At 70.8% G+C, this 57,671-nt stretch carries 44 protein-coding genes and 3 pseudogenes (1 of these 47 cut by a window edge); 23 read left to right on the plus strand and 24 right to left on the minus strand.

The genetic code is table 11. The annotated features are described in order from the left end of the window. Positions 1–597: 597 nt before the first annotated feature. Positions 598–1,419 (minus strand): inositol monophosphatase family protein, encoded by an 822-nt coding sequence (locus ACI2LP_RS01690; protein WP_404722534.1) that lies wholly within the window; start codon positions 1,417–1,419, stop codon positions 598–600. A gap of 8 nt (positions 1,420–1,427) precedes the next feature. Further along, a pseudogene (locus ACI2LP_RS01695) lies at positions 1,428–1,610 on the minus strand (hypothetical protein); the annotation flags it as partial. 154 nt (positions 1,611–1,764) lie between these two features. Here ACI2LP_RS01695 and ACI2LP_RS01700 point away from each other — a divergent pair. Together ACI2LP_RS01700 and ACI2LP_RS01705 are read left to right on the plus strand one after the other, a co-directional pair. Then, positions 1,765–2,547, plus strand: coding sequence for a TIGR02569 family protein (locus tag ACI2LP_RS01700; RefSeq protein WP_404722535.1), 783 nt, complete (start codon positions 1,765–1,767; stop codon positions 2,545–2,547). A 127-nt stretch (positions 2,548–2,674) separates the two neighbouring features. Next, the gene (locus ACI2LP_RS01705) at positions 2,675–3,970 is read left to right on the plus strand and encodes an FAD-dependent oxidoreductase (protein ID WP_404722536.1); all 1,296 of its coding nucleotides are present in this window, start codon (positions 2,675–2,677) and stop codon (positions 3,968–3,970) included. A 29-nt stretch (positions 3,971–3,999) separates the two neighbouring features. Here the strand turns inward: ACI2LP_RS01705 and ACI2LP_RS01710 are convergent, their stop codons facing one another. The 6 genes and pseudogenes from ACI2LP_RS01710 to ACI2LP_RS01735 all read right to left on the minus strand — a co-directional run bounded on the left by ACI2LP_RS01710 (position 4,000) and on the right by ACI2LP_RS01735 (position 12,293). Continuing rightward, complete coding sequence (locus ACI2LP_RS01710) at positions 4,000–5,337, minus strand: TIR-like protein FxsC (RefSeq protein ID WP_404723035.1); 1,338 nt, start codon at positions 5,335–5,337, stop codon at positions 4,000–4,002. Between the two features lie 243 nt (positions 5,338–5,580). Continuing rightward, positions 5,581–7,029 (minus strand): annotated as a pseudogene (locus tag ACI2LP_RS01715) (SAV_2336 N-terminal domain-related protein); the annotation flags it as partial. Then, on the minus strand, positions 7,022–7,984 hold the full coding sequence (locus tag ACI2LP_RS01720; protein WP_404722537.1) for an AAA family ATPase: 963 nt from the start codon (positions 7,982–7,984) through the stop codon (positions 7,022–7,024). The pseudogene ACI2LP_RS01715 and the gene ACI2LP_RS01720, both read right to left, overlap by 8 nt. Beyond that, positions 7,981–10,053 (minus strand): hypothetical protein, encoded by a 2,073-nt coding sequence (locus ACI2LP_RS01725; protein ID WP_404722538.1) that lies wholly within the window; start codon positions 10,051–10,053, stop codon positions 7,981–7,983. The genes ACI2LP_RS01720 and ACI2LP_RS01725 overlap by 4 nt, the downstream gene beginning before the upstream one ends. A gap of 183 nt (positions 10,054–10,236) precedes the next feature. Beyond that, entirely contained in the window at positions 10,237–10,839 is a 603-nt protein-coding gene (locus ACI2LP_RS01730; protein WP_404722539.1) for a TetR/AcrR family transcriptional regulator, read from the minus strand. 5 nt (positions 10,840–10,844) lie between these two features. Next, positions 10,845–12,293, minus strand: coding sequence for an amidase (locus ACI2LP_RS01735; RefSeq protein ID WP_404722540.1), 1,449 nt, complete (start codon positions 12,291–12,293; stop codon positions 10,845–10,847). 55 nt (positions 12,294–12,348) lie between these two features. On the opposite strand from ACI2LP_RS01735, the gene ACI2LP_RS01740 reads away from it, so the two are divergent. Next, positions 12,349–13,140, plus strand: a complete 792-nt coding sequence (locus ACI2LP_RS01740; protein ID WP_404722541.1) for an SDR family NAD(P)-dependent oxidoreductase — start codon at positions 12,349–12,351, stop codon at positions 13,138–13,140. A 125-nt stretch (positions 13,141–13,265) separates the two neighbouring features. Here the strand turns inward: ACI2LP_RS01740 and ACI2LP_RS01745 are convergent, their stop codons facing one another. The 8 genes from ACI2LP_RS01745 to ACI2LP_RS01780 all read right to left on the minus strand — a co-directional run bounded on the left by ACI2LP_RS01745 (position 13,266) and on the right by ACI2LP_RS01780 (position 22,304). After that, positions 13,266–14,795, minus strand: a complete 1,530-nt coding sequence (locus ACI2LP_RS01745) for an NCS1 family nucleobase:cation symporter-1 (protein ID WP_404722542.1) — start codon at positions 14,793–14,795, stop codon at positions 13,266–13,268. A gap of 73 nt (positions 14,796–14,868) precedes the next feature. Continuing rightward, positions 14,869–15,870: a TIGR03842 family LLM class F420-dependent oxidoreductase gene (locus ACI2LP_RS01750; protein WP_404722543.1), complete on the minus strand. Its 1,002-nt coding sequence runs from the start codon at positions 15,868–15,870 to the stop codon at positions 14,869–14,871. A gap of 27 nt (positions 15,871–15,897) precedes the next feature. Continuing rightward, positions 15,898–17,304: a dihydropyrimidinase gene (gene hydA / locus ACI2LP_RS01755; protein WP_404722544.1), complete on the minus strand. Its 1,407-nt coding sequence runs from the start codon at positions 17,302–17,304 to the stop codon at positions 15,898–15,900. A 36-nt stretch (positions 17,305–17,340) separates the two neighbouring features. Continuing rightward, positions 17,341–18,621: an aspartate aminotransferase family protein gene (locus ACI2LP_RS01760; protein ID WP_404722545.1), complete on the minus strand. Its 1,281-nt coding sequence runs from the start codon at positions 18,619–18,621 to the stop codon at positions 17,341–17,343. Then, positions 18,618–19,460 (minus strand): nitrilase-related carbon-nitrogen hydrolase, encoded by an 843-nt coding sequence (locus tag ACI2LP_RS01765; protein WP_360878962.1) that lies wholly within the window; start codon positions 19,458–19,460, stop codon positions 18,618–18,620. The genes ACI2LP_RS01760 and ACI2LP_RS01765 overlap by 4 nt, the downstream gene beginning before the upstream one ends. Positions 19,461–19,684: 224 nt before the next feature. Continuing rightward, a complete protein-coding gene (locus tag ACI2LP_RS01770; protein ID WP_404722546.1) occupies positions 19,685–21,463 on the minus strand; it encodes a hypothetical protein in 1,779 nt (592 codons plus the stop codon). Between the two features lie 86 nt (positions 21,464–21,549). After that, a complete protein-coding gene (locus tag ACI2LP_RS01775; RefSeq protein WP_404722547.1) occupies positions 21,550–21,924 on the minus strand; it encodes a PPOX class F420-dependent oxidoreductase in 375 nt (124 codons plus the stop codon). Between the two features lie 125 nt (positions 21,925–22,049). After that, positions 22,050–22,304, minus strand: coding sequence for a helix-turn-helix domain-containing protein (locus ACI2LP_RS01780; protein ID WP_404722548.1), 255 nt, complete (start codon positions 22,302–22,304; stop codon positions 22,050–22,052). 52 nt (positions 22,305–22,356) lie between these two features. Between ACI2LP_RS01780 and map the strand changes: the two genes are divergently transcribed. Then, a complete protein-coding gene (map, locus tag ACI2LP_RS01785) occupies positions 22,357–23,124 on the plus strand; it encodes a type I methionyl aminopeptidase (RefSeq protein ID WP_404722549.1) in 768 nt (255 codons plus the stop codon). Here map and ACI2LP_RS01790 read toward each other — a convergent pair. Next, complete coding sequence (locus ACI2LP_RS01790) at positions 23,121–23,957, minus strand: glycoside hydrolase family 75 protein (protein WP_404722550.1); 837 nt, start codon at positions 23,955–23,957, stop codon at positions 23,121–23,123. The genes map and ACI2LP_RS01790 overlap by 4 nt on opposite strands. A gap of 63 nt (positions 23,958–24,020) precedes the next feature. Continuing rightward, the gene (gene ggt / locus ACI2LP_RS01795; protein ID WP_404722551.1) at positions 24,021–25,838 is read right to left on the minus strand and encodes a gamma-glutamyltransferase; all 1,818 of its coding nucleotides are present in this window, start codon (positions 25,836–25,838) and stop codon (positions 24,021–24,023) included. A gap of 105 nt (positions 25,839–25,943) precedes the next feature. On the opposite strand from ggt, the gene ACI2LP_RS01800 reads away from it, so the two are divergent. Beyond that, positions 25,944–26,687 carry a hypothetical protein gene (locus ACI2LP_RS01800; RefSeq protein WP_404722552.1) on the plus strand — a complete coding sequence of 248 codons (744 nt, stop codon included), beginning with the start codon at positions 25,944–25,946 and terminating at the stop codon, positions 26,685–26,687. Between the two features lie 87 nt (positions 26,688–26,774). Here ACI2LP_RS01800 and ACI2LP_RS01805 read toward each other — a convergent pair whose 3' ends face one another. Both ACI2LP_RS01805 and ACI2LP_RS01810 read right to left on the minus strand, forming a co-directional pair. Beyond that, positions 26,775–28,013 carry a cytochrome P450 gene (locus ACI2LP_RS01805; protein ID WP_404722553.1) on the minus strand — a complete coding sequence of 413 codons (1,239 nt, stop codon included), beginning with the start codon at positions 28,011–28,013 and terminating at the stop codon, positions 26,775–26,777. Positions 28,014–28,046: 33 nt separating this feature from the next. Next, positions 28,047–28,823 carry an alpha/beta fold hydrolase gene (locus ACI2LP_RS01810; protein WP_404722554.1) on the minus strand — a complete coding sequence of 259 codons (777 nt, stop codon included), beginning with the start codon at positions 28,821–28,823 and terminating at the stop codon, positions 28,047–28,049. A 366-nt stretch (positions 28,824–29,189) separates the two neighbouring features. Here ACI2LP_RS01810 and ACI2LP_RS01815 point away from each other — a divergent pair, with 366 nt between their 5' ends. Then, complete coding sequence (locus ACI2LP_RS01815) at positions 29,190–30,785, plus strand: alpha/beta fold hydrolase (RefSeq protein WP_404722555.1); 1,596 nt, start codon at positions 29,190–29,192, stop codon at positions 30,783–30,785. A 280-nt stretch (positions 30,786–31,065) separates the two neighbouring features. On the opposite strand, the gene ACI2LP_RS01820 is transcribed toward ACI2LP_RS01815, so the two are convergent. The 4 genes from ACI2LP_RS01820 to pcaC are packed head-to-tail and all read right to left on the minus strand — an operon-like array spanning position 31,066 to position 34,363. Beyond that, positions 31,066–31,512: a DUF6278 family protein gene (locus ACI2LP_RS01820; RefSeq protein ID WP_404722556.1), complete on the minus strand. Its 447-nt coding sequence runs from the start codon at positions 31,510–31,512 to the stop codon at positions 31,066–31,068. A gap of 58 nt (positions 31,513–31,570) precedes the next feature. Further along, a complete protein-coding gene (locus tag ACI2LP_RS01825) occupies positions 31,571–32,350 on the minus strand; it encodes an exodeoxyribonuclease III (protein ID WP_404722557.1) in 780 nt (259 codons plus the stop codon). Between the two features lie 45 nt (positions 32,351–32,395). Beyond that, on the minus strand, positions 32,396–33,028 hold the full coding sequence (locus ACI2LP_RS01830) for an MBL fold metallo-hydrolase (RefSeq protein ID WP_404722558.1): 633 nt from the start codon (positions 33,026–33,028) through the stop codon (positions 32,396–32,398). Between the two features lie 36 nt (positions 33,029–33,064). Next, positions 33,065–34,363: a 4-carboxymuconolactone decarboxylase gene (pcaC, locus tag ACI2LP_RS01835; protein WP_404722559.1), complete on the minus strand. Its 1,299-nt coding sequence runs from the start codon at positions 34,361–34,363 to the stop codon at positions 33,065–33,067. Between the two features lie 591 nt (positions 34,364–34,954). On the opposite strand from pcaC, the gene ACI2LP_RS01840 reads away from it, so the two are divergent. The 17 genes and pseudogenes from ACI2LP_RS01840 to ACI2LP_RS01920 all read left to right on the plus strand — a co-directional run. Then, positions 34,955–36,433, plus strand: coding sequence for a sugar transferase (locus ACI2LP_RS01840; protein WP_404723036.1), 1,479 nt, complete (start codon positions 34,955–34,957; stop codon positions 36,431–36,433). Positions 36,434–36,506: 73 nt separating this feature from the next. Beyond that, positions 36,507–37,823: a nucleotide sugar dehydrogenase gene (locus tag ACI2LP_RS01845; RefSeq protein ID WP_404722560.1), complete on the plus strand. Its 1,317-nt coding sequence runs from the start codon at positions 36,507–36,509 to the stop codon at positions 37,821–37,823. Next, positions 37,813–39,077, plus strand: a pseudogene (locus tag ACI2LP_RS01850) (glycosyltransferase family 4 protein). Before ACI2LP_RS01845 ends, ACI2LP_RS01850 begins: the two are co-directional and overlap by 11 nt. Further along, positions 39,074–40,468 carry a Wzz/FepE/Etk N-terminal domain-containing protein gene (locus ACI2LP_RS01855; protein WP_404722561.1) on the plus strand — a complete coding sequence of 465 codons (1,395 nt, stop codon included), beginning with the start codon at positions 39,074–39,076 and terminating at the stop codon, positions 40,466–40,468. The pseudogene ACI2LP_RS01850 and the gene ACI2LP_RS01855 overlap by 4 nt, the downstream one beginning before the upstream one ends. Continuing rightward, positions 40,465–41,985 (plus strand): Wzz/FepE/Etk N-terminal domain-containing protein, encoded by a 1,521-nt coding sequence (locus ACI2LP_RS01860; RefSeq protein ID WP_404722562.1) that lies wholly within the window; start codon positions 40,465–40,467, stop codon positions 41,983–41,985. Before ACI2LP_RS01855 ends, ACI2LP_RS01860 begins: the two co-directional genes overlap by 4 nt. Positions 41,986–41,988: 3 nt before the next feature. Then, a complete protein-coding gene (asnB, locus tag ACI2LP_RS01865) occupies positions 41,989–43,923 on the plus strand; it encodes an asparagine synthase (glutamine-hydrolyzing) (protein ID WP_404722563.1) in 1,935 nt (644 codons plus the stop codon). Between the two features lie 27 nt (positions 43,924–43,950). After that, on the plus strand, positions 43,951–46,140 hold the full coding sequence (locus tag ACI2LP_RS01870; protein WP_404722564.1) for a bi-domain-containing oxidoreductase: 2,190 nt from the start codon (positions 43,951–43,953) through the stop codon (positions 46,138–46,140). Then, positions 46,137–48,113: an alginate lyase family protein gene (locus ACI2LP_RS01875; protein ID WP_404722565.1), complete on the plus strand. Its 1,977-nt coding sequence runs from the start codon at positions 46,137–46,139 to the stop codon at positions 48,111–48,113. Before ACI2LP_RS01870 ends, ACI2LP_RS01875 begins: the two co-directional genes overlap by 4 nt. A gap of 9 nt (positions 48,114–48,122) precedes the next feature. Beyond that, positions 48,123–49,643 (plus strand): right-handed parallel beta-helix repeat-containing protein, encoded by a 1,521-nt coding sequence (locus ACI2LP_RS01880; RefSeq protein WP_404722566.1) that lies wholly within the window; start codon positions 48,123–48,125, stop codon positions 49,641–49,643. 1 nt (position 49,644) lies between these two features. Further along, the gene (locus ACI2LP_RS01885) at positions 49,645–50,877 is read left to right on the plus strand and encodes an O-antigen ligase domain-containing protein (protein WP_404722567.1); all 1,233 of its coding nucleotides are present in this window, start codon (positions 49,645–49,647) and stop codon (positions 50,875–50,877) included. A 2-nt stretch (positions 50,878–50,879) separates the two neighbouring features. Then, the gene (locus ACI2LP_RS01890) at positions 50,880–52,154 is read left to right on the plus strand and encodes a glycosyltransferase (RefSeq protein ID WP_404722568.1); all 1,275 of its coding nucleotides are present in this window, start codon (positions 50,880–50,882) and stop codon (positions 52,152–52,154) included. After that, positions 52,151–53,386, plus strand: a complete 1,236-nt coding sequence (locus ACI2LP_RS01895) for a class I SAM-dependent methyltransferase (protein ID WP_404722569.1) — start codon at positions 52,151–52,153, stop codon at positions 53,384–53,386. Before ACI2LP_RS01890 ends, ACI2LP_RS01895 begins: the two co-directional genes overlap by 4 nt. Further along, positions 53,383–54,192: a glucose-1-phosphate cytidylyltransferase gene (locus tag ACI2LP_RS01900; RefSeq protein WP_404722570.1), complete on the plus strand. Its 810-nt coding sequence runs from the start codon at positions 53,383–53,385 to the stop codon at positions 54,190–54,192. Before ACI2LP_RS01895 ends, ACI2LP_RS01900 begins: the two co-directional genes overlap by 4 nt. Next, positions 54,189–54,836: a PIG-L deacetylase family protein gene (locus ACI2LP_RS01905; RefSeq protein ID WP_404722571.1), complete on the plus strand. Its 648-nt coding sequence runs from the start codon at positions 54,189–54,191 to the stop codon at positions 54,834–54,836. The genes ACI2LP_RS01900 and ACI2LP_RS01905 overlap by 4 nt, the downstream gene beginning before the upstream one ends. A gap of 3 nt (positions 54,837–54,839) precedes the next feature. Continuing rightward, positions 54,840–55,865 (plus strand): NAD-dependent epimerase/dehydratase family protein, encoded by a 1,026-nt coding sequence (locus tag ACI2LP_RS01910; protein WP_404722572.1) that lies wholly within the window; start codon positions 54,840–54,842, stop codon positions 55,863–55,865. Further along, the gene (locus ACI2LP_RS01915) at positions 55,853–57,136 is read left to right on the plus strand and encodes a DUF4910 domain-containing protein (RefSeq protein ID WP_404722573.1); all 1,284 of its coding nucleotides are present in this window, start codon (positions 55,853–55,855) and stop codon (positions 57,134–57,136) included. The genes ACI2LP_RS01910 and ACI2LP_RS01915 overlap by 13 nt, the downstream gene beginning before the upstream one ends. A 5-nt stretch (positions 57,137–57,141) precedes the next feature. Then, positions 57,142–57,671, plus strand: the beginning of a protein-coding gene (locus ACI2LP_RS01920; RefSeq protein WP_404722574.1) for a hypothetical protein. The gene runs 781 nt beyond the window's last position; only the first 530 of its 1,311 coding nucleotides appear in the window; its start codon is at positions 57,142–57,144; its stop codon lies off the right edge, out of view.

Here is a 57,671-nt window from a genome sequence, read left to right on the forward strand (position 1 = left end):
TACGAGCCCCAAGGGCGGGAGGGCAAGCGGGGCTGGCGCACCCCAGACCCCCGAGGGGCGGGAGGAATGAGCGGGGCTGACGCCCCCGCCCCGGCGGAGACGGCAGCTTCGCGCCGCAGGGCACGCCGTCGCGGCGGCTCGCGCTACGAGCCCCAAGGGCGGGAGGGCAAGCGGGGCTGGCGCACCCCAGACCCCCGAGGGGCGGGAGGAATGAGCGGGGCTGACGCCCCCGCCCCGGCGAGGACGGCCGCTTCGCGCCGCAGGGCACGCCGTCGCGGCGGCTCGCTCAGCGAGCCCCAAGGGCGGGCGGCATGAGCGGGCTGGCGCACCCGCCGCCAGGGCTCCCGTCGCCGGGGCCCCGGTGGGCCACCCACACCCCGCCACGCCGGAGCTTCGCGCCCCCGGACCTCCGGGAGGGAGGGCTAACGCCCCGAACACCCCGGGGCGGCAGCTTCGCGCCGCGCGCACCCCGCCACCAGGGCTCCCGTCACGGGCTTCGCGCCGCCGGGGCCGAGGTGGGCCACCCCTTCGCCCCCCTGGCACCCCGTCGAGAGGGAGGCGAGGGCGGCCGCTGCGCGCCGCGCGGCTTAGCGGGGCTCAGCCCGCCAGCAACGCCCGGATCCTCGCCGCCGTCGCCGCGTCCCTCGCCGCCGTGAATGGCAGCGCGTTTCCGCCCGTGATACGGAACGGCACCCCCGACACCGTCACCTGTGCCCCTCCCGCCTCCGTCACCAGGAGCAGGCCCGCCGCGTGGTCCCACGCGTTCTCCCAGGAGAAGGCCACCGCATCCAGCTCGCCCCGGGCCACGTACAGGTACTCCAGGCCCGCCGAACCGCACGGGCGCGCGTGCACGCCGTCCACGTTCAGGCCGAGCAGGGCTCGCTTCTGGTCCGGGGTCGTGAAGTCCGGGTGCGACGTCGCCACTTCGAGCACCGCCCCGGGCGCGGGCGAACCGGCCCGCAGCGGCGTGCCGTTGAGCTCGGCGCCGCGGCCGCGGACGGCCATCGCCATCTCGTCCAGCGCCGGGGCGTACGTCCACGACGCGAAGACCTCACCATGCCGCGCGAGAGCTACCAGCGTGCAGAAGCCCGGGTCTCCGTGGACGAACTGTCGTGTCCCGTCAACAGGGTCGACGATCCACACGGGTGCGTCGCCGTGCAACGCCTCGTACACCGACGGGTCCGCGTGGACCGCCTCCTCGCCGACCACGACGGAGCCGGGCAAAAGAGCCGTCAGGGATGCGGTCAGGTGCTCCTCGGCATTGCGGTCGGCCGTGGTCACCAGGTCGTGCGGGCCATTCTTCTCGACGATCTCGTGCGCGGCGAGCTGCCGGTACCGCGGCATGATCTCGGTGGCGGCCGCCTTGCGGACCGCCTCCTCGACGTCGGACAGATCACCATTGAGGAAGTCATCGATCATATGTCCAGCTAAGCACGGCCTGCTGACATCGCGCTGTCCCCTCGGCGCCCCACCGCGTAACCCCGCATTCCCCTGGGGTTCGCCGCCGCACAGAGCACAGCCCTACGCGGGTCCCTGGCGACCGCGCAGAGCCTCCCCTCGGACCACTGTTCACCCACAGTGACGTCATGACCGCGGCGCCGCAACCCGTCGATCACGTCCTGGTCCGTCCCGGTCCATCCAGTTCCGTCCGGGTCCGACCAGGTCCGTCCGGGACTCGGCTTCTACGCTGCCCGGCACCGCGAATTCATCGCGCGCGAAGAAGAACTTCGACGTCCGTGCAGTCCGGCCCCATACGCTCCGCCCATGACCCAGTCCCCCGCCCCGCCCGCCTCCGTGCTCACAGCGTTCGGGGCAACCGAAGCGCCCGTCCCGCTGCCCGGCGGACAGGGATCTGCCTGGCACTCCGGCGAGCTGGTGCTCAAGCCCACCGGGCTGCCGCAGGAGACCATGTGGCGGGCCGGTGTGCTGCGCCATCTGCCGGAGGTCCCCGGTTTCCGGGTGGCGCGGCCTGTCCCGTCGGCGGACGGGTCCTGGGCCGTGCACGGATGGGAGGCATGGCAGCCGATCGGCGGATCCCCCGATCCGCACCGCGCCGACGACGTCATCCGGGCGGGCGAGGCGTTCCACGCCGCGCTGAAGGACCTGCCCAGGCCGCGCTTCCTCGGCGTACGTGACACCCCCTGGGCGCGCGCGGACCGGCTGGCATGGCAAGAGACCGACCGAGCACCGGAATTCCCGCTGCTCAAGCCGCTTCTCGCGGCACGCCGCCCCATCTCGACCCCCGCGCAGATCGTTCACGGCGACCTCCTGGGCAATGTCCTCTTCGAGCCCGGCCGGGCGCCCGCGATCATCGACTGGCCGCCCTACTGGCGGCCCATTGCCTGGGCCTCGGCGATCGTCGCGGTCGACGCGCTGTGCCGGTACGAGACCGATCCCGCACTCCTTGAGCGGTGGTCGCATCTGCCCGACTGGCGTCAACTGCTCGTCCGCGCCCTGATCTTCCGTATCGCCACGCACGAGACACTGGACGATGCCGTGGCGAGCGAGTACCGCCCGGTCGTGGATCTGGTTCTCGACTCCGCCTGATCCGGTCACGCGGCCGGAACCGGCCAGGCCGTCGACGCGGCGCTTGACGCACAGCTCGCCACCGGGTGACTGTCGCCATCCGGGCTGCGCCATGACGGGCCGTGACGGATCATCAAGGAGTGCGACGATGCACGTTGTGATCATTGGCGCCGGAATCGGCGGTCTCACCCTCGCGCAGGGCCTCAAGCGGGCCGGCGTCAGCGTCTCCCTGTACGAGCGCGACCGCACCCGCACCGAACGATTACAGGGCTACCGGATCCATATCGCCCCGTACGGCTGCCGCGCCCTGCACGCCTGTCTGCCCGCCGATGTCTACGACCTGTTCGTGTCCACCAGTGGCCAGGCCAACAGCACGCTCGCCTTCTTCACCGAGAAGCTCGACGAGCTGATCACCTTGAACACCACCGAGATCGGCATGGACACCGGCCATCTGACGGACACCTTCCGGTCGGTCAGCCGCATCACCTTCCGCGAGGTCCTCCTCGCGGGCCTCGGCGACGTCGTGCGGTTCGGCAAGACCTTCACCCATTACACGCACGAGCCGGACGGCCGCGTCGCGGCCCACTTCAGCGACGGCACGCAGGCCACCGGCGACGTCCTTGTCGGCGCGGACGGGACCAACTCCGCGGTCCGCGCGCAGTATCTGCCGCAGGCCGCGCACCGGGACACCGGCGCGGTCGCCATCTCCGGCAAGGTGCCGCTGGGGAGCGAGGTGGCTCAGCTTCTCCCCCGCCCGTTCAGCACCGGTGGAGCCATGGTGCTCGCGCCGCACGGCTACTTCGGCTTCCTCGCCGTGCACGAGTTCCGCCGCGACGAGGGGGGCCAGGCGCTCAGCCTGTCGCCCGACTACGGCATCGACCCGCAGCTGCTGTTCGACAACACGACGGACTACGTCATGTGGAACGTGCTCGCCAGATGGCAGAAGTTCGGTGACCGCAAGGCGATTTCGGCGATGTCCGCCGACGAGATCCGGGCGCTCGTACTGCGGACGGTCGGCGGCTGGCATCCGAACCTGCTGCGGCTGATCGAGGAGTCCGACACGGGTACCGTCTCGGTGCACCCGCTGTACACCTCGCGCAGGCCCGAGCCGTGGCAGCCCAGCAATGTGACGGTTGTCGGCGACGCGATCCATGCCATGCCGCCGACCGCCGGAGCGGGCGCGAACGCCGCCGTCGTCGACGCCGAACTGCTGTGCCGTGGGCTGCGGGCGGTCGACGACGGCCACCGGCTCACCGACGCGATCGGCGAGTACGAGAAGGCGATGCTGGAGCACGCCTTCACCAAGGTCGCGGCCGCCAACCGTAATCTGGAACAGGGCGTGGCGGACAACCGGTTCGCCCTCGCCGGGTTCCGAACCTTCCTGCGGCTGGCGGGCAATGTGGGCCCGATCCGGCGCAAGATGACCGCCGCGATCGCCAAGTAGCGCCTGCCACTGCCCCGTCGGGAGAGGCTCTAGCGGTCTTCGCTGCCCTCCGCCCCGGACCAGCCCCCCTCGGTGACTGCCTCGGTGTACGGAGGCAGCATCGGGCCGCGAAGTCTGGGCCGTTCACGGTGGTCAACGGGCGGGAAGACTTCGGCGTGCCGCAGATACTCCTGGGCCGCGGACTCGACCACCTGGGGCAGGATCTGGCCGAAGGCTTCCATGCTGGGCACACCTCTGGCGGCGGCCCGGCACGCTGATCTGCCCTGGCTCATGTGGTTCGGCAGGATCCGTTCCAGCTTCCCGACCAGCTCCCCCTCGGCGACCCGGCTCTGCGGGTCGTCGCGGTTCCAGGGGACGACGATGCTCATCCAGGGGCGTGGCTCGGCGTCCAGGGCGGCGAGCCGCCGGCGCCGGTCATCGTCCTCCAGGGCCCAGCGGTCGACAAGAAGGATCTCGGGCCGGGTGGGCGGCCGGCTCTTGTCGGGCAACGCTTCATGGTCGAAGGAAGAGACTGTGGCCTGGTAGTTGAGCGAGCGCACCAAGTCCTGGGCGACATAGGCCAACGGCCGTGCGGAGTCCGGGTAGTACGGATTCCAGTCCTGCGCCTCCTCGCCGTAGTAGTCGGCCGCGCGGCCTTCGGGCAGATCGTGGCGGGTCGGCGCGGCGACCGTCACATGCATCGGGCGGGGCCCGCCGCTGGGCCTGCCGAAGGCGCTGGGCGCCTGCCGGTAGTCGACGGGATTGCCAGGGCCCATGCGGGTCGCATCCGCCGTCTTGACGATGCGTTTGGCGAGTTCGTAGACGGCTGCTTCGTACTCCTCCTGAAACAGGCGGAGTTTGATGAGCCCGTAGAGGCCGTCGGTGACATAGCGGTCGCCCATGGCCCGGTGGTTGAACTGCAACTGCTCGGCGGGACCCGGGAGTTGCGCGGGCGGCGTCGGCACCCACAGCGCGGGGACGATCGCCTCGCCCGGACTGTTGCTCTTGGCCCGGTGGTAGATCGCCCGCTGGGCGAAGGCGTACCACTCCTTGCCGCACATCTCGCTGGCGAAGTACCGCGGCGAGAAGAGCGGCACGAACACCCGGCAGGTGGCCAGAACTTCACCCAGCCGCTCCGACCAGCCCTCCCCCGAGCGGATCTCCCGGTCCATGAACCCGGCCGGGGCCCCGGCCGGCAGATCGGTCATGGCCATCACATGGCCGCACAGATCCCGGAACAGCTTCTCCACCCACATGTCCGGGTCCGGGCCCCCTGTCCCGTACCGCGGCGTGTGCGCGTAACTCAGGAAGAAGTACGGCTGGTGGTCCGGCGTCCGCCGCGGTGAGGACGGCCGGCCCCGCGGTCTGGGCGGCGGATCCGCACCCAGCGGCTCGTCACGGACCGGCTGCTCTTCGGCCCTGACCTCCGTGGGCTGCTCCTCCGTCCTGACCCCCGTCGGCTGCTCTTCGGCCCTGACCTCCGCCGGCTCCTCCACAGTCACGCCCAGCGCTTGCAGGGTCCGAGCGGATGCCTCCGTGAAAGGTACGAGAGCGACGGACGCGGGCGATGTGTGCTGCGGCCCGGTGACGGCCGCCGGCAGCCGGGGCGACGCCGCCACCTCGGTGGCGATGAACTTTTCCAGTGTGTCGTACATCCGCCAGGCGTCACGCGCCCCCAGCCGGGACTCGAGCTGCGGGCGCACGCCCTCCCGGAAACGCAGCACGGGGCCGCCCGGCCGGTTACCGCTGTCGACGGTGACCAGGCCCCCCACCACGAACTCCGCGAGGTCGGCCGCCGTCGCGTCCGGCACGAGTTCCTGCTGGAGGAGCCGGAGCAGATCGACGTTCACATGAGGATAGGGCGAGCACAGTACGGCGAGTCGAGTCGCCGACGGCGAGGCACGATGCAGAAACGCCTCCACCACCGACTCTCCGTCGACAGCCGCGTCGGCCGGCTCCGCCGACCGGTCGGCGATGTCGGGCCCGGGCAGCAGCAGCGCCCCGCAGCCGTCCGTGTCCGACCGCATGAGCATGCGGGACCAGGCACCCACGGCTCGTGGCGTCAACGACATGACGGGAAGCGGCTGCCAGCCGCTCGCCGGGTCGACGGCGTCGGGGAAGGCGGCCTCCATCAGGATCGGGGTGGTGAAACGCAGTCGGCTGTTGGGCATCCCGGGCGTCCCGGGTGAGGTCACCCGGACCGCCGGAAGGTCCAGCCCCGTGGACCGCCACATCTTCGGTGGCAGCGGGTTGAGAAGGGCGACGGGCATGGTCTGCGCCCAGCCGTGGACCCTGGACCACAGTCCTCCGCCGGCCCAGGCAACGGATACGCAGTCCGAGACGACGAGTGTCAGACGGCGCGGCTGCACTGCGCGGGAGCCGCCCCCGACGACCCGCTGCCCGAGCGGACCGCGCAAGTTCGGGCCCAGTTCATGGCTGTCGAGATGCAGCACCCTCAGTGTCCTGAAGACTCCGGCCCGGGTGAGCAGCCTCAGCAGTGCGTCGACCGTGCCGCTCCACACGGCCATGGTGGGAGACCGGTCGAGCACCACTGTCGCGTCGAACCACCGCTCGGTAGCAGGGCGGAACGCGGGAATGAGTTCACCGCTGCGGGCATAGTCGGCGACGGTCGCGGCGAGGTCCAGCTCCTGCCTGCGGCCACGCGGCCAAGGCCGCTTGAACGGCTTCAACGCACGGGCGAGTTCTCTCACCTTTGCCAGCGAGCCGTTCCTCGCGGGGGGCACACCGGCCACGGGCCCGCCGCTGGTGCGGACTTCGGTCGCCGCCGGCTCGTACAGCGCGAGCCGGTTCCCGTCCTCGGTCCTTGCCCGACGGTGCCGTTCGCCGTCCTCCTCCGGTTCGGCACCCGGCAGCCCGCTGCCCATCCTCTCCGGTTCGGCATCGTCCGGCGGCCGGCGGCCCGCCTCCTCCCGGGCCCCACCCGCTTGGAGGTGTTCGCCCCGGGCGGCGGCGAGCCAGAGCAGTTCCGCGATCGACAGACCGTCCAGGCCCCTGTCGGTCAGGTGCAGGGCGTCGACGACCCTGCCCAGAACATCGGTGCCGGCCTCCGCATCAGGCACTGGAGAGGTCTTTCATCAGAAGGCCGACCAGCCTGTTGCGCTCCGCGCCGTCCAGGTCCCTGCCGCCGTCGCCGTTGAGCAGATGGAGAGTGCCGAGCAGCTGGTCGACGGCCACGCTCTCGCCCGCGGCGACGCGCCGGACGAAGTCGTCGACCAGCTCCGCCATGGGTCCGGTGGCGGGGACGTCCAATTCGAGGTGGCGGCGCACCACTTCACGTACGAGGGACGAAGTGGGCGTCGGCATGCTGAAGCGCACACAGCGGCGCAGGAACGGCGCGGGCAGCTCCTGCTCCCCGTTGCTGGTCATCACGATGAAGGGGAACTCCGTGCACTGGACATGGCCGCGCTCGACGGGATGTTTCTCCTCCGAGTCCCACATCCGTACCTGGGCTGCGTCCTGGCCTTCGCGCAACAGCTCCTCGATGCGGTACTCGCCCCTCTCCAGGACGTCGAGCAGGTCACCGGGAAGGTCGAGATCCGCCTTGTCGATCTCGTCGATGAGCAGCGCACGTGGCTGCGGGGAGGGCAGCAGCGCGGTCCCCAGCTGCCCGAGGTGCAAGAACGCCGCGATGTCGTCCTCGCCCGCTTCGCCGCCGCCTGCTCGCGCTTTCTCCTGCTGCAGCCGGTGCGCGTGAATGCGGCCCAGTGCGTCGTAGCGGTACAGCGCATCGCTCAGCGTGCTGCGCGATGTGACGTGCCATCGGAGCACCGGTCCCAGCTCCAGCTCCTCTGCGACCTGCTCGATCACGGTGGACTTGCCTGTGCCGGGACCGCCGGTGATCAGCAGGGGGCGGCGCAGGACCAACGCCGCGTTGACGGCGTCGATCAGACCCTCCGGAGGCTCGAAGACCTGGGCCGCCGAGCGTCGTGGAAAGGTGCGCCACGGCGGCGGTTGCGGCAGTCGCGTGCCCTTCCTGACGACGCCGTCCCCTCGGTAGTACGCATTCCACGTCATTTGGTTTCCTCAAAGGGAGTCTGAGCAGGGGGAATTGAACTCCTGACAAGGCGGCAGAAACGAAGCCACTCACGGTCGTCCCAGACCGCGCGGAGGTCGGCGAAGTCCCCCGCTTCCTCACCGCGCCAGCGACGCCGATAGGCGCGTACGAGCCCCTCCGGCATGGTCGTCCAGTGCTGTGCGAGGCAGCCGTGCCGGTCCTTGGGAAACCCCTCAGCCGTGTGCGGCCACAGCAGGACGGGGGTGTAGGCGAGCAGGGTCTCCATCAGCTGGTCGTCGAGCCCGGCGCCGTGCATCAGTCCGATGCCTCGCGCGTACCTGCCGTTGCGCAGCCGGCTCCGGAGCAGATGCCGGTCAGCGGTGTCCTCCGCCGCGAGCCAGTCGACCGGAACATCCGCGTCGCAGGCCGCGATGGCATCCCACCTGTCGCTGACCGCCCGCTGGATGCGCCGCAGCAGCTGGTCCGGGGTCAGGCGCCGACTCCAGTGCAGTACGACGTCGTACTGGACGCCGAGGCGGAGGCCGAGCCCGGCTTCCTCCGGACGCCAGGCGAGCAGCAGTCCGCCAGGTGCGGCGATGTCCAGCCGCCGCAGCGGCAGATCCAGCACCTCGGCATGGTCCTCGGCCCAGGCCACGGCGGCTTCGACCGCGTTCTCCGCCCCTCGTCTGTCCACCGTCGCGCAGTGAAACTCCTCGTGGTGGAGCAGACCGCCGTCCCGCAGCAGCCATGCCTCGATCACTTCGGGCCAGTCCCCGGTCAGGGAGGCGTGCAACGTCACCACGAGCCGCAGTCGGCGTTCGTCCTGCGTGCCCGAGACATGCTCGACCGCGTCGTTCACCGCCACCTGGGCGTCGATGGACCGCGCCCAGCGTTCGGACTCCTCGTCGCCCAATCGCTTTCCGGCCCCGTGGGCGAGCAGTACGACGAAGTGGGCGAGCGACCGGCGGCAGTCGCCGTCGGCGACGGGATAGTCGAACACCAGCCGGTCGACGATGGCGACGTCGGTGAGTTCCGCGACCGGCGGGGGTGTCCGCTGCTGCGCGGCCAGCACGGCGTACAGGGCGTGGCGCATCCGGGCGGTGGTCAGTTCGGCGCCCATCCAGGACCGGATGAAATTGAGCGTACGTATGGCGATGAGGACACCGTCAACCGCCCGCAGGGCGCGATCGCGTGCGAGTGAGGGCGGGAGGGAACGGAGAGTGGCACGCCGTTCCGTCGCCGCCGCGAGGTCGAGCGGGAGCCCGGTGTGCTCCGGGCCGGCACCCGGCCCCAACGGGCCGAGCGCCGATGCCAGCTCCTCGCGCGCCAGCGGCCCGCACAGACTCCCCGGAAGTACGTCGTGGTGGCATGCGTTGCGAGTGAGCCACAACGGCTCCTGGGCGAAGGGGTCCCCGTCGTGCACGGTACCGGTCACGTCCTGGCCGACCACCACGCTCCGCAGCTCCCGTAGCGCTTCCTCGACCCCCAGCACGGCGCCCGCCCCCGGCACCCCGGCACGTATGAATCCGGTCAGCGCCCGCGAGAACGACAGGTCGAAGGCAGGCTGGGTCACCGAGGACCCCATGAGGAGAGCGAGGCGGCTGCGGCCGCCCCGCGTCCCGGCTGCCAGGTCCTGTGGTGCGGGCAGCGCCCCGGTCGCGTGGCAGGTGTCGATGACGCCCAGCACACTGGGGATGTCCACATGGTTCGCCGCGGATTTGAGCAGTTCACTCACGTTCACCGCTCGGTCCGTGGCCTCTTGCGTGGAGTCCGAACCCATCAGGTACAGAGTCGTCGTGCTGCCCTGTACGAAGCCGTGGCCGAGCAGCGCGAGGATCAGCGAGGCGCTCCGGTCGGCCGCGTGACGGATGGCGTCCGAGACCACTGTGCGGATCCAGCTGCTCGTCAGGCCCTCGCCCGTGACGAGGGAGCGGCCGTCGGGAAGACCCGGATCACAGGCGCCGAGCTGTGAGTCGGCCAGCACGTCGTGCAGGTCGGCCGCCGCACTCTTCAGTCGCGCGAGCGGCTGCATGGCATCGCACTGGGGGGCGACGACAAGGAGATGGCGGCGCGGCCGGGAGGTGCTCATCCGGCGGTCCGGGATCGACCCGCTGCGCGCTTTCCCCTGACCACCAGCCGCAGCACCATCCACACACTCCCCGCGAGTCCGACGTTGAGAAGCCTAGCAACGAGTGCCGTTCAGCGAGGCTTGTCGCCCGGCTCGAAAGGGACCGACTCGCGGGCGGACACGTGCAGTTGGGCCGAGCCGGGATCAGAGCCCGGCCTGCTGGCCGGCCGTCTCCTGATTGATCGCTCCCCGCGCGAGCAGCAGCAGCGCGTCAACGAGGTCCTCGGAGGAGCTGCCGGTGGCCAGCCTGCGCAGCTGGAGGCCCATCACCAGCGCGACGGTGGTCGCGGCGAGGCGTTCGGCGTCCGGGACGCCGAGGCCGGTGAGGATCTGCGCCGCGAGCCGGTCGTACGCCGCGAAGGCCTCGGCGGCGGCCTCCCGCAGCCGCTCGTCGCGCCCGGCCTCGACATACAGCTCGAAGGGCGCGATGTGCTCGCTGTCGAAGGCGGTGCCGCCCGCCACCTGGCCCGCCAGGGCGGCGGCGCCCTCGATGTCGACGCCGTCGCTCTGGCACTGGTCGGCGAGCTCGGTGAAGCGGCGGGTCTCCGCGCGCACGAAGTGCAGCAGGCTCTCGCGCAGCAGCTCGTGCTGGGTCTCGAAGTGGTACGTGACCGAGCCGAGCGAGACCCCGGCCTCCTTGGCGATCCGCCGGTTGGTGACCGCCGCGACCCCGTCCTTGCCGATGATCTGCAGGACGGCGGTGATGATGCGCTGCCGGGTCGCGGCCGAGCGGGCGGGATTGGACATGACGGTCATTGTTCCACCGGCACGCTCCCGGGGATCACGGGGGCGGGCAGCGTCGTGGGGGCGGGTGGCCGCTTCTCGTACCACCGCTGGTCCGCCTCCAGTTGGGCGGCGAGCGAGATCAGCCTCTCCTCGCTGCCTGCGGGGCCGAGGAGCTGGGCGCCGACGGGCAGTCCGTCGGTGGTGAGTCCGGCGGGGACGTTGACGCCGGGCCAGCCGAGTACGTTCCAGGGCCAGGCGTACGGGCACGCGGCCGCCATGGTCGCGTCGGTGCGCCAGGCGCTGAGCCCGTCGAAGGTGCCGATGCGCGGGGGCGGCGCGGCGGTGGTCGGGGTGAGGACCACGTCGTACGAGTCGAAGATGGCGCCGATCCTGGCGTGCTGGCGGGCTTCGCGGGCACGGGCGGCGCGCACGACGCGGCCGCCGAGGGTTCGGCCGTGGCGCATGGCGGTGCGGGTGCGCGGGTCGAGCAGTACGGGGTCGGGGTGCAGGGCCGCGACCTCCGCGATACCGGCGGTGGCGCGCGGCACGAAGGCAAGGCCGATCAACCCGTAGCGCGGCCGGGCCTCCTCGACGTGGTGACCGAGCCGGGCGAGCGCTTCGGCGAGTGCGGTGACGGCGCGACGCACCTCGGGGTGGGGCGTGGTGCGGGTGAGGGTGAGCGGCGGCCGCCAGGCGAGGGCGATGCGCAGCCTGCCCGGGTCGCGACGGGCGGCGGCCGAGGCCTCGATCGCGTCGGGGCGGTGCAGGTCCTCGGGGTGCGGGCCCTGGACCACGTCGAGCAGCAGGGCGGCGTCGGCGACGGTGCGGGCGAGCGGGCCGTTGACGGCGAGGCCCTGGAAGGCGTCCGCGTAGGGGTGCAGGGAGACCCGTCCGCGCTGGGGTTTGATGCCGACGAGATGGGTCCAGGCGGCCGGGATGCGGACCGATCCGGCGCCGTCGGAGCCGAGCGCCGCGGGTATGAGGCCCGCGGCGACGGCGGCAGCGGAGCCGCCGGAGGAGCCGCCCGGGGTGTGGTCGGTGGACCAGGGGTTACGGGTGGCGCCGAACGCCGGTCCTTCGGTGAACGGCCACTGGCCGAGCTCGCAGGAGTTGGTCTTGCCGACGATCACGGCTCCGGCGGCGCGGAGGCGGCGTACCGCCTCACCGTCCCTTTCGGCCGCGGGGAGTTCGCCGCAGCAGCCGAAGAGCGTGGGCAGCCCGGCCACATCGGTGTCGTCCTTCACGGCGAGCGGCACGCCGAGGAGGGGCAGCCGCTCCCCCGCGGCCAGTCGCCGGTCCGCGTCGCGGGCGTCGTCGAGGGCGCGTTCGCCGCGTACCCAGCGGAAGGCGTTGATGGTGGACTGGCTGGCCTCGATGCGCTCGATGGCGCGGGTGACCAGTTCCTCGGACGATGCCCGGCCCTGACTCAACAGCCCTATGTGCTCCGCCAGTCCGCCGAATTCTTCTGTGGACACGACCGCCCCGCCTCCCTATTGTTCGTTCGAACGAACAGAACTGGAGGGTAACCAGATGCGCATCACCGGAGCAACCGTTCTGCTCACCGGGGTCACCGGCGGCATCGGCGGCGCGCTCGCCGCCGAACTGTCCGCCAGGGGCGCGAAGTTGGTGCTGACCGGCCGCCGCCGCGCGGCGCTGGAGCCGCTCGCCGAACGCTATGGCGCGCGCACGGTCCTGGCCGACCTCGCGGAACCCTCGGACGTGGAGCACCTCGCCGACGAGGCGGCCGACGCGTCCATACTGATCGCCAACGCCGCGCTGCCCTCCAGTGGCGATCTGCTCGACTACACGCCGGAGCAGGTGGACCGCGCCCTCGCGGTCAATCTGCGCGCCCCCGTCATGCTGGCCCGGCTGCTCGCCCCCGCCATGGTCGAAGCGGGCCGGGGCCATATCGCTTTCGTCGGCTCGCTCTCCGGCAAGACGGCGACCAAGTCCACGTCCCTGTACAGCGCGACGAAGTTCGGGCTGCGCGGCTTCGCGCTGGGCTTCCGCCAGGATCTGCACGGCACGGGCGTCGGCGTCTCCATCGTCCAGCCCGGATTCGTACGGGACGTAGGGATGTTCGCCGCCACCGGGGCGACTCCGCCCGCCGGGATGCGTACGGTCTCGCCGCGACAGGTCGTGGACGGGGTGCTGCGTGCCGTCGAGCGCGATGTCGCCGAAATCAACGTCGCACCACTGGAGTTGAGACTACTGAGCGCGATCGCGGGCCAGTTCCCGGCCTTCGCCGAACGGGTGCAGCGGCGGGGAGCGGGCGAGAAGACGGTCCGCGAGATCGTCGCGGCTCAGCGCTCCCGCCGCTGAGCCCGCCGGTCACGCCCGGTCCGGCCCGGTCCGGCCCGGTCCGGCCCGGTCCGGTCGGCGAGTTGACCGGTCCAGCCGCCGAGTTGACCGGTCCGGCCGCCGAGCCGGAGCGGCTGGTGCGGCGCTCATACCGCCGTTCGACGCCCTGTGGCCTTCATCAGCCCCACATACAGCGCGAGCGAGGCCGTGAGTCCGACCGCCCAGCCGTAGTCGGCCAGCGGCTTCAGGAAGGGGATCAGCCCGTCCTCGGGGAACGGCCCCTTGCCCTTCGCCGAGTGCGAGCCGCCCACCGCCAGCAGGCCGCCGACACCGAACGCCACGACCGCGCGCGGATTCCAGCCGGCGGCGTACCAGTAGCGGCCGCCGGGGGTGTAGAGATCCGCCAGGTCGAGGACGGTGCGGCGGATCAGCCAGTAGTCCGCGATGAGAATGCCCGCGACCGTGCCGAGCAGTCCACCGACCAGACCGAGCCAGGTGAAGATGTACAGCTCGGGCGTCTCGGTCAGCTTCCACGGCATGATCAGCACGCCGACGACGCCCGTGATCAGCGCTCCCCTGCGGAAGTTGATCAGTTTCGGCGCCAGGTTCGACAGGTCGTACGCGGGCGACACGACGTTCGCCGCGATGTTCACCGAGATCGTCGCGACCAGCACCGTCACCAGCGCGTAGAGCAGTCCGAAGACGTTGTCCGTCTTGGCGGCGAGTGCGACCGGGTCCCAGACCGCCGCCCCGTACACCGCCTGGGAACCGGAGGTGACGAAGACCGAGAGCAGGGCGAACAGCGTCATCGTGGTCGGCAGACCGAGCGTCTGCCCCCAGATCTGGGCGCGCTGCCCCGCGCCGAAGCGGGTGAAGTCGGGGATGTTCAGCGACAGCGTCGACCAGAAGGCGATCATCCCCATCAGGGAGGGGAAGAAGACCGGCCAGAAGTCCGAGCCCCAGCCCAGCTTGGAGGGCTGGTCGAGCAGCGGACCGAGGCCGCCCGCCTTGGCGGACATCCACACCAGCAGCACCAGTGCGCCGACGATGACGAAGGGCGCAGCCCAGTTCTCGAACCGCCGCAGGGTCTCCATCCCCCGGTAGATGATGGCGAGTTCGAGTGCCCAGAAGAGCACGAAGCAGACCCACAGCGTCCATGGCTGCCCGCCGACCTGGGAGGCCTTCGCCCAGCCGCCGAAGATCGTGCCGAGCAGAATGAAGATGCCCTGCCCGCCGATCCAGGTCTGGATGCCGAACCAGGCGCAGGCCACCCCGGCCCGGATCAGCGCCGGCAGATTCGCGCCACGCAGACCGAAGGAGGCCCGCGCCAGGACGGGGAAGGGAATGCCGTACTTGGGTCCCGCATGCCCGGTCAGCAGCATGGGGGCCAGCACTATGAGATTGGCCAGGGCGATGGTGAAGACCGCCTGCTTCCAGTCCATGCCGAGGGTGACGAGTCCTGAAGCGAGCAGCCAGGACGGGATGTTGTGGGCCATGCCGACCCACAGAGCCGCGAAGTTGTAGGTCGTCCAGCGGCGTTGGGCGACCGGGACGGGCAGCAGGTCGTCATTGACGAAGCGGTTGTCGGCGGGGGCCGCGCCGGGTGCGAGCTCGACGCGGCCCGCCGTGTCGGAGATCGATCCTTCTGAGGGCGCGGGCGGGACGGTCGCGGTCATGGCGCAGGGCCCCTTCAGCAGTCTTCAGCAGTCTTCAGCGGTGCTCAGCCGTGTTCAGCCGTGTTCAGGAGTCTCAGCGGTTGAGGGCCGGGATGATCTCGGAGCCGTATGCGTCGATGGTCGCTTCCTTCGCGTCGTGCATGTTGTAGACGGCGAACTGGTCGACGCCCAGCTCGCGCAGTTCCTTCAGCTTCTCGATGTGCGCCTCGGCCGGGCCGAGCAGACAGAAGCGGTCCACGATCTCGTCCGGGACGAAGTCCGTCGACGGATTCCCGGCACGGCCGTGGTGGCTGTAGTCGTAGCCCTCGCGCGACTTGATGTACGAGGTCAGGGCGTCGGGCACCAGGTCGGAGTGCTCGCCGTAACGGCTCACCAGGTCGGCGACGTGGTTGCCGACCATTCCGCCGAACCAGCGGCACTGTTCGCGGGCGTGCGCGAGGTCGTCACCGACATACGCGGGCGCGGCCACACAGATGGTGACGGAGTCGGGGTCCCGCCCGGCATCGGATGCCGCCGTCCGTACGGCGCTCACCATCGACGCGGTCAGATACGGGTCGGCGAGCTGGAGGATGAACCCGTCGGCCTTCTGGCCCGCGAGCGCCAGCGCCTTGGGTCCGTACGCCGCCATCCACACCGGCAGCTTTCCGCCGCGCACCCAGGGAAGCCGCAGCGGCTGCCCGTCGACCTCGGCCTCCCGGCCCTCGGCGAGATCGCGGATGACGCCGATCGCCTCGCCGAGCCTGGCCAGCGTGTTGGGCTTGCGGCCCGCGACTCGCATCGCGGAGTCGCCGCGGCCGATGCCGCACACCGTGCGGTTGCCGAACATGTCGTTGAGCGTCGCGAAGGTGGAGGCGGTGACCTCCCAGGTTCTGGTGCCCGGGTTGGTCACCATGGGGCCGACGGTGAGCTTCTGGGTGTGCTCGAGGATCTGGCTGTAGATGACGAAGGGCTCCTGCCAGAGCACCGCCGAGTCGAAGGTCCACCCGTAGCGGAAGCCGTTGCGTTCCGCGCGCCGCATCAGTGAGACGACGGCCGAGGCCGGCGGGTCGGTCTGCAGGACAAGTCCGAAGTCCATGCGTAGTGCTCCTCGTTCAGGTGCCGACTAGTTGAGGTACTGACAGGTGCCTCGGGGGGTGTACTGACCGTGCCCTGCCCGGCCGGTGAACTCGCGCCCGTCGATGACCACATCGCCGCGCGAGAGCACGGTCTCCACCTGGCCGGTGATCCGCTTGCCCTCGTACGCGGAGTAGTCGACGTTCATGTGGTGGGTCTCGACGGAGAGGGTCTGCTCGGCGTGCGGGTCGTAGATGACGACATCGGCGTCGGCGCCGGGGGCGATGGTGCCCTTCTTCGGGTAGAGGCCGAACATCCGGGCCGGTGTGGCACAGGCGATCTCGATCCAGCGGCGGCGGGTGATGTGTCCGTCGACGACCGCCTGATGGAGCAGGTCCATCCGGTTCTCCACGCCCGGCAGTCCGTTGGGGATCTTGGAGAAGTCGCCACGGCCGAGCTCCTTCTGGCCGACGAAGCAGAACGGGCAGTGGTCGGTGGAGACGACCTGGAGGTCGTTGGTCCGCAGTCCGCGCCAGAGCGCGGCCTGGTGCTCGCGCGGCCGCAGCGGCGTGGAGCAGACGTACTTCGCGCCCTCGAAGTCCGGCTCGGCGAGGTTGTCGGTGGACAGGAACAGATACTGGGGACAGGTCTCGCCGAAGACGTTGAGTCCCTTGTCGCGGGCGGCCGCCAGCTCGGCGACGGCTTCCTCGGCCGACACATGGACGACGTAGAGAGGGGCTCCCGCGACCCGGGCGAGCTGGATGGCGCGGTGCGTGGCCTCCGCCTCGAGCAGGGCCTTGCGCACCTCGCCGTGGTAGCGAGGATCGGTTCGGCCCTCGGCAAGCGCCTGCTCCACCAGGACGTCGATGGCGATGCCGTTCTCGGCATGCATCATGATCAGCCCGCCGTTGGTGGCGGAGCGCTGCATGGCACGCAGGATCTGGCCGTCGTCGCTGTAGAAGACGCCGGGGTAGGCCATGAAGAGCTTGAAGGAGGTGATGCCCTCCTCCACCAGCTTGTCCATCTCCTTCAGCGACGACTCGTTCACGTCGGAGAGGATCATGTGGAAGCCGTAGTCGATGGCGCACTTGCCGTCGGCCTTGGCGTACCAGGCGTCGAGTCCTTCGCGCAGGGCGTGGCCCACCGACTGCACGGCGAAGTCGACGATGGTGGTGGTGCCGCCCCAGGCGGCGGCCCGGGTGCCGGTCTCGAAGGAGTCCGACGCGAAGGTCCCGCCGAACGGCAGCTCCATATGGGTGTGCGCGTCCACGCCGCCCGGGATGACGTACTTGTTCGCGGCGTCGATGGTGCGGTCGGCGGTCCATGCCTCGGCGACGGCGGAGCCGTGCGCCGCGAGCGCCACGATCCGGCCGTCCTCGATCAGTACGTCCGCGTGGATCTCGTCCGCCGCGGTGATGACCAGACCGCCGCGGATCAGGGTGCGGGTGCTGCTCATGCTGGTGCGCTCCCTCTCGTACTCTCTCGTACGTAACTACACGCTGCGCAGGGCCCGTTCGAGGATCGATGCGCCCTCTTCCGCCTCGGCGACGGTCAGCGAGAGGGGCGGGGCGATGCGCAGGGCGCTGGTGTTGTGGCCGCCGCCCTTGCCGATCAGCAGTCCGCCCTCGCGGGCGGCTTCCAGGACGGCCGATGCCGCCTGCGGGTTGGCCTCGTCCGTGCCGGGCCTGACCAGCTCGATGCCGATCATCAGGCCGCGGCCGCGCACTTCGCGTACGGCCGGGACGCCCGCGCCGATGGCCCGCAGCCGCTCGATCAGCAGCCCGCCCACGCGGCGGGCGTTGCCCTGGAGGTCGTGCTCCAGCAGATACGAGAGGTTGGCGAGGCCCGCCGCCATGGTGACCGGGGAGCCGCCGAAGGTCGAAATGGAGTTGGCGTCCAGACAGTTCATGATCTCGGCGCGGCCGACGACACCGCCGATGGACATGCCGTTGCCGATGCCCTTGGCAAAGGTGAGGAGGTCCGGCGGGCCGTTCTCGGCGTGTGCCTGCCAGCCCCAGAAGTGCTCCCCCGTACGTCCCCAGCCGGTTTGCACCTCGTCGGCGATCCACAGAATGCCGTGCCGGTCGAGGACTTCGCGGAACGCGGCGTACAGACCGTCGGGCGGGGAGGTGAAGCCGCCGACGCCCTGGATGGGCTCGGCGATCAGCGCGGCGGGGTCGCGGGTGTGACCGAGCAGGTCTTCCAGGTCCGCGACGCATGCCTCGATGAACTGCGCGTCGGACAGCTGGGCGTAGGGGCCCCGGGTGCGGATGCCTCCGTGCACGTACAGCGTCTGCAGCGGGGAGAGGGTGGTGGGCGACCAGCTGCGGTTGCCGGTGATGGCGACCGCCGAGAAGGACCGGCCGTGGTAGCTGTTGCGCATCGCCAGGATCTGGTTGGACCGGCGGTACTCCGTCGCCAGGAGCAGCGCGGTGTCGTTGGCCTCCGTGCCGGACGTGGTGAAGAAGACCCGGGCGTCGGGGATGCCGGAGAGAGTCGCGATCCGCTCGGCCAGCTCGACCATCGGGCGGTTGAGATAGAGCGTGGAGGAGTGGATGATCCGCCCGGCCTGCTCGCTCACCGCCTTGGTGACCTCGGGGAGGGCATGGGCGGTCATGGTGGTGAGGATGCCGCCGAAGAAGTCCAGGTAGCGGTTGCCGTCCGCGTCCCAGACATGGCGTCCCTCGCCGTGGGTGATCTCAATGGGCTGCTGGTAGTAGAGCGCGACCCAGTCGGGGATGACGGCCTTGTGACGGTCGTGCAGATCGGTCACGGCTGCACCAGCCCTTCGTAGGCGTCGGGGCGGCGGTCGCGGTAGAACGCCCACTGCTGTCGTACGACGTCGATCAGGTCGAAGTCGAGGTCCCGGACGAGCAGTTCCTCCTTCGTGTCACTGGCGACATCGCCGACGAACTGGCCGCGCGGGTCGACGAAGTAGCTGGTGCCGTAGAAGTCGTTGTCGCCGTACTCCTCCTGGCCGACGCGGTTGATCGCGGCAATGTAGTACTCGTTGGCGACGGCGGCCGCGGGCTGCTCGAGCTGCCACAGGTAGGAGGACAGACCGCGCGAGGTGGCGGACGGGTTGTAGACCAACTGAGCGCCGTGCAGGCCGAGTTGGCGCCAGCCCTCGGGGAAGTGGCGGTCGTAGCAGATATAGACGCCGACCTTGCCGACGGCGGTGTCGAATACGGGCCAGCCGGCGTTGCCCGGCTTGAAGTAGTACTTCTCCCAGAAGCCCTTGACCTGGGGGATGTGGTGCTTTCGGTATTTGCCCAGGTAGGAGCCGTCGGCATCGATCACGGCGGCGGTGTTGTAGTAGAAGCCGGAGTCCTCGATCTCGAAGACCGGGACCACGATCACCATGCCGGTCTCGCGGGCGAGCTCCTGCATCCGGCGGACGGTGGGGCCGTCCGGGACGGGCTCGGCCCAGCGGTAGTGCTCCGGCTCCTGGACCTGACAGAAGTAAGGGGCGTTGAATACCTCTTGGAAACCGATGACCTTGGCGCCCTGACGGGCCGCCTCCCGGGCGTGTTCCTCATGTTTGGCAATCATGGATTCGGTGTCGCCGGTCCAGGTCGCCTGGACGAGAGCGGCGCGTACGACGTTGGCCATGAGCTGCTCCTTGGACGCGGGGTCAGAGAGCTTCTACGCACGTAGATTCGGTGCGTAGGAGGAGAACGTAAGCCCCGTCACACACGGGGGCAAGACCATCGCCGTTAACCGGCAGAGTCGATCATGTTTCACACCCGAGCGGTCCACACCGAAAGGCTAACGCTGCGGATCGGCCGCGGAGGGGTCGCGGACCTGCCCCGGATCAGGCGCGGACCCGCCCCCGATCAGGCGCCGAGGTGGCCTGCGACGCGCAGCGCGTGGACGAGATCGCGCTCGTGGTCCGAGGAGATCGTGCGGGCGGAGGCGAGCAGTTGCGGCACGAGGCGACGCGGATCTCTGTCGGCGAGATGGGCGGTGTCCTCGGCGGCGTGTACCTGCACGAATGCGGTCAGTAAAGCCCGTGCTTGGGACTCCTGGCCCTCGTCCTCCAGGGCGAGGACGGCGGCGGCTATGTCGTCGGCCGGTCGGGTCACGCCCTGTCGCAGCAACTGCCGGCTGTCCTGGATGCGGCCGGCCGCGGCGAGCGCGTCGGCGGCGGCCGAGAGCCTGAGGGCGGGCTGCGAGGCGACCTCCCACAGGAGGGTGGCCCAGTCGGCGTCGAGTCCGGCGCGGTGCAGTTCGCCAGCGAGTACGGGCAGCCAGGGGGCGGGGCGGGCGGCGGCCTCGCAGAGCAGGGCGTGCGCCTCGCCGCTGCGCCCCTCGGTCCGCAGCCGCCCGAGCGCGGCGACGGTCTCGCGTGCGGCCCGCTGCGCACCGGCGGGGGCCTCGGGCGGGGGCGCGGGCTGGTCGGTCGCCGCGCCGCCGAACCGGGCGCCACGGGGCACGTCCCCGCCGACGGGCAGTACGGGCACGGCGACGGCCTCGTCCCCGACGTCCTCGACCCCGGCGAACCGGGCCCCGCGGGGCCGCCGCTTCTTCTTGACGACCTCGGGGGCGGCTTCGGTGCGTACGGGTTCAGGGCGTACGGGCTCGGTGCGCGCGGCTTCCGGACGGAACCAGTCGTCGGGGACGCCGGGCAGGTCGTGCGGGTCCCGCACGGCTGCGACCCCGCCGCCCGCCGCGTGCGGCTCGTAGCCGGGCGCGGCCGGAACGTCGCTCACCGCGGGCCCGCCCGACGAGGAGTACGCGTCGCGGAACTGCTCCGCGAGGCGGGGTCTGAGGGCGCCAAGCCCAGGGTCGGCCGGCGCGGACCCGCCCGACGTGAGGTACGCGCCGCGGACGTCACGCCCGGGCTCCGCCCCGTACCGGCCGCCCGACGACGAGTAGGCGTCGGGGGCGTGCTCCCAGCGCCCCGCGTCCGCACCGCGCAGGCTGTCAGGAGCGGCGGTCCCGCTCGCGGTGCCGATCCCGGGCCGGAACCAGTCGTCCAGTTCGTCGGGGACCGCGGCGACCGGGCCGCCCCACGACCCGCCGTCCGGCTCGCGCTCGTGCTCCGCGCCGGCCGAGGCTGAGGCCTCGGGCCCCCGCCTGGCGGCAGCCCGGTCGCCCTCGGGCGCGCCTCCCAGCGCGTGCAGCCTTGCGGTCAGTTCCGCCACGCGCGCCGTCGCCCGCGCGTAGTCGTCCCGCGTCCAGTCCAGCTCGTGGGCCAGTTGCCCGGCCGCTGCGGACCCCTCCGGCTCCCCCGACAGACGGCGCAGCAGCTCTTCCGACCGGCCCGTCGCGTATGTCTCCTCCCGGAGCATCAGCTCCAGGCGTTCCTGCAGCGCCTCACGGCCCCCAGGCCGGCGGTCGTGGGCCGCCGCCGCGGCAGCGTGGAGCTGGCGCGCGCGTACGGACTCCGGCTCGGCGAAGAGCGTCCCCCGCCCCACCGCGAAGTCCTGGAGCAGCGACTCCACCACGTCCCAGGGCGGGATCTCGGCCCCGTCGAGGCAGGCCCGCATCCCGTCGGGGTCACGCTGCCAGAAAATGCCGTACCAGCCGCTTTCCCGGTCGAGGAGCCCGGTCAGCCCCTTCAGGTACTGCGCGAATGCCCCGGCCTCTACCCGAAGTTGCTGCACCGTCATCGCCGCCCCTGCCCGCCGCCCACTGGAACTTGCCAGTCCGCAGGCATTCGACCTTAGACGTGTTACGGCACTGCTACGCAGTGTTTTCAGATAGACACCGCGATGCCGGTGTGCGGCCGCTTCCCCAGCCGGACGATCGTGGCCGGCCAGTCGACCAGCCAAAACCGCCAGGTGTACTTGCGGGACAGCAGTTTGCGGATCGCGCCGGTTTCGTCGAGCAGCCGGGCCGTACCCTCCGCGCTCACCGCGCCGTCCGCGACCCTGCCCCGCGCGTCGCACACGGTGACGACGACTCGGCTATTGTTGCGAAGGCGCTTGACCTTCCAGGAGTCGGACAGGGTCCAGATGAACAGCTCACCGCCGTCCACGGCGAACCAGACGGGCGTGGAGACGCCTGTCCCGTCCTTGCGGAATGTGGTCAGACTGACATAGCTCGCACCGGCGAAGTCCTCGGGAGTCACGCCGCGAGACTACTCGCGCTCGTACGCCGGCCGTCGCCCAGCTGGACGAGATCGAGAGCCCGCACCACCACCGCATCCAGCGGTCGCCGGCCAGCAGACAACGGGCAACGGACGGACAGAGGGGGTCAGGCGGCCGGCGCCAGGGCGCAGCGCACCATCAGGTCGTCCATCGACAGGCCGAGCACCCCGGCGAGCGCCGCCACGGTGAAGAACGCGGGGGTCGGGGCACGGCCCGTCTCGATCTTGCGCAGTGTCTCGGCGGAGATTCCGGCGGCCGCGGCCACGTCGACCATGCTGCGTTCGCCGCGCGCCCGGCGCAGCAACTGACCGAGCCGCTCGCCGCGTTCGCGCTCTTCGGGAGTGAGAGGGGTGCGCACCATGCCGGTATTCTAATGCCGGTATTCCAATACCGGTAGCGGTATAGTAATTGGCATGGTGGAGATCAAGACCGATACATCGATCGAGGCGATGCGCGTGGCGGGCCGGATCGTGGCCCAGGCACTCACGGCGGTCCGCGAGGCCGCGGCCGTCGGCGTCAGCCTCCGTGACCTGGACCGGACCGCCCGCGCGGTCCTCGCCGAAGCCGACGCAGGATCACCCTTCCTCGGCTACCGCCCGAACTGGGCGCCGACCCCCTTCCCCGCCGTCATCTGCACCTCCGTCAACGACGCGATCGTGCACGGCATCCCCGACGACCACCGGCTGCGCGACGGCGACCTGGTGAGCATCGACTGCGGCGCGATCCACGGCGGCTGGGTCGGCGACGCGGCCGTCAGCTTCACCGTCGGCCGCGCCCGCCCCGAGGACGTACGGCTGATCGCCACGGCCGAAGAGGCGCTTGACGCGGGCATCGCGGCCGCCACCGTCGGCAACCGCATCGGCGACATCGCGCACGCCATCGGCCAGGTGTGCCGCGCGGCGGGTTACGGCATCCCGGACGGATTCGGCGGCCACGGCGTGGGCCGCCACATGCACGAGGACCCGGGCGTGCCGAACGAGGGCCGCCCGGGTCGTGGCATGCCGTTGCGCCACGGCATGGTGCTGGCGATCGAGCCGATGGTGATCGAGGGCGGCAAGGACGGCCACTACACGGCGCGCGACGGCTGGACGATCCGTACGGCGGACGGCAGCCGGGCCTCGCACGCGGAGCACACGGTGGCGATCACGGACGACGGCCCCCGCATCCTGACGGCCCTCTAGGGATTGGCCCCCTCCTCGGGGGCGTCCCCGCCCTCGGGGATGTCCCCGCCCTCGAAGGTGTCCTCGTCGGCGCTCTGGTTCTGCCGTTGCACATCCTCGTTGTTCTGCACGAATTCCCTGGCCAGCGCGTCACCGAGAGTTACGGCTCCGCTGTGGCTCTCGATCGGCGACACCCGGGAGTTGGTGAACAGGATGTAGGTGACACCCGACTCGACGCCGCCGTACGTCGGGTCGGGATTGATGCCGAGCGCCTTCGCGGTGGCGTACGAGGCCTCGCCGATGATCCCGCCGGGGCCCATGTCGCCCACGACGGCGTACACGACACGGTTGTTGTAGATGACGGCGGCGACCGTGCCGCCCACGATGCCCGACGTGCGGTAGTTCCAGATCGAACTGGAGCTCGGCACCACGACGAACGGCAGCTTCTCGGAGTTCAGCTGCCGCCCGTCGGACTGCTGGAACGCTGTCGCACTCTGGAAGTACGCGTCCGTCGTCGAGTTGCACTTGGCGGTGGGCTGGCCGTCGCAGTCGATGTCCATGTCGGCCTTCCAGAACACCGCCCCGTTCTTCTTGCAGACGGGGACGTTCGCGGCCGTGCGGGCGCGGCCGCGGCGGAGGCCGTCGTCCGTGCGGTATTTGCCCTTCGATATCTGCGTGCAGCCCTTGACCTTGGCAAGCAGAGCGGCCGCGCCGACAGTGCCCTCCCTCACCGCGGAGTCCTCGGGAGCCTCGCCGCGCAGTTGCGGGCGGGCGGCGGCGTGGGTCGGTTCTATGGCCGCCGCGAGCAGGGCGGAACCGGCGGCCGCGGCGAGAGCGGCATGTCGTATGTGCACAAGGGAGCCTTTCTGTTCAGAAGTACGAAAAGGCTCCCTCGCTCACGGCCCCCGCGCGTCCGGTCAGCCGCCGTACGGGTTACCGAACGGATGTACGACCATTGCCGAACCCCCACCCCTGCGTACCTTTTCGGCCGCCGCCAGCCAACGTCCGTCGGGCAGTCGCTCAACGCCCGTCGCGGCGCCGATCTCCGGGTTCTGCCGGAACGCGTGACCGATGGCCTCCAGCTCGGCGCGCAGCGGGCTGTTCCACAGGGCGGGCTCAAGCTCCGTGGTCGTCTGGTTGCGCTGGCTCGCGCGCGGCGCGGCGATCGCCTCGACCAGCGGCAGACCCCGGTCCAGACGGCCCGTCAGCGTCTGGAGCACCGTCGTGATGATCGTCGCGCCACCCGGTGAGCCGACCGCCAGGAGCGGACGGCCGTGCTCGAGCACGATCGTCGGCGAGATGGACGAGCGCGGGCGCTTGCCCGGGCCCGGCAGATTCGGGTCGTGGACCGCCGGGTTGGCCGGGGCGAAGGAGAAGTCGGTCAGCTCGTTGTTGAGCAGGAAGCCGCGTCCCGGCACGGTGATGCCGCTGCCGCCGGTGGACTCGATCGTCAGGGTGTACGCGACGACGTTGCCCCACTTGTCGGCGGCCGTCAGATGGGTGGTGTTCTCGCCCTCGTACGTGGTGGGGGCGGCGGTACCCGATCCTCCGCACGCGGCGGGGCTGCTCGGGTCGCCCGGTGCGAGCGGGCTGGTGAGCACCGCGTCGTCCTTGATGAGGCAGCCGCGCGAGTCCGCGAACCGCTGCGACAGCAGCCCCTTCGTCGGCACGTCCTCGAAGGCCGGGTCGCCGACCCAGCGACCGCGGTCCGCGAAGGCGATCCGCCCGGCCTCGATGAAGCGGTGCAGATACTCCGCCTGGGTGGCCTTCGAGAGGTCGGTCCGCTCCAGGATGTTGAGCGCCTCGCCGACGCTCGTGCCGCCGGACGACGACGGCGCCATGCTGTACACGTCGAGGCCGCGGTAGGACACCTTGGTGGGCGCGCGCCGCACCGTCTCGTACGACCGCAGGTCCTTCGCCGTCAGATCGCCGGCCCGCACCTTGCGCGTCGTGCCCGCGGCCACGGGTGGTGTGCGGACGGTGCTGACGATGTCCTTGGCGATGTCGCCCCGGTACAGCGCGCCGACGCCCTTGCGGCCCAGTTCCTTGTATGTACGGGCCAGGTCCGGGTTCTTGAAGACCGAGCCGACCACCGGCAGCTGTCCACCCGGCAGGAAGAGCTTCGCGGTGTCCGGGAAGTCCGCGAAGCGCTCCTGGTTCGTCTGGGTCTGGGAGCGGAAGGTGGCGTCGACGGTGAAGCCGTCGCTCGCCAGGCGCTCGGCCGGCTTCAGCAGCTGCCGCAGTGGCCTGGAGCCCCATGCGTCGAGCGCCGTGTCCCATGTCGCCGGGGTGCCGGGTGTGCCGACGCCGAGACCGCTCGTCATGCCCTCCTCGAAGGGGATCGGCTTGCCGTTCTCCAGAAAGAGGGAGGCGTCGGCGGATCGGGGCGCGGTCTCGCGGCCGTCGATGGTGTGGACCGTACGGGACTTGGCGTCGTAGTAGACGAAGTAGCCGCCACCGCCGATGCCCGCCGAGTACGGCTCGGTGACCCCGAGGGCGGCCGCCGTCGCCACCGCCGCGTCCACGGCGTTGCCGCCGCGCCGCAGCACCTCGATCCCGGCGGCCGAGGCGTCCGCGTCGACGCTCGCGACCGCGCCGCCGTATCCGGCCGCCACCGGGGTCTTCACGGGCGCGGTGGCCGGCGGGGAGTGGGTGGGCGGCGCCGCCGCGCCGATCGATAGCACGGCCGCGGCAACGGCCAGAACCGACACATTCCGTGCGGCTGTACGACGCATCCGTACCTCCAGTCAACGTGCGTCCGCGCACTGTAACTTCACGGTCGCGCTCCCGTCAGGACTGCCTCGAACAATGGTCCGCAAACACCGCTACCATGCGCGCCCATGACTGACGACGTACGCAACATCGTGCTCGGCGTGGTGGCCGCCGGCCTCAGCGCCTCGCTCGGCTGGCTCGGCCGCACCTATCTGTGGCGGCGCCGGCTCCGGCGCAAACAGGCATTCTTCGGGCTGCCCGGAAACTCCGAATCGCTGCTCGTCGTCAATCGCGAGGCCGGCCGGGACGGCTCCGTGCACCGCTTCGACGTCTTCGCGCTGCTCGAACTCTCCGCGCTGATCAAGGACTGCGGGGCCAACGCGCAGATCGTCTGGCACGACATAGCCCAGCAGGGCTTCGGTGAGCGCACCGAGTTCTGTGTGGGCGGGCCGGTGTCGAATCGGCGGATGGCCGCGCACCTGCACTCGCTGCTGCCCGGTGTGAAGGTCAACACGGACCCGGAGCCGGGCCCGGACCAGGGCGCGTTCCAGATCGGCTCGGAGCCCTACCGCATGGAGCCGGGCATCGCGGAATATGTCCTGCTGGCACGGCTCACCGCGGGCCAGGACGCCCGGCCCGTCTTCCTCTTCTGCGGCCAGCGCGCCATCACCAACCAGGCGGCGACCCGCTATCTGGCCCGCCACCACGAGAAGCTCGCTCGCAAGCACGGCGCGAACTCCTTCTGTCTGCTGCTGAAGGTGGTCAACTCGCAGGCGTACGGCCCCGATGTGGTGGAGCTTGTCGCCGATGTGACCCGCATGGCGCAGACGCCGTTGCCTGCGGCGCGCCCCACACACCGCGCGTCGAGCTGAACGGTACTGGGCCGGAAATCAAGCCCGTCTGGGGGTCCCCCCGGACGAAGTCCGGGAGAGATTGAGGAAGCGGGGGAACCGGCACCGCTACGCCAAAGTCACCGGCAGCGACTTCACGCCGTTGATGAAGTTGGAGACCAGCCGCTTCGGCGGGCCCGCGGTCACCGGCGGCGGCAGCAGTTCCCGCGCCTCCCCGTACAGGACGCGCAGCTGGAGCCGGGCGAAGTGGGCGCCGAGGCACACATGCGGTCCGTCGCCGAAGGACACGTGCGGATTCGGCGAACGGTTCAGGTCGAGTCCGTACGGAGCCTCGAAGACCCGTTCGTCGTGGTTGGCGGAGGCGTGGAAGACGACGACCTTGTCTCCCGTACGGATCTGCTGCCCGGCCAGCTGGGTGTCCCGGGTCGCGGTCCGGCGGAAGCTGAGGACGGGTGGATGGCGACGCAGCAGCTCGTCGACGGCCCGGTCCAGGTCCGCCTCGCCCGCCCACAGCCTGCGCTGTTCGTCCGGATGCTGACCGAGCGTCAGAAAGCCGCCGGGGGCGGCGCTTCGCACGGTGTCGTTGCCGGCGACCGTCAGCAGGAAGAAGAACATCTCCAGCTCGGCGTCCGAGAGTTCCGACTGCGCGAGCGAGGTCATCACGTCGTCGGCGGGACTGCGTCTCTTGTACGCGGCGAGCTCCTGGGCGTACGTGAACATCTCCTGGAGCATGGCCGGCGAGCGGGGGTTGACGGGCCGGCCGTCGGGTCCGAGCACCGGCGGCTCGTCCGGGTCCTGGTAGGCGATGACGCGCTCGGTCCACTTCAGCAGCAGGCTCCGGTCGCTCGTGGGGACACCGAGCAGATCGGCGAGGTTGAGCAGGGCGTAGTCGTCCGTGACGGTGCTGACGAGATCGACGACGGGCCCCATGTCCCTGGTGGCGGCGAGGAGTTGACGGGCCCGGGCGCGGGCGGCCGCGGCGAATCGGTCGATGCGCCCGGGCGTGAAGGCGCGGCTGACCAGCCGGCGCAGCCGTCCGTGTTCTGGCGGGTCCTGGTTGAGCATCATGCGCCGGATGAAGGAGAGGTCGGCCGGGTCCGGATCGCGGATCTGGGTGGCCCCGAGGTGGGACGAGAACGTCTGCGAGTCCTTCAGGACGCGGACGACGTCGGCGTGCCGGGTGACCGCCCAGAAGCCGGGTCCGGCAGGCCAGCCCAGGACTTCGTACTCGTGCTGCCAGGCCACCGGGTGCATCTCGCGCAGCTCGCGGAAGGCGTCGTGGGGCAGGCCGGCGGCGTAGATCCGCGGGTCGAAGACATCCGGCACGCTCTGTTCGGGCCTCGTCATGCGGGCATTGTCTTACGCGAAGTCATCGCGGTGTCATACGCGGGCGCCCGCCCGTAGGAAGTCCTCGACGGTACGGATCAGCTGGAGCGGGGACTCGTCCATCGCGTGGTGTCCTGCGCACGCCAGCTCGGTCACCTCGCCGCGCCGGTAGCAGCGCAACCAGGTCTGCCGCATGAGCTCCGCGCTGATCGCGGGGTCGAGCGCCCCCGTCACCGCAAGCGCCGGGGTTTCGGAGCCCGCCACCTCGACGGTGAAGTCCTCACCGGCCCAGGAGTCCAGCCAGGCGCGCATGGCCACGGGCTCGCTGCGGGCCAGGGACCGGTCGACCATCCGGTCCAGCCAGGCGGCCGGCCGCACCGATCCGGTGGTGGTGTCGATGATGACGCGGCGGTTCTCCGGCTTCTCGGCGGCCGAGGCGAACAGCTCCCACTGCTCCGGCGGCATCTTCAGACCGCTCGCGGGCACCGGCGAGATACCGACCAGCCGCCGCACCCGGTGCGGCGCGGCGGCCAGAACGCGCTGGACTACCGCTGCGCCCATCGAGTGCCCCATGAGCGAGAAGGAGTCCCAGCCGAGCCGGTCGGCGAGCGCGAGAATGTCGGCGGCGCCCTCGCTCGTGGTGTACGCGCCAGGCGCGGCCATCGCCTCGCCGTAGCCGCGGAGATCGACGAAGAGGTAGCTGAAGTTCTCCCGGTCGAGGTCGGGCAGCGTCGCGGCGTAGGCGGCGCGGTCGGCGAGCCATCCGTGCACGGCGATGATCCGGTGGGGGCCCGATCCGTGCAGCGAATGGGGCAGGAGGAAGGGGGCCACGGCATCTCCGTTCGCCGGCACAGGCCTACCCCACCACGTTGGTGTCAACTGCCCCACCGAGCAAGTGCGAACAGGGGGCCTGCGGTTGCTCACTGGCGCGTTTCGACTGCGAAAGCGAGCGCTACCGGCGCGTATTGGCCAATGGCGCCGAGCAGTTCGGCCGGATCCGGATCACAAACCCCTGTCTCGAAACAGCGCCCGGCGCCGCGCGGGCCACCCCGCCCCTCGGCGCCGAGGTCGTGCGGGCGCGCCAACTGACGCGTTGTCCAACAATCGTTACCGTCGCGTAACTTACCGAGGAGTTACCTCAAGTAAGTCCATCCGGTTACCGTCGGGTCACTTTGTTGACACGAGTGAGGGGGACCCGTGGGACAGACGCGCAAGATTCTGCGCACGACCGCGATCGGTACCGTTTCCGCAGCGCTTCTCGCCGGACCGGCCGTCGGAGTGGCACCCGCCGCCCCGGCGGCCGCTCCCCGGACACAGACTCAATCCGCCGCTCCGGACGTACAGTTCGTCGACATCGAGGGCGACGGCGGCACCGTACTCAAGGCCAATGTCGTTACGCCCGCCGACGCGGACGGCACGCGGAAGTACCCCGTGATCGTGCTGCCCACGAGCTGGGGCCTGCCCCAGATCGAATACCTCACCCAGGCCAAGCAGCTCGCCGACTCGGGCTATGTCGTGGTGAGTTACAACGTCCGCGGCTTCTGGCAGTCCGGCGGCACCATCGAGGTGGCCGGTCCGCCGGACATCGCGGACGCGTCCAAGGTGATCGACTGGGCGCTGGCACACACCCCCGCCGACCCCGCCAAGGTAGGCATGGCCGGGATGTCGTACGGCGCGGGCATCTGTCTGCTGGCCGCCGGCCACGACAAGCGGATCAAGGCGGTCGCGGCGCTCAGCGGCTGGGCCGACCTCGTCGAGTCCATCTACAGCCGCCGTACCCAGCATGTGCAGGCAACGGCGATGCTCGCCGGAGTGGGGTACGTCACCGGCCGGCCGAGCGAGGAGTTCCAGCGGATCACGGCGGACTTCTTCTCCTCCGACGTCTCCAAGGAGCCGGGGCTGATCGCCTGGGGGAAGAAGCGCTCCCCCCTCACCTATCTGGACCGGATCAACGCCAACGGCGCCGCGATCATGCTCGGCAACGCCTGGGGCGACACGATCTTCCCGCCCAACCAGTACGCGGACTTCTACGAGAAGCTCACCGGCCCCAAGCGGCTGGAGTTCCGCCCCGGCGACCACGCCACGGCCGAGGGCACTGGCCTGCTCGGCCTACCCAACGACACCTGGACCAGCACCCGTCGCTGGCTCGACCACTACCTCAAGGGCGTCGACAACGGCGTCGAGCGCGAAGAGCCGGTCCGCATCAAGTCCCGCTCCACGGGTGCGTACGAGAGCTACCCCGACTGGAAGTCGGTCGCCGCGACCGAGCGCAAGATCAATCTGGACGGCACCAAGAAGATCTACGCCAACATCGACTCGGGCGCCAACGGCGGGGTCATCTTCCTCTCCAGCATGCTGGACCAGTTCGCCAAGCTGCCGCCCATGGCGTCGATCCCGCTGCTGCCGCGCCTCTTCGCCGCCGTCTGGAAGTCCGAGCGCTACGGCTCCGAGCAGCACGTCCGCGGCACCGCCAGGCTGCACACCACGCTCACCAGTACCAAGGAGAGCGGCACCCTCGTCGCGTACCTCTACGACGTGGGCCCGCTCGGCCTCGGCAAGCTGGTCAGCAATGCGCCGTACACCTTCCACGGCGAGACGCCCGGAAAGCCGTTCGCCGTCGACCTGGAGCTGTTCTCCACCTCCTACGACGTCCCGGCCGGCCACCGTCTCGCCCTGGTCGTGGACACTGTCGACCCGCTCTACATCGAGCACAACCCGACCGGCGCACAGCTGACCTTCTCCTCGTCCGCAGCCGACCCGTCATATCTGTCGGTCCCGCTGCGCAAGGAGTGATCACCGGCTGCTGCCGGGCGGGAATGGCTCTACGAGCTACTGCACACCCGGCAGCAGCGTCCCTGGATCGGCCGGGGCGAGCGCAGGTCTCGCGCATCCGGTGCCTCTTGTACGCCTCATAGGTTCTGCACCCCCCGATCGATCAACGGATCGACGACCATACAGTGCCCTACCCCCTCTTCGCTGTGTCGAGGTCAGCGCAAACTATCCAGTCCGATAAGGGGCTTCACACCCGACACGCAAAAAGGGGCATAAGCCGTATTAAGTACAGCTGGCCTGGTCAGGCCTCGGCGGCTTCTGCGTAGACCTGGGAGAGCTGGGGCGCTCCGTTGACCGCCCACTCCAGACCCGCCTCCACCACGCTGATCTCGCGGCCGGAGACGAGCCGCACCACCGGATGGCCACCTGGCCAGATGTGCCAGACCGCGCCGGGCACCGTCCGGACGATCACAGTGCCGAGGTAGAGACCCGCGTCATTGCCCAGCCACGGCAGCTCCTCGGGGTCGTCGCGCCAGCGCGGCGGCAACTGATCGAGGGCCGACAACGAGCCCGGGGAGTCGTCCAGTTCGAGCCCGGCCTGCCCCGCCCGGACACGCAGCAGCTCACACTCGGAGAGCAGCTCGGCGACAGCCGCGGCACGCTCCGGGTCGTACTCGGCGGCGGTGTCGTCCTCCTCCTGCTCGGCGCCGTGCCGCTTGAGCCAGTTGTCCAAGAAAGGGATGTTCATACCGCTCAGCCTCGCATCCCGGCCGCCGAACGCACCACAGGGCGCGCGTCAACCAACATCAGATGTCCAGATCCACAACGACCGGGGCGTGATCCGAGGCGCCCTTGCCCTTGCGCTCCTCACGGTCGACATAGCTGTCCTTGACCGCCGTGGCGAAGGGTTCGTTGCCGTAGACCAGGTCGATGCGCATGCCCTTGTTCTTCGGGAAGGACAGCTGGCGGTAGTCCCAGTATGTGAAGGGGCGGTCGTACTTGAGGGGGCGGGGCACCACGTCGGACAGACCGGCCCCGCGCAGCGCCTCCAGCGCCGCCCGCTCGGTCGGGGTGACATGGGTCAGCCCCTCGAAGAACGACGGGTCCCACACATCGTCGTCGGTGGGTGCGATGTTGAAGTCGCCGAGGACAGCGAACGGGCGGTCGCCCGCCGCGTCCTCGGCGACCGAGCGCTGGAGCGCTGCCAGCCAGCTCAGCTTGTAGGCATAGTGCGCATGGGCGACCTCGCGGCCGTTGGGCACATAGACCGACCAGACCCGGACCGGGCCGCAGGTCGCGGAGATCGCCCGCGGCTCCAGCGCGCCCTCGTACTCCGGGCCGCCCGGCAGGCCCTTGACCACGTCGTCGAGGCCGGCCTTGGAGATCAGAGCCACGCCGTTCCACCTGCCGGAGGCGTGGATCGCGGATTCGTAGCCGCGCTCGCGCAGCTCGTCGGCCGGGAACTGCTCCTCGGTGCACTTGGTCTCCTGGAGGCACAGCACGTCCGTGCCGGTGCTCTCCAGCCAGGCCAGCAACCGGGGCAGCCGAGCGGTGATCGAATTGACGTTCCAGGTGGCAATGCGCATGGGGAGAAGACTATCCGCGGGGTCTGACAGTCACGGATGCGGCCGTCATACGTCAGTGCCCTCGCCCGGGGTCAGCCGGTCGTGCCCGGCGCCGCCGAGCGCGCCGATCTGCCTGTCGTAGATCGGCCGGGCGAGATCGGTGAGCAGGGCGTCGTGGATGTCGATGGCGCGCCGCGGCTTCACCTCTCGTACGTAGTCGATGACCTCGGAGATCTTGTTCCAGGGCGCGTGCACGGGGAGCATCAGCGTCTCGACCGGGTGGTCGGGGACGGTGAGGGCGTCGCCGGGGTGGAAGACGGAACCGTCCACCAGATAGCCGACGTTGGTGATCCGGGGGATGTCCGGGTGGATCACCGCGTGCAGTTCGCCGTGGACCTGGACGTCGAAGCCGGCCGCGCTGAACGTGTCGCCGTGGCCGACGGTGTGGACGCGGCCGGGGAACGCCGCCGAGATCTTCTCGGCGACGCTCCGCAGGGTCCAGATCCCGGCGGCCGGGTTGGCTTCGAGCGCCGCCCGCAGCCGGTCCTCGTTGAAGTGGTCGAGATGCTCGTGCGTCACCAGGATGACGTCCGCACCGACGGCGGCATCCTCCTCGCTGAAGGTGCCGGGATCGATGACGAGCGTCTGCCCGTCCTTCTCGAGACGGATGCAGGCGTGCTTCCTCTTCGTGAGCCTCATGCCCCCATCCTGCTACGGGGGGCCCGTCCGGCGGGGTCAGGCCCTGGGGTTGGTCTCCTCCTGGATGACGGCCTGGGCGACCCTGAAGGCTGCGTTCGCCGCGGGGACCCCGCAGTAGACGGCCGTGTGGATCAGGACTTCCTTGATCTCGGCGGGCGTCAGTCCGTTGCGCAGGGCCGCGCGGGTGTGGAAGGCCAGCTCGTCCAGGTGTCCGGCCGCCACCAGCGCGGTCAGTGTCACCACGCTGCGGGTGCGTCTGTCGAGGCCCTCGCGGGTCCAGACCTCGCCCCAGGCATAGCGGGTGATCAGCTCCTGGAAGTCGCCGGTGAAGTCGTCGGCCGCGGCAGTCGCCCGGTCCACATGCGCGTCGCCGAGGACCTCGCGCCGCACCTTCATCCCCGCCGCATACGGATCCGGGCGTCCCTGCTGTACCGCTTCGGGCTGTACGGGCGAGGCCGGGGCGATCTCGGCGAGCGGCCCCGCCGGGGCGGAGACGGCGGGCGCGACACCCCGGTCGGGGATCGCGGTGAGACCGGTGGCCGGGTCGGATGCCGTCTGCCAGGCGGTGGAGAAGTGGCGTACAAGAAGGTCGGTGACCGCGGCGGGCTGCTCGACGGGTGCGAGGTGGGAGGCGCCCGGCACCAGCGCCAGCCTGGCATCGGGTATGCCGGCCACCAGGGTGCGGGCCTCGGCGGGCCCGGTGACCTGGTCCTCGGAGCCGACCAGGACGAGGGTGGGCACACCGATCCTGCCCAGTTCGGCGCGTACGTCGAAGGCAGCGAGTGCCTCGCAGGCGGCGATGTAGCAGCCCGGGTCGGTGGTGCGCACCATCTGGACGGCCCACTCGACGATCGCGGGCTGAGCGGCGGCGAAGCCCTGGGTGAACCAGCGCTCGGGCGCGCTGCGTGCCATCGGGTCCAGGCCGTTGGTGCGGACGATCACGCCGCGCTGACGGAACTCGTCGGCGGTCCCGAACCGCGGCGACGCGGCGACCAGGGCGAGGGAGGCCATCCGGTGCGGATGGCGCAGCGCCAGCTCGATGCCGATCGCGCCGCCGATGGAACAGCCCACATAGCCGAAGCGCTGGATGCCCAGCTCGTCGAGGACCCCCAGCAGCCGGTCGGCGAGCTCGGCAACGGCGGATGCGGGGTGGGCCGGGGCACCGCCGTGGCCCGGCAGATCGAAGCGGAACACCCGCCACTGCCGGGACAGTTCGGCGATCTGGCGGTCCCACATGTGCCATGTAGTGCCGAGGGAGGGTCCCAAGATCAGGACCGGTGCGTCTTCTGGCCCGTCAAAGCGGTATTGCAGGGTCTCAGCCGTCGTCTCACTCACCTGCTCACGCTCCCACATCTCACAGCTGCCCCTATAGCGGGGTTCGTGACTGTGGGGGCCTGACCGGATGGAAGACCTCGCGGACAAGCGCGGCCCAGTCGGCAGTGCCGGGACGCCTCGGGGTTGCCGGTGCCGGCAGCCCGGAGAACTCCCGTCACCACAGGTCACAGCACCTCTCCGTCGTCAAGGCACCCGCAGGCGGTCACCCGTCGGTGGATCTACCTTCAAAGCTTGAGCACAAATTCCACACATCCCCCTCTCCAGACGGGCCCCGATGGTCTAGATTGACCGTGCTTTCGCTTCAGATGCTTGGACACGAGGCGACAAATAATGATCTATAGGTCCGGCGCTACGGACAGCCAGCAGCCGCGTCACATGCGAGTCCGCTGCCGCCTGGGTGGGGTGTTCACGTAGCGCCGCAATAGCCGGTATGTCATTCGCGGGGGGCGGGGGCCTCCCGGAGGGAGGAACGGCGCGGCGCGGGGGGCGGTGCCTCCCGAGGTGAGGAACAGTGCGGGGGGCGGGGGCCTCCCGGGGGGAGGAACCGTGTGGAGCAAACACGTCGAGCCCACTGGCGCCCTGGGGGGGGCTGTGCAGCAGGGGGAATTAGTCGACCCGTTTCCATCGGCGCGCGGGCGTCTGGAGAAACGGGCAATCAGCCGGCCCGCGATCGACTGGGAGCAGCGGTACCGCCGTACCGTGATCACCAGCGATACGTTGGCCACCGCCTTCGTGGTGGCGGCGATCGGCGGCTTCTTCGGGGTCCGGGATGCGGCCAACTGGCACGAGAAGTGGAGAATTCTCGCCTTCGGCACCGAACTGCTGGTGCTGGGAGCGCTTGCGGTGAGCCGGTCGTGGGCTCCGGCGGTGCTCGGCCAGGGCGCCGAGGAATTCCGCCGGCTCGGACGCTCACTGTTCACGGCGGCCGTCGTACTGGCGCTCGGCGGGATCGCCCTCACCTCGCGCAACATCAAGCTCTGGATCTTCGTCGCGATCCCGGCGATCGCGCTCATCACCATGACCGAGCGGTATCTGCTGCGCCTCTGGCTGCATAAACAGCGGAAAGAGGGACGGTGCCTGCGCCCGGTGCTCGCTGCCGGGAGCCCGGCCACCGTGCGCGACCTGATCACCCGAACCCGCAAGTTCCCGCACCTCGGCTGGCGGGTGGAGGCGGTGTGCACGCCGGACGGTCTCGGGCTCGACAGTGACCAACTGGACGGAGTGCCGGTCGTCGGCCGACTGGCCGACGTCGCGGGCCACGTCTGCCGCGACGGCTACCGTGTCGTCGCGGTCACACCGGACCCGCACTGGTCACCGGAACGGCTGCAGCGGCTGGCCTGGAACCTCGAAGGCAGCGATGCCGAGATGGTCGTGGCCCCCGTGCTGATGGAGGTGGCCGGCCCGCGGCTGCACGTCGACGCGGTGCTCGGGATCCCGCTGCTGCGGGTCAGCATGCCGACCTTCACCGGGGGCCGCCGGGCGGTCAAAGAGGTCGTCGACCGGATGGGCGCGGCGGTCCTGCTGATGCTGTTCGCGCCGCTGATGGTGCTCGTCGGGCTGCTCGTGCTGGTGGACAGTCGGGGTGGGACGGTCTACCGCCAGCGCAGGGTCGGCAAGGACGGCCGTGAGTTCACCATTTTCAAGTTCCGCACCATGGTCGCCGGGGCCGACGGGGCACGTGCCGAGCTGGCCGACCGCAACGAGGGCGCCGGCCTGCTGTTCAAGCTCCGCCGGGATCCGCGGGTGACCCGGGTGGGAGCGGTGCTGCGCCGGTACTCGATCGACGAGCTCCCGCAGCTTTTCAACGTGCTCACCGGCTCGATGTCGCTCGTCGGTCCGCGGCCTCCGTTACCGGAGGAGTCCGCTGCGTACGGCCCGGACATCCGGCGGCGGCTGCTGGTCAAGCCCGGGCTCACCGGCCTGTGGCAGATCAGCGGACGCAGCGACCTGCCGTGGGAGGAGGCGGTCCGGCTGGACCTGCGGTACGTGGAGGACTGGTCGCTCGCCCTTGACACAGTGATTTTGTGGAAGACGCTGCGTGCGGTGCTTCAGGGACAGGGGGCCTACTGATGCGCGGGGGGCGTCGTCCGGTCGGCGCGCGGATGGCAGGCCAAAAGGGCCTGCCTGGGGAGAGGAACGGGTCATGAGGGTCAGCGTCCTGGGGCTCGGCTACGTGGGCTGCGTGTCGGCCGCGTGCCTGGCCAGCCTGGGTCACGAGGTCATCGGGGTGGACGTGAACCAGGTGAAGGTCGACCTGGTCAACGACGGCAAGGCCCCGGTGGTCGAGGAGCGGATCGGCGAGCTCATCGCCGAGGTCGTGCGGGCCGGAGCGTTACGCGCTACTGGCGACGTCCGCGAGGCGATCATGGGCAGCGAGGTGTCGCTGGTCTGCGTGGGCACGCCGTCGGAGCCCAACGGCAGCCTGTGCACCACGTACCTGGAGCGGGTCACCGAGCAGATCGGTGCCGCGGTGGCTGAGCGGGGTGGGCGGCAGACCGTCGTGTTCCGCAGCACCATGCTCCCGGGCACCTGCCTGAACCTGCTGGTACCGATCCTGGAGAAGTACGTCGGCGGCACGGCCGGGGTGGACTTCGGGGTCGCGGTCAACCCGGAGTTCCTGCGCGAGGGCACGAGCGTGCGGGACTTCTTCGACCCGCCCAAGACCGTCATCGGCGAGCTCGACCCGGCAAGCGGCGACGTGGTGGCGGCGCTGTACGACGGATTGCCCGGCGAGGTGTTCCGGGTGCCCATCCCGACGGCCGAGGCGATCAAATACGCGGACAACGCGTTCCACGGCCTCAAGATCGGCTTCGCGAACGAGCTCGGCGCGGTGTGCCAGGCGCTCGGGGTGGACTCGCACCAGGTGATCGACGTGTTCCTGGCCGACCGCAAGCTGAACATCAGCCCCGCCTACCTGCGCCCCGGCTTCGCCTTCGGTGGCTCCTGCCTGCCCAAGGACTTGCGCAGCCTGGTCCACGCGGCGCGGCGGGCCGACATCTCGGTGCCCATCCTCGCCCATGTGCTGCCCTCCAACGCCGAACATCTGCAGCGCGCGGTGGAGTTGGTCGAGCGCACCGGCAAGCGTCGGGTGGGCATGTTCGGGCTGTCCTTCAAACCCGGCACCGACGACCTCCGCGAAAGCCCGCTCGTCGAGCTGGCGGAGAGGCTCTTCGGCAAGGGGTACGACCTGCGGATCTACGACCCCAACGTGAACCTCTCCCGGCTGCTCGGCGCGAACCGCGAGTACATCGAGACCCGGCTGCCGCACCTCGCGCAGCTGCTGGCGAACTCTGTCGGCGAGGTGCTCGAGCATGCCGAGGTGTGCCTGGTCGGGACCAGGGATCCGGCCGTGGTGTCGGCGCTGCCCCATGGCGACGGCCCGGTGATCGTCGACCTCATCCACCTTCCCGACGCCGAGGCGCGCCGGGCCGAACCGGGGTACGTGGGCCTTGCTTGGTGACATAACCAGCGGCGACCGGCCGGACCGGCGCGCGCTGATTCTGGTGGAGAACCTGTCGGTGCCGTTCGACCGGCGGGTGTGGCAGGAGTGCACGACGCTGCGCGACGCGGGCTGGACGGTGCACGTCATCTGTCCCCGGGGGGAGAAGCGGGACACGGAGCCGGAGGCGGAGATCGACGGGGTGCGCATCCACCGCTACCCGTTGCGCGCGGCGACCGGAGGGCCGGCCGGCTACCTCCGGGAGTACGGATCGGCGTTGTGGCACACGCTCCGGCTGGCCCGCAAGGTCGGCCCGGTCGACGTGGTCCACGCCTGCAATCCGCCAGACCTGCTGTTCCTGCCGGCACTGTGGCTGAAGCGGCGCGGGGCGCGGTTCGTCTTCGACCAGCACGACCTGGTACCCGAGCTGTACCTCTCCCGGTTCGACCGCGGCGAAGATCTGCTCTACCGCGCCGTGTGCGCGCTGGAACGGCGGACCTACCGGGCCGCGGACGTCGTGCTCGCCACGAACGAGAGCTACCGGGACGTCGCGCTGCGCCGTGGCGGGCAGCGGCCGGAAGACGTCTTCGTGGTGCGCAGCGCGCCCGACACCAACCGGTTCCAGCCGGTACCGCCCGAGCCGGAGCTGAAGCGCGGCAAGCCCCATCTGCTGTGCTACCTCGGCGTCATGGGCCCCCAGGACGGCGTCGACTACGCCTTGCGGGCCCTCGCGAAGCTGCGCGACGAGTTCGGGCGGACCGACTGGCATGCGGTGTTCGTCGGCGGCGGCGACACCTTCGACGCGATGGTCGAGCTGTCCCGGCGGCTCGGGCTCTCGGAGCAGGTGCAGTTCACCGGGCGCATCCCGGACGCCGACCTGGCGCGCTACCTGTCCACCGCGGACGTGTGCCTCTCCCCCGACCCGCACAATCCGCTCAACGACGTGTCGACCATGAACAAGGTCCTGGAGTACATGGTGATGGGACGGCCGATCGTCTCGTTCGACCTCCGGGAGGCGCGGGTCTCCGCCGGCGACGCCGCCGTCTACGCACCCGCCAACGACGAGGCCGAGTTCGCCAAGCTCATCGCGCTGCTCCTGGACGACCCGGAGAAGCGGGCCCGCATGGGCAAGATCGGCGAGGAACGGATCAACGGGCCGCTCGCCTGGCGGAACTCCCAGCAATCGCTGCTCGCCGCCTACGCCGCTGCCTGCCGGGACCACGCCCCGGTGTCGGCGGGCGCCCGGTCCGCACAGGGAAGAGGCCGCGCCGTTGAGCGATGACACGATCCGCCTGGTCACGATCGGGCGGATTATCCGTCGGCGGTGGCGGCTTCTCGCCGTCCTCACCGTGGTGGGCGCGCTCGTCGGCTACGGCACCTCGGCGCTGTTCCCGCCGCGTTACACGGCGTCGGCATCGGTCCTGCTGCCGGGGCAGTGGGACGAGCGCGGGCTGCTGACTCAGGTGGACATAGCGACCAGTTCGGCGGTGGTCGACCGCGCGGCTGCCACACTCGGCTGGACCGGGGTCAGCGGCAGCGAGCTGCGGGATCGGGTGAGCGCCAAGGCCGCCGACGGGAACATCATCAAGATCTCGGGTACGGCTGACACCCCGCAGCGCGCACAGCAACTCTCCGACCAGGTGGCCCGGCAGTTCGTCGCCTTCGCCGCGCGGATCGGAGGCGACAACAGCGACCCCGAAGCGGCGGCGCGGCCCGAGGCACTGCGGCAGATGGTGGTCCAGACCAGCCGCCGCATCACCGAGCTGGCCGATGCAGCCGATCCGGGGCAGACCGTGGAGAGCGTGCAGGCCCGCACCGAGCTCGCGAAGCTGCGCACCGCGCTGCAGGAGGCCATCACCAAGCTGGACCAGGCCGATCCGGCTGCCAACAAGGCCAACATGGTCGTCATGGGGCCGGCTGCCCGGCCGGCCGGCGAGGCACCGCCGACGAGGACGCAGCTCATCGTCGCCGGGGCGCTGCTGTTCTTCCTGCTCGCGGTCATCGGCCATCTCACCGCCGCACGGATGAGTCGCCGACTGCGCACCGAACCGGAGATTGCCGCGGCGCTGGGCTCGGCACTCCTTGGCAGCGTCGACGTACCCGGTGAACAGCCCGCGCGCCGGCCTGAAGACCGTGGCCGGGCCCGGATCCGCCGGCTGCTGGGCCTCGACGTCCGGTGGGACCTGCCGACCCCGCAGACCTCCGGCGACGAGGCCGGCAGGCAGATCCGCTACCGGCGGGTGTGCGCCCGCCTGCGCGAGCAACTGCCGTCCCCCCGACCGCTGCTGGTCGTCGTCCCGGACGGCGACGAGATCGCCCGCCGGGCCGCCGGGCAGCTCGCCGCCGAGGCCGAGACCGACCCTTCCCCAAGCTCTTCGAGCAGGGGATACCCCATGCTGCGGGTGGTGGAGGTTTCGGTGTCCCAGCCGATGGTGCCGGACCGTGACAACGAGTCCGGTGCCCTCGTCGTGGTCAGCGCGGGCAACTGGACCGCAGAGGAACTCGCCGGCATCGCCGAGGCGTGTGCGGACGCCCAGCACGAGGTCATCGGCATCGTCCTCGCCGGCACGGTCCGGGCCCGTCCGACGCGGTCTGCCGGCCCGTCTCGGGATGCCGCCACGCCGGCGCTCGCGGTCGGCAACAACGCGACGGGAGGTTCCGGATGACGACGAGTACGACCGCGGAATCATCGGGGGCCGCTCCCCTGCTGGACCTGCAAGCGCTGGTGGTGGCGGTGCGGAGGCGGCGCCGCCTCTGGTGCGCCATGGCGCTGCTGGGACTGCTCGCCGGCGCGGCGGTGGCGGTGCTGCTGCCGCCGCCGCCGACCGCGGTGACCAAGGTGCTGGTCGCGCATCAGCAGGACCAGCCGAACGACCCCGGAACTCTGATCCGCACCGACGTCGCGCTGCTGCACACCACGCGGATCGCCGACAAGGCCCTGCAGTCCCTCAAGTCCCCGGAAAAGCCGGAGGACTTCATGCAGGACTACGGGGGTATCGGCGTGACCAACAACCTGCTGCAGATCAATGTGACGGGTGACAGCGACGCGGAAGCGGTGGCCCGCGCCAAGGCGCTGGCCGATGCGTTCGTCGCGGACCATGTGAAGCGGATACAACAAGCCGCGGACGCCGAAGCCAAGACTCTGCTCGCCCAGCGTGACCGCATGCGCGACGAACTCGCCCAGGTCAACAAGACGATCGGAGAGGGAACGCGGCAGAGCGGACCGAAGGCGTCGGCGGACATGGAGTCGCTCTTCGCCCGCCGGGCCGAACTCACCTCGCGGATCACCGATTTCGGCCAGCGCGCCGCGGAGGCGCGCATCGGCACGCCCCAACTCATCGCCGGCACACAGATCGTGGACGCCCCGCGCGCGGTGCGGCACTCTCTGCCCAAGACCGCTGTCACCAACGCCGCGATCGGGTTCGTCCTCGGGCTCGTCCTCGGACTCGCGGTGGCCGCGGTCGGCACGGTGGTGGCGGACCGCCCCGTGCTGCGCCGGGAGATCGCGGCGAACCTCGGCGCCTCGGTCATCGCGGAGCTGCCCCGCCGGTCGGCCAGGCTGTGGCAGCGCCGACGGATCCGGGCGGCACGCACACGGCTCACCGCGTCCCTGGCCCGCATCGTGCGCGGCTCCGCGGAACCGCTGTCGCTGCTGGAACTGGGCTGTGCACGCAGCACGAGCGTCATCGCCCTGGACGTCGCCGCGGCACTGGCGGCGGACGAGCCGGTGGTCATCATCGATGCTCTGCCCGGCCAGCAGCTCGCGGGCCGCCGCCCAAAGCCGGGAGATCCCACCGTGGTCAGCGGCGAGCAGGCCGCGACCGTGTCGCAGCAGCAGCGCCGGCTCGGCGTCGGCTCGGTGGCGCCCGGCGCGGCGTGGACCGACCTCCAGTACCTCGGTACCCAGACCGTGCTCGTCGTGCGTGCCGGGCACGGCAGCGCCGCATGGCTGCACACCGTGGCGCGGCAGCTCGCGGACCTGCGCATTCCGGTGATCGGGGTGGTGCTGATCGACCCCGATCCGCGGGACCGGACCGACGGCACGCTGTGGGACGGGCTGCACACCGCGCTGCGCGGCCACAACGAGCGGCTGGCCCGGCAGAGCGGGACCGGCAGGCGGCGCACGGAGCGGCAGCCGATGTGGGCCGCACGGGTCCCGGACAGCGACCAGGAGGCACGGTAGGACATGTGTGGCATCGCAGGCACTTACCGATGGCCGGACGGGAAGGCCGTGACCGACCGGCTCACCGACACCCTCGCCCACCGCGGTCCGGACGGGGCGGGCCGGTACAGCCACTCCGTCGGTGACGGCGAGGTGCACCTCGGGCACCGTCGGCTGGCCATCATCGACCTGTCCGAGACCGGCGCCCAGCCGATGGTCTCGGGCGGCCTCGTCCTGACGTACAACGGGGAGCTGTACAACGCGCCCGAGTTACGTGCCGAACTGGCAGCCGCCGGGGTGCGCTTCCGCGGTACCTCCGACACCGAGGTGCTGCTGGAGGCCTGGCGGCGCTGGGGCACGGACTGCCTGCCCCGGCTGCGCGGCATGTTCGCGTTCGGGATCTTCGACGAGCGAACCGGTGACCTGGTGCTCGCCCGCGACCAACTCGGCATCAAGCCGCTGTTCCTGCTCCGGCGCGGTGAGGGCCTGGTGTTCGCCTCCGAGCTCAAGGCGCTCGCCGCCGCCACCGGCGGATCGCTGCAGGTGGACGAGGCGGCGCTGGTGGCGTCACTGCTGTACTACTGGGTGCCGGACTCACGGTGCGCGTTCCGCGAGGCGGAGAAGCTGCCGCCGGGGAGCTGGCTGCGGTGCCGGCCCGACGGCCGGGTGGAGCGCGGCAGGTACTGGCATCTGAAGGACGTCGCCGCCGAGGGCCGGGAGCGGGCCCGGGGCGGCGAGCAGCCGGACCTGGCCGCCATCGTCGAGGAGTCGACTCGCCGCCACCTGCTCTCCGACGTACCCGTGGCGACCTTCCTCTCCGGCGGCCTCGACTCCAGCTACCTGACCGCGCTGGCCGCCCGCGACCAACCCGGGATCTCCGCCTACACGATCGGGTTCCGCGCCGAGGACGCCAAGTTCGAGGCGATGCCGGACGACCTTCGCTACGCCCGGCAGGTGGCCGAGCGGTTCGGCGTCGACCTGCACGAGATCGAGATCGCTCCGAACGTGCTCGACCTGCTGCCGCAGATGACGTACCACCTGGACGAGCCGATCGGCGACCCCGCCGCGATCAACACTTTCCTGATCTGCCAGGCCGCCCGGGATGCCGGGGTCAAGGTGATGCTCTCGGGGATGGGTGCCGACGAGCTGTTCGCCGGTTACCGCAAGCACCTGGCCAACCTCCTTGCACTGCGCTACCAGCGCATCCCGCGGCCCCTGCGGCGCGGGGTGTCCCGGGCCGTGGACCGGCTGCCGGTCGCCACGGCCCGCCGGGGGTACCGGTCGGTGCGCTTCGCGAAGCGGTTCCTCTCCTTCGCCGATCTGCCGGAGGAGACCGCGTTCCGGCGCAGCTACACCATGTACGACCAGGACGAGCTGCTCGCCCTGGTCAATCCGGACTTGGCCGGGACGGTCGGGGACGTGCTGACCGAGCATGCGGACATCTACCAGGACAACGACCTCGACGACTTCGTCAACCGCATGTGCCTGGGCGACGCCCGGATGTTCCTGCCGGGCCTGAACCTCACGTACACGGACCGGTCGAGCATGGCCGCGTCGACCGAGGTGCGGGTGCCGTACGTGGACGTCGAGGTGGTCAAGGCGGCGTTCGCCGTGCCCGGCGATCGCAAGATCGTCGGACGACAGGGCAAGGCCGTCCTCAAGGAGGCGGCCACCTCGATCCTGCCCCGGGAGATCGTGTATCGGCCCAAGGGCCTGTTCAGCGCCCCGCTGCGCGCCTGGATGAGCCGGGATCTGGCACCGCTGGTGCGCGAGGTGGTGCACGACGGCGTGCTCGTCAACTCCGGGTTCCTGCGCCGCGACGCGCTGGCGCGCATGGTCGCCGAGGACGCTGCCGGGCAGCGGGACTTCTCCAAGCATCTCTGGCATGTGCTGACCCTCGAGTACTGGTACCGCGACGCGACCTCCGGGTCCGGCCGGAGCGCTCGCTCGGCGGCGTAGAAGACGGCGTAGAAACAAGGGGACTCTGTGAAGCAGGTTGTGCAGAACTACAAGAGCGGCGAGCTGGCGGTGCTCGACGTGCCGGTGCCGGGGTGCAAGCCGGGCGGTGTGCTGGTCCGCACCGCCTACTCGCTGATATCCACGGGGACCGAGCTCATGAAGGTGTCCGAGGCCGGCATGTCGATGCTGGGCAAGGCCCGCTCCCGTCCCGATCAGGTGGCCAAGGTCATGCAGAGCGTGGCCACCAACGGGGTGCCCGCCACCTACCGCAAGGTGATGGGCAAGCTGGACTCCTACACGCCGCTGGGCTACTCGCTGTGCGGGGTGGTCGAGCAGGTCGGCGCCGGGATCGACGATGCGAAGGTCGGCGACCTCGTGGCCTGCGCCGGCAACGAGCACGCGTTGCACGCCGAGCTGAACTGGGTGCCGAAGAACCTCTACGCCCCGGTGCCGGACGGCCTCGCGCCGCGGCACGCGGCCTTCGGCACCGTCGGGTCGATCGCGATGCAGGGCGTGCGCCGCGGCGAGCCGCAACTCGGCGACGTGGCGCTGGTCATCGGCCTCGGGCTGATCGGGCAGTTGGTGGTGCAGCTCCTCGCCGCTTCGGGGGTCCGCGTCGTCGGGGTCGACCCCGACCCGGTGCGCTGCGAGCTCGCCGAGGGCCTGGGCGCCGCGGCCTGCGGCGATCCCGAGTCCGCGGCCGTGGAAGCCGCAGTCGCCGAACTCACCGGCGGTCACGGCGTGGACCAGGTGTACCTGGCCGCCGGCGGCGGCAGCAACCAGCCCGTCGAGCTGGCCGCCCGGTTGTGCCGGGATCGTGGCCGGGTCGTCGACATCGGCAAGTGCCGCCTGGACCTGCCGTGGAACGCGTACTACGAGAAGGAGCTCGACGTCCGGTTCTCGCGCAGTTACGGTCCCGGGCGCTACGACCCGGAGTACGAGCTCGAGGGGCGGGACTACCCGATCGGCTACGTGCGCTGGACCGAGCGCCGCAACCTGGCGTGCTTCCTCGATCTCCTCGCCCGCGGCAGCGTCGACGTGGAGCCCCTGGTCTCCCACATCGCCGACTTCGACGACGCCGTCGAGACGTACCAGAGCCTGAAGGACGGCGACCTGAAGGCCGTGGCCGTGCTGTTCCGGTACCCCGAGCAGAAGGAGGAAGCGGGGGAAGCGGAGGCCCCGGCGGTCGCAGTGCCCGCGGTGCGACGCAGCGGCAAAGCGTCCACCCCGGCCCGGTCCGCCCAGGCACCGGTGCGGTTGGCGTTCGTCGGCGCGGGAAACTACGCGACGTCGATGCTGCTGCCGCACCTGGCACAGCGCGACGGCGTCGAGTTGTCCACGGTCGTCACCACGACGGCGCTGTCCGCGGCCAACGCCAAGCGGAAGTTCGGCTTCGCCGAGGCGACCACCGATCTCGACGCCGTACTCGGCGACAAGTCCATCGACGCGGTGTTCGTGGTCACCCGCCACAGCTCGCACGCCGAACTGACCCGAAGGGCGCTGCTGGCCGGCAAGGCGGTGTTCGTGGAGAAGCCCCTGGCGCTCACCGAGGACGACCTGGCCGGTGTGCTCGCGGCGGTGGAGGAGTCCGGCAACGACCGGCTGCAGGTGGGCTTCAACCGCCGGTTCGCGCCGCTGTTGCAGGAGGCCAGGAAGCGGTTCGGCGCCCGGACCGGTCCGGCGAGCCTGCGCTACCTGGTCAACGCGGGCCGGCTGCAGCACGGCAGCTGGTACCTCCAACAGGGCACCGAGGGCTCGCGCTTCGCCGGCGAGGGCGGACACTTCATCGACACGGCGAGCTGGCTGCTCGAGGCCGACCCGGTCTCGGTGTACGCGACCGCCACGGCCGGCAACGAGGACCTGCAGGTCGTGCTGCACTACCCGGACGGGTCCACCGCCACCATCAGCTACGTCACCACCGGCGCGCCCAGCTTCCCCAAGGAGACGCTGGACCTCGTCGCGGACGGCAAGGTGCTGCGGCTCGACGACTTCGTCCGTGCCTCGGTATACGGCCGCAAGCGGTGGGTCAGTTCGCGGCTGCCCAAGGCCCGGGACAAGGGCCAGTCCGCCGAGCTGGCCGCGTTCATCAAGGCCGTGCGGACCGGCGGGCCGATGCCGGTGCCGCTGGAGTCGCTGGTCGCCACCACCGCGGCCACCCTCGCCGTACAAGCAGGCCTGGCCGGCGGCGCGCCGGTGACGCTGGCGAGGGCACGATGACCATGAGCGCGGGCTGGTACCTGCGGCGGTTGTCCCGGATGGGACCGCGGGAGGTCGGCGGCCGGGTGGGCGACGCGGTGCGCAGGCGGCGGTGGCGGTCGGCGCCGCCGGACTGCCCGAGCGTGAACGGCGCCCGGTTCACCGCGGTACTGCCCGCCGGGACGATCGCCGCAGTGCCGCCGGACGCAGCGAAACGGCTCATCGCCGAGGCGGACCGGCTGATGGCCGGGCACGCCGAGTACTTCGGGGTGGACCGCGACGACATGGTCAACCCCGACTGGTGGTACGACCCGAAGACCGGGCGCCGGGCTCCGTGGGGGTACGCCTTCGACGTGCCGTACCGGAACGAGGACGCGGTCGGGGACATCAAGCAGATCTGGGAGCCGTCCCGGCATCAGTACCTCACCGTGCTCGCCGCCGCCTACGCGATCACCGGGAACGAGCGGTACGCCGAGCGGGTGGCCGAGCACCTGCGGTTGTGGTGGGCGGCCAACGCGCCGCTGCGCGGAGTGCACTGGGTCAGCGGCATCGAGCTGGGCATCAGGCTGCTGTCCTGGGTGTGGATCCGCCGGCTGCTCGACGGCTGGCCGGGCGCGGCCGGGCTGTTCGAGGACAACCCGGTGGCGCTGAACCAGATCTGGCACCACCAGCGCTGGCTGGCCGCCTTCCCCAGCCGGGGGTCCTCTGCGAACAACCACGTCATCGCCGAGGCCGCCGGGCAGTTCGCCGCAGCCTGCGCGTTCGGCTGGTTCCCCTCCTCGGCGCGTTGGCGAGCCGGCGCGCTGCGCTCGCTGGAGCGGCAGCTGCGCGGCAACACCTTCCACTCGGGCCTCAACCGCGAGTTGGCCACCGAGTATCACGGACTCGTGCTGGAGCTCGGCCTGGCCGCGGTGGCCGAGGCGGATGCCGCCGACGTGCCGGTCCCCGCATCGCTCCGGCTGGTGCTGCTGCGGATGACCGACGCCCTCGCGGCCATCGTGGACAACCGGCTGCGGCCGCCGCGCCAGGGGGACGCGGACGACGGGCACGGTCTGGTCGTGGACGGCGCGGGCACCGACCGCTGGGGCTCGTTGCTGGCCACCGGGGACGCCGTGTTCGGCCGGCTCGACTGGTGGCCGGCGGTGACCGGCACCGATGTGCGCACCCCGCTGCTTGCCGCGCTCATCCGGCCGTACTCGAAGAATGGAACTGCACCGGCCGTGACCCGCCCGGCAAGCCGACCGGCCCACTTGGCTGACGCGGGCATGACCATCCTGCGCGGTCCGGAGGAGATCTGGTGCCGCTGCGACGGTGGCCCGCACGGATTCCTGTCCATCGCCGCGCATGCCCACGCGGACGCGCTGTCCCTAGAGGTCCGGCACGACGGAGTCGACGTGCTCGCCGACCCGGGGACGTACTGCTACCACGGGCAGCCCGAGTGGCGTGAGTACTTCCGGTCCACCCTCGGCCACAACACCCTGCAGCTGGACGGCGGTGACCAGTCCGCCTCCGGCGGCCCGTTCCTGTGGACCCGCCATGCCCGCAGCCGCGTCCTGGTCGCGGACACATCCGACACCTCCGACGGGGGGACGGTCCGCTGGTGCGCCGAACACGACGGCTACCAGGGCTCCGTGCACCGCCGCCGGGTGGAACTGACCGCCGCGAGCCAGGAGTTGCGGGTGGTCGACGAGGTGCGCGGCCCGCGCCGGGACATGCGCCTCGCGTTCCACCTCGGCCCGGCGATCACCGCGGACCTGGCGGAGAACCGGGCCGTGCTCACCTGGACCCGGGACGGCGAGGACCGCTCCGCGGTGCTCGACCTGCCCGGGCAGCTGCGCTGGCGCGCGCATCGCGGCGAGAGTGACCCGCCGCTGGGCTGGTACTCCGCCGGATTCGGACGCAAGGAACCCTCCACCACGCTGGTCGGCACCGGTTTCGCCGACGGCGCTGTGCTGTTGGGGGAGTTCACCACCGTGCTCAGGTTCCGCGGCTAGGGAGGACGCGTGGTGATCAAGAAGCGGCACTGGGCGTTGCCGACGGCACCGCTGGTGCTGGTCCTGCTGGCGGCGACCGGCTGCGTGAGCACACCGAGCGCCCCGGCGGAGCCGACCGCGGCCCGATCCGCGCCCGTGGCCCGGGTGTGCGCCAAGCCTGCGGCCGGGCCGGCGAAGGCGCCGGCGGGTGCGGTGACGGTCGACCCCGCGGTGGTCGGTGACCTGGCTGCGAAAACCAAGAAAAGCCCGCCGAACACCACGTTCTGGCTGCGGCCGGGGAAACACAGGCTCGAATCGGACCGTTACGCCCAGATAATCCCCAAGAAGGGGAACACCTACCTCGGCGCGCCGGGCGCGGTGCTCGACGGCCGGAAGACCAACCAGTACGCGTTCGGCGGTGCCGCCCGCGACGTCACCATCCGGTACCTGACCGTGCAGGGTTTCGTCGCGCCGCAGAACGAGGGCGTGGTCAACCACGACTCGGCCGACGGGTGGGTGATCGAGCACGCGACGATCCAGAACAACTCCGGCGCCGGGCTGATGGCCGGTGCCCGCCAGCAAATCCGCGCCAGCTGCCTGCGCGGCAACGGACAGTACGGAATGAACGCGTACAAGGCCGACGACTCCATCAGTGACCTGGTGCTCGAGGGCAACGAGATCGTGGGCAACAACAAGGACGACTGGGAGCGGCGGCGGCCGGGCTGCGGCTGCAGTGGAGGCGTTAAGTTCTGGGCCGTCAACGGCGCCGACGTACGCGGCAACTGGGTGCACGCCAACCACGGAGCCGGGTTATGGGCGGACACCAACAACAACGACTTCCGCATCGAGGGCAACGTGCTCGAGGCCAACGACGGTGCCGCGCTGATCTACGAGACCAGCTACAACGCGGTCATCCGGAAAAACACGATCCGGCGGAACAACTGGGTCGAGGGCCGCAAGTACGCCGACCGCGGCGACAACTTCCCGTTCGCGACCGTCTACCTGTCCGAGTCCGGCGGCGAACCACGGATCCGAGCCCGCACGGACAAGATCGAGATCTACCGGAACGTGCTGGAGAACAACTGGTCCGGGATCACCCTGTGGGAGAACGCCGACCGGTTCTGCAACAGCCCGGCCAACACCTCGTCCGGTGACTGCACGCTGCTGGTGCGGGACACCGACCGCTGCGCGCAGCCGGCGATCGCCACCGCACCGCTCTACGCCGACTGCCGGTGGAAGACCCAGCGGGTGGACATCCACCACAACCGCTTCGTGCTGGACACGTCCGTCGTCGGGTGCACGGTGAAGTGCGGCCGCATGGCCGTGCTCGCCAACTACGGCACCTATCCCGACTGGACGCCGTACCCGGGCGAACGGGTGGCTGAGGCGATCACCCACAAGCAGCAGAACCGCTGGCACGACAACGTCTACCGCGGACCATGGAGCTTCATCGCCCACGACCCGAGCCGAAAGCTCGACTTCGGGCAGTGGCAGGGCACGCCGTACCAGCAGGACGCGGGCAGCACCTTCCGCGCACGGGACGGTGGTTGAGATGGCCGCGGACCACACGTCGAAGATCGTCGGGACGGCCTGGGGGCTGCTGATCCTCAACACGCTCGGCTCCGCCGGCGCGAAGACCATCGTTCCGCTGCCCCGCTCCCTCATCCAGATGGCCACCATGGGCGCGCTGGTCGCCGCGTTCGTGCTGGCACTCGCCGTCAATCTCCAGCTGCGCATCCGGGCCAGCGCCTTCGTGTTCCTGCTCACCCTGCTGCTCGTGCCGAGCGTGATCTCCAGCGCGAACCTGGAGTCCGGGTTCGGCGCGCTGTTCCGCTGCGCCCGGCTGGCTCTCTTCGTCGGCACGCTGTGGCTGCTCAGCCGCTGGTGGAACGGAAACCTGACGTTCGTCCGGCACCACATCCGGATGTACTTCGTGGTCCTCGGGTCGGTGGCCGCCGGCCTGGTCATCTCACCGGGCGCCGCCATGCCCGAGCTCTACGGCGGGCGCCTGGTCGGCGCGTTGTGGCCGCTCACCCCGCCGCAGATCGGACAGTACGCCGCAGTGATCATCGGGCTCACCGTGCTGCTCCTCCTGGGCCGCCGGACCACCAGGGGCAGCGCGGCGGTGGTCATCGTGCCGGCACTCGTCCTGCTCGCGCTGACCCATACCCGGACTGCCACGCTCGGCCTACTCATTGGGCTGGTGCTGGCGATCGGCTCGCTCATCCTGACCAGCGCCGCCGCCCGCCGGTTCTTCGCCTGGGCGGTGCTGTGCGCCGCCGTGGCCGCGGTGGCGTTCAGCGCCGCGCTGCAGGCGTGGTTCCTGCGCGGACAGAGCAAGGAGAACTTCTCCAACCTCACCGGTCGGGCCAAGGTCTGGGACGCCCTGCTGGCAGCCCCCCGGACCACCTCGGAGTACCTGTTCGGCGCGGGCCTGGGCGACAAGTCGTTCGGCGGGCTGCCGATCGACAACAGCTGGCTGGCCGTTTACCACGAGCAGGGTCTGACCGGCGCAGCCATCGTGGCGGCGATCATCATCGTGCTGGGCGGCGTCGCGTTGCTGCGGCCACCGTCGCTGCAGAGGGCCTGCGCGATCTTCCTGATCAGCTACTGCGCGATCGCGTCGTACACCGAGGCCGGTCTGGGCGACGCCTCGCCGTATCTGCTGCATCTGACCGCGGCCGCCTCGCTGCTTGCGACACCTGCCGCGGCCACTCCCCTCGCGACGCCCGAAGTCCCTCAACGACGCATACCGCGATGGGTCCAGAGATCGGAGGTGACCTGAGCATGCACATCCTCGTAGTCCACAACCGCTACGCCTCGGCGCAGCCGAGCGGGGAGAACAACGTCGTCGACCAGGAGGTGGCGCTGCTGCGCGAGGCCGGCCACCGGGTCGAGGTGTTCGAGCGGCGCAGCGACGACATCGCCGCCCGGTCCCTGCTTTCCAAGGCCGCGGTGCCGCTCCTCGTGCCGTGGAACCCGGCGGTCCGCACGGAGCTCGCCGGCCGGCTTCGCACCGAGCGGCCGGATGTCGTGCACGTGCACAACGTCTTCCCGCTCCTGTCCCCCGCGGTCCTTGCCGCCTGCGCCGACGCCGACGTGCCCGCCGTCGCCACACTGCACAACTACACCCAGGTCTGCCCGCCCGGCACGCTGCAGCGGGACGGCCGGCCGTGCACCGAGTGCGTCGGGTCCACGCCGCTGCCCGCCGTCCGGCACGGCTGCTACCGGAACTCCCGCCTTGCGACGGTGCCGCTCGCGGTCAGCCTGTCGGTCAACCGGCGGCGGTGGTGGTCCGGCGTGGAGCGGTTCTTCTGCATCTCCGCGGCGCAGCGCGACGTCCTGGTGCGGTCCGGCATGCCGGCCGAGCGGCTGGCGGTGAAGCACAACTTCGTGCCCGACCCGGACGCCCGCCGAGCGGGCGCCGGCGAGCATCTGCTCTATCTCGGCCGGCTCGCGGAGGCCAAGGGCGTGCGGCTGCTCATGGCCGCGTGGGACGAGATCGCAGCGAGCGGCGGTGTGGGCGTGCCGCTCGTGATCGCCGGCGCGGGGCCGCTGGAGCCGGAGGTGACCGCCTGGGCGGCGGGCCGGGACGACGTGCGGTACGTCGGCCTGTACGACCCCGCTCAGTGCCGGCAGGCCATCGCGCGCTCGGTCGCCGTGGTGGCTCCCTCGACCTGGCTGGAGGCGTTCGGCCTGGTGGTCGTGGAGGCGATGGCGGCGGGGGTCCCGGCCGTCGCCGCCGGTCACGGCGCCTTCGTCGAACTCGTCGAGGACGGGGTGACCGGGCTGTTGCACCAGCCGGGCGACCTCGCCTCGCTCGCGTCCTGCGTGCGCCGGATCGCGAACGATCCGCACCGCAACCAGGAGATGGGCCAGGCGGCCCGGCGCCGATACGAGCAGGGCTTCAGCCCGGCCGTCGGCCTCGAACGCCTGGTGGAGGGGTACCGCACCGCGATCGCGGGTCGGTCCGGCGGCGGGGACACCGTGCCGTCGCTAGGTAATGGAAACACTGGCTCGCGGCGGGGAACCCGCGCGAGCAGGGATGGGGGCAGTAGATGACACGATGCCGACTCTGCAGCTCGGCGGCGTTGGGGAGCGTCGTCGATCTGGGGGCGACCCCGCCGTGTGAGAGCTTTCTCGCCGCGGACCAACTGGACCAGCCGGAACCGGCGTACCCGCTGCACCTGCGGGTCTGCACCGACTGCTGGCTCGCGCAGATCCCCCCGCTGATCACGCCGGAGGAGACGTTCACGCAGTACGCGTACTTCTCCTCCTACTCGACCTCCTGGGTGGAGCACGCGCGCACGTTCGTCGCCGACACCGCAGCGCGCCTTGCTCTCGGCCCCGACGCCTTCGTGGTCGAGGTCGCGAGCAACGACGGGTACCTGCTCCGGCACATGGTCGACCGGGGAATCCCATGCCTCGGCATCGAGCCGTCGGTGAACGTCGGCGCCGCGGCACGGGACGCGGGCGTACCCACGCTCACGGCGTTCCTGGACCCGGACACCGGCTCGGCCGTCCGCGCCGAGCACGGCCCGGCGGACCTGGTCGTGGCCAACAACGTGTACGCGCACATCCCCGACGTGGTCGGGTTCACCAAGGGGCTGCGCGCCCTGGTCGCCGACGACGGCTGGGTCTCCATCGAGGTGCAGCACCTGCTGACCCTGATCGAGGAGAACCAGTACGACACGATCTACCACGAGCACTTCCAGTACTACACGGTCGCGTCCGCGATCCGGGCGCTGGCGAGCGGCGGACTCGCGCTCGTGGACGTCGAGCTGCTGCCCACGCACGGCGGCTCCATCCGGCTGTGGGCCCGGCCGGCCGAGGTGGCCGGCGAGCCGACGCAGCGGGTGGCCGACGTGCTCGCCCGGGAGAAGGCCGCCGGGCTGCAGGAGCTGTCCGGATACACCGAGTTCTCCGCCCGGGTGGCCAAGGTCCGCCGCGATCTGCTGCGGTTCCTGATCGAGGCGGCCGAGCGCGGCGAGACGGTCGTCGGCTACGGCGCCCCGGGCAAGGGCAACACCCTGCTCAACCACTGCGGCATCCGGCCCGACCTGCTCCCGTACACGGTCGACCGCAACCCCTACAAGCACGGCAGGTACACCCCGGGCACCCGCATCCCCATCCTGCCGCCCGAACAGATAGCCGCCGACAAGCCGGACTACGTCCTCGTCCTCCCGTGGAACCTGCGGGCCGAGCTGGTCGAGCAGCTGTCCTTCGTGCACGACTGGGGCGGCCGCCTCGTCTTTCCCATCCCGGAACTGAGCATTGTCGAGGTCAAGTCATGAAGGTCGTTCTGTTCTGCGGCGGTTACGGGCTGCGGATGCGCAGCGGAGCCTCCGACGACATGCCCAAGCCGATGGCGATGGTCGGCCCGCGGCCGCTGATCTGGCATGTCATGCGCTACTACGCGTACTTCGGGCACACGGAGTTCATCCTGTGCCTCGGGTACGGGGCGCACCACATCAAGAACTTCTTCCTCAACTACGAGGAGACGACGTCCAACGACTTCGTGCTGCGGGGCGGGCGGACCGAGCTGCTGTCCACCGACATCGCCTCCTGGACGATCACGTTCGTGCAGACCGGCATCGAGTCGCCGATCGGGGAGCGGCTGCGCCGGGTGCGGCACCACCTAGACGGCGACGAGATGTTCCTCGCCAACTACGCCGACGTGCTCACCGACGCCCCGCTGCCGGAGATGATCGACCGGTTCGCCCGGCGCGACGCCGGTGCGTCGATGATGGTGGTGCCGCCGCAGTCGTCGTTCCACTGCGTGGACCTGGGCGAGGACGGCCTGGTGGGGGGCATCACCGCGGTGAGCGACATGCCGCTGTGGGAGAACGGCGGCTACTTCGTGCTCCGCCAGGAGGTCTTCGACCACATACCGGAGAACGGGGACCTGGTCGCCGACGGATGCGCCCAACTGGCCAAGCAGGGACGGTTGGTGGCGCACCAGCACCGTGGCTTCTGGAAGCCGACCGACACCGTGAAGGAACGGGCCGCACTCGACGACGCCTACGCCCGGGGCGACCGCCCGTGGGCCGTGTGGGAACGGGACGGCGCGAATGCGAGCGCCGGAGCGAGGACCGCGTGATCCGGCTCGGGGCCGGGCGCCTGGACCGGATCGTCGCGGTGGGCGCGCACTGCGACGACATCGCCATCGGCGCCGGCGGCACGCTGCTGACGATGTGCCTCGCACGGCCGGGCATCCGGGTCGACGCGCTGGTGCTCTCCGGCGGTGGCAGCGAGCGGGAACAGGAGGAGCGGGCCGCGCTCACCGCCTTCTGCCCGGGCGCCGAACTGCGGCTGACCGTGCTCAAGTTGCCGGACGGCCGACTGCCCGCGCACTGGGAGGAGGCCAAAGCCGCGGTGGAGGAACTGCGCCTGCAGAGCGAACCGGATCTGGTGCTGGCGCCGCGTACCGATGACGCGCACCAGGATCACCGCGGCCTGGCGAAGCTGATGACCACCGCATTCCGCGACCACCTCGTGCTCCGCTACGAGATCGTCAAGTGGGACGGCGATCTCGGCCGTCCGGCGGCGTACCAGCCGCTGTCGCCGGAGATCGCCGAACAGAAAGTGCGGCTGCTGCAGGAGCACTACCCCTCGCAGCGGCACCGGCCCTGGTACGACCGGGAGGCCTTCCTCGGCCTTGCACGAATCCGCGGCATCGAATGCCACGCGCGCTACGCCGAGGCGTTCGCCGTCACCAAACTCACTCTCAATCTGGGGGAATGAACCTTGCGCGTACTGCTGACCGGACACCAGGGCTACCTGGGCACCGTGATGGCCCCGGTCCTCACGGCCGCCGGACACGAAGTCGTCGGCCTCGACGCCGGACTGTTCGCCGACTGCGTCCTTGGCCCGCCGCCCGCCGACCCGCCGGGGCCCCGGGTGGACCTGCGCGACGTCACGGCCGACCACGTGGCCGGGGTGGACGCCGTGATCCACCTGGCCGCGCTGTCCAACGACCCACTGGGATCGCTGGCGCCGGACCTCACCTACGACATCAACCACCACGCCTCCGTGCGGCTGGCCCGGCTGGCCCGCGACGCCGGAGTGCGGCGCTTCCTGTACGCGTCGACCTGCTCGGTCTACGGTGCCGCCGGCGGCGACGACCTGGTGACCGAGGACGCCCCGCTGCGCCCGGTGACGCCGTACGCGGAGTCCAAGGTGCGGGTGGAGGACGACCTGCACGCGCTGTCCGACGGCGACTTCACCCCGGTGTTCATGCGCAACGCCACCGCCTTCGGCTACTCACCCCGGCTGCGCGCCGACATCGTGCTGAACAACCTGGTGGGCCACGCGCTCCTGTCCGGCGAGGTCCTTGTGCTCTCCGACGGCACCCCCTGGCGCCCGCTGGTGCACGCCGCCGACATCGCACGGGCCTTCACGGCCGCGCTGACCGCGCCGCGCGAAGCCGTGCACGACCGGGCGTTCAACATCGGCAGCGAGGTCAACAACGTCACGGTCGCCGAGATCGCCGAGCAGGTCGCCGAGGCGGTGTCCGGCGCGAAGGTGGTGATCACCGGTGAGGCCGGTGCCGATCCGCGGTCGTACCGGGTGGACTTCTCCCGGTTCCGCGCCGCGGTGCCCGGCTTCGACTGCGAGTGGACGGTGAAGCAGGGCGCGCTCGAACTCGCCGACGCCTATGGGAAATACAGGTTGACCCGGGAGGACTTCGAGCGACGCTTCACCCGGCTGGCCGTGCTGCGCGCGGCGTCCGACGCCGGCGCCGTCGACGACACCCTGCGGTGGCGCCGATGACCGCGGCCGGCGAAGAGATGTACGCGCTGGTGGAGCGGTTGTACCCGCTGTGCCGGAGCATCACCGGCGACGGTGTGCGCGCCACCCTGGAAATCGTCGGCGAGTACGTTCCGCTGCAGGTGCACGAGGTGCCGACCGGGACGCAAGTGCTCGACTGGACGGTGCCGCAGGAGTGGAACATCCGGGACGCGTACATCGCCGACACCGCCGGCAACCGGGTCGTCGACTTCGCCGCGTCCAGCCTGCACGTGCTCGGCTACAGCGTGCCGGTGTCGGCGACCATGCCGCTGGCCGAGCTGCGTGAACACCTGCACACCTTGCCGGACCACCCGGCCTGGGTGCCGTACCGCACCAGCTACTACACGCCGGAATGGGGGTTCTGCCTGGCCCAGGAGACCTTGGACGCGCTGCCGGACGGCGAGTACGAGGTGCGCATCGACTCCACACTCGCAGATGGCCACCTCACCTACGCCGAGCACGTGGTCCCCGGGCAGGTCGCCGACGAGGTGATCGTCTCCTGCCACGTCTGCCACCCGTCGCTGGCCAACGACAACCTGGCCGGCATCGCGGTGGCGACGTTCCTGGCCCGGGCGCTGGCACAGGAGACGCCGTGGTACACCTACCGGTTCCTGTTCGCGCCCGGCACCATCGGGGCGATCACCTGGCTGGCCCGCAACGCGGAGCGGGTTGAGCGGGTCAAGCACGGGCTGGTGCTGGCCTGCGCCGGCGACTCGGGCCGGCTGACGTACAAGCAGAGCAGGCGCGGCGACGCGGAGATCGACCGGGTGATGCGGCACGTGCTTCTCGCCTCCGAACGCCCGCACCGCGTCGCCGAGTTCACTCCGTACGGCTACGACGAGCGGCAGTTCTGCTCGCCCGGGTTCGATCTCGGCGTGGGCTCGCTCAGCCGGACCCCGTACGCCGGCTACCCCGAATACCACACCTCGGCGGACAACCTGGACTTCGTCTCCCCGGAGGCGATGGCGGACACGCTCGCCCTCTGCCGCGAGGCATTCGCCGTGCTTGACCGCAACCGGCGGTACCTCAACCTCAGCCCCTACGGCGAGCCACAGCTGGGCCGGCGCGGGTTGTACGACTCGCTCGGCGGCCGCAGCGACGCGAAGCAGGCCCAGATGGCCATGCTCTGGGTGCTCAGCCTCTCCGACGGCGAGCACAGTCTGCTGGACGTCGCCGAGCGGTCCGGGCTGCCGTTCGACACCGTCGCCGTCGCGGCCGGCGCCCTGCACGGCGCCGGGCTGATCAAGGCCTGACGCCGATGACCACCGAGGGGGACAAGACGACGGCACCGGCGGACCGGCCCAAAGACGCCCGGCGGACCGCCAAGCGGGCCTTCGTCGGCCGGCTGTCCTGGGGACTGGCCGACCAGGCGGCCTCCAGCATGACCAACTTCGCGGTGGGGATCTACGTGGCGCGCTCGCTCGGGGTGACCGCGTTCGGCGTGTTCAGCCTGGCCTGGGTGACCTACGGCGTGGTGCTCAACGTCTCCCGCGGGCTGGCCACCGACCCGCTCGTGGTGCGCTTCAGCGGCGTGTCGGACGCGTCCTGGCGCGGGGCGGTGGCCCGGTCGTCGGGTACCGCACTCGGCGTCGGTGCCGCCCTCGGCGCGGCGTGTCTGGTGGTCGGGCCGACCCTCGGCGGCAGCGTGGGGCCCGCGTTCGCGTGCCTCGGCGTCGTGCTGCCGGGGCTGCTGCTGCAGGACGCCTGGCGGTTCTCGTTCTTCGCCGCCGGCACCGGGCGGAAGGCGTTCGTCAACGACCTCGTGTGGGGCATCGCGCTCGTCCCGGC

It is taken from the genome of Streptomyces sp. NPDC019890 (genome assembly GCF_044903445.1).
Classification (GTDB): Bacteria; Actinomycetota; Actinomycetes; order Streptomycetales; family Streptomycetaceae; genus Streptomyces.

Coding starts and splice junctions, on each gene's coding strand:
- ACI2LP_RS01705 (WP_404722536.1), top strand. CDS start 2,675: ATGCACGTTGTGATCATTGGCGCCGGAATCGGCGGTCTCACCCTCGCG.
- ACI2LP_RS01825 (WP_404722557.1), bottom strand. CDS start 32,350: ATGCGCATTGCCACCTGGAACGTCAATTCGATCACCGCTCGGCTGCCC.
- ACI2LP_RS01690 (WP_404722534.1), bottom strand. CDS start 1,419: ATGATCGATGACTTCCTCAATGGTGATCTGTCCGACGTCGAGGAGGCG.
- ACI2LP_RS01830 (WP_404722558.1), bottom strand. CDS start 33,028: ATGAGGCTCACGAAGAGGAAGCACGCCTGCATCCGTCTCGAGAAGGAC.
- ACI2LP_RS01740 (WP_404722541.1), top strand. CDS start 12,349: ATGCGCATCACCGGAGCAACCGTTCTGCTCACCGGGGTCACCGGCGGC.
- ACI2LP_RS01805 (WP_404722553.1), bottom strand. CDS start 28,013: ATGACGAGGCCCGAACAGAGCGTGCCGGATGTCTTCGACCCGCGGATC.
- ACI2LP_RS01725 (WP_404722538.1), bottom strand. CDS start 10,053: ATGAGCACCTCCCGGCCGCGCCGCCATCTCCTTGTCGTCGCCCCCCAG.
- ggt (WP_404722551.1), bottom strand. CDS start 25,838: ATGCGTCGTACAGCCGCACGGAATGTGTCGGTTCTGGCCGTTGCCGCG.
- ACI2LP_RS01860 (WP_404722562.1), top strand. CDS start 40,465: ATGACGACGAGTACGACCGCGGAATCATCGGGGGCCGCTCCCCTGCTG.
- ACI2LP_RS01845 (WP_404722560.1), top strand. CDS start 36,507: ATGAGGGTCAGCGTCCTGGGGCTCGGCTACGTGGGCTGCGTGTCGGCC.
- ACI2LP_RS01780 (WP_404722548.1), bottom strand. CDS start 22,304: ATGGTGCGCACCCCTCTCACTCCCGAAGAGCGCGAACGCGGCGAGCGG.
- ACI2LP_RS01875 (WP_404722565.1), top strand. CDS start 46,137: ATGACCATGAGCGCGGGCTGGTACCTGCGGCGGTTGTCCCGGATGGGA.
- map (WP_404722549.1), top strand. CDS start 22,357: ATGGTGGAGATCAAGACCGATACATCGATCGAGGCGATGCGCGTGGCG.
- ACI2LP_RS01730 (WP_404722539.1), bottom strand. CDS start 10,839: ATGTCCAATCCCGCCCGCTCGGCCGCGACCCGGCAGCGCATCATCACC.
- ACI2LP_RS01900 (WP_404722570.1), top strand. CDS start 53,383: ATGAAGGTCGTTCTGTTCTGCGGCGGTTACGGGCTGCGGATGCGCAGC.
- ACI2LP_RS01770 (WP_404722546.1), bottom strand. CDS start 21,463: ATGACGGTGCAGCAACTTCGGGTAGAGGCCGGGGCATTCGCGCAGTAC.
- ACI2LP_RS01895 (WP_404722569.1), top strand. CDS start 52,151: ATGACACGATGCCGACTCTGCAGCTCGGCGGCGTTGGGGAGCGTCGTC.
- ACI2LP_RS01820 (WP_404722556.1), bottom strand. CDS start 31,512: ATGAACATCCCTTTCTTGGACAACTGGCTCAAGCGGCACGGCGCCGAG.
- ACI2LP_RS01765 (WP_360878962.1), bottom strand. CDS start 19,460: ATGGCCAACGTCGTACGCGCCGCTCTCGTCCAGGCGACCTGGACCGGC.
- ACI2LP_RS01885 (WP_404722567.1), top strand. CDS start 49,645: ATGGCCGCGGACCACACGTCGAAGATCGTCGGGACGGCCTGGGGGCTG.
- ACI2LP_RS01750 (WP_404722543.1), bottom strand. CDS start 15,870: ATGGACTTCGGACTTGTCCTGCAGACCGACCCGCCGGCCTCGGCCGTC.
- ACI2LP_RS01745 (WP_404722542.1), bottom strand. CDS start 14,795: ATGACCGCGACCGTCCCGCCCGCGCCCTCAGAAGGATCGATCTCCGAC.
- ACI2LP_RS01700 (WP_404722535.1), top strand. CDS start 1,765: ATGACCCAGTCCCCCGCCCCGCCCGCCTCCGTGCTCACAGCGTTCGGG.
- hydA (WP_404722544.1), bottom strand. CDS start 17,304: ATGAGCAGCACCCGCACCCTGATCCGCGGCGGTCTGGTCATCACCGCG.
- asnB (WP_404722563.1), top strand. CDS start 41,989: ATGTGTGGCATCGCAGGCACTTACCGATGGCCGGACGGGAAGGCCGTG.
- ACI2LP_RS01720 (WP_404722537.1), bottom strand. CDS start 7,984: ATGACGTGGAATGCGTACTACCGAGGGGACGGCGTCGTCAGGAAGGGC.
- ACI2LP_RS01890 (WP_404722568.1), top strand. CDS start 50,880: ATGCACATCCTCGTAGTCCACAACCGCTACGCCTCGGCGCAGCCGAGC.
- ACI2LP_RS01800 (WP_404722552.1), top strand. CDS start 25,944: ATGACTGACGACGTACGCAACATCGTGCTCGGCGTGGTGGCCGCCGGC.